This window comes from Anaeromicropila populeti, from assembly GCF_900112775.1.
In the GTDB taxonomy this organism is placed as follows: Bacteria; Bacillota; Clostridia; order Lachnospirales; family Lachnospiraceae; genus Anaeromicropila_A; species Anaeromicropila_A populeti.
The window spans coordinates 2,267-59,937 of record NZ_FOYZ01000014.1; the positions used below are offsets into that span (position 1 = coordinate 2,267).

Genomic DNA, 57,671 nt, shown 5'->3' on the forward strand with positions numbered 1-57,671 from the left:
GTAACACCAACACCAGTAGTAACACCAACACCAACAGCAGTAACAGGTGTTAAGCCAGTTGTTAAAGTTACTAGTCAGTTTGGAAATTCAGTAAATCAGCAATACAGTATTTCTGCAGCTGGTACTGAAAGTGTTGATTTCTCTAAATTAACAATTCGTTATTACTACTCAAAAACTAGCACAAAGCCTCAGACATTCTGGTGTGATAATGCAGGTTTACAATTAAATGTAGATCCATGGTATGTAAGCCTTACTTCTAAAGTAAATGCTACATTTGAAGATGGATATATGGAAATAACATTTGATAGTAACTATCAGTTAGCTCCAGGAACAGGAACGTTAGCATTAGGAGTTCGTTTTGCTCAATCTGACTGGTCAGCATATACAGATTTTGTTGATAATGGAGTAAAAGTATTTTATGATGGTACACAAGTAGGTTAATAATAATTAGATAGCTCTCTTTTGGCAGGTTAATATATACTTGTCAAGAGAGAGTTTTTTTAGTTAATTAAAACCGCCAGAGTATGTGGAACACACACTTTTTTTGTAAATAGATAGCCTGATTCATAATGAATTTTGATGCCGAATTTCTTGCATATTTTACTTGTTTTAATTTGATAAATGCTAGAAAACTTGCATAAATCACTGGGTAAAAAAGAAGTTACGAATGAAGTACAATTATTTCTTGCAAAATCATACCATATATATTAAAATGTATTAGAAAATAGAATATGGGAAAACTAGTTATAGTTTTGTTAGAAAAATTAAGGTGGTGCAATTATGGCGTTATCATTATCAAAAAAAGCCCAGGCAGTTAAGCCTTCTTCTACATTAGAAATTACTGCTAAGGCTAAAAAATTGAAGGCAGAAGGAATTGACGTTGTTGGGTTTGGTGCAGGAGAGCCAGATTTTAATACTCCCAAGAATATATGTGAAAAAGCATGTGAAGCTATAAACAGTGGTTTTACAAAGTATACTCCAGCATCAGGAACAGACGAATTAAAGAAAGCAATTTGTCAGAAATTTAGTGATTTCAATCATATTAAATACGAACCAAACCAAATTGTAATCAGCAACGGTGGAAAGCATTCATTAACCAATATTTTTGAGGCGATTTTAAACCCTGGAGATGAAGTGATTATTCCAGCGCCCTATTGGTTGAGTTATCCAGAGATTGTAAAACTCTCAGATGGTGTTCCAGTAATTATAGATACAACAAAAGAACAAGGATTTAAACCAACTGCACAGCAGATTTTAGAGGCTTGTACAGATAAAACAAAAGCCTTAATATTAAACAGCCCTAGCAATCCAACAGGAATGATTTATTCTAGGGATGAGTTAGAGGAAATTGCAAAAATTGCAGTGGAAAAAGATTTTTATGTTGTGGCAGATGAAATGTATGAGTATTTAACATATGACGGAGCAGAACATATTAGTATTGCATCGTTAAATGATGAAATATATAAGCGTACAATTACTTGTAGTGGTGTTTCTAAAAGTTATGCAATGACTGGGTGGAGAATCGGATATACGGGTTCATCTGTTGAAATTGCTAAACTAATGGGTAGTGTACAAAGTCATCAGACATCTAATCCAAATAGTATTGCACAAAAAGCCGCTTATGAAGCTTTAGTAGGCCCTCAGGATGCAGTAGAAGCAATGAAAGAAGAATTTGATAAGCGTAGAAAGTATATGTTTGAACGTATATCAAAAATGCCATATGTTTCAACTCTTGAACCAAAGGGTGCTTTTTACGTATTTATCGATGCGGGTGAAGTTCTTGCAAAGGAATATAAAGGTAAAGTAATTGGTGATATAGCAAACTTTGCGAGCATTTTAATTGAGGAATATAATGTAGCAGTAATTCCTTGTGCTGATTTTGGCTGCGATGAATTTATCCGTTTATCCTATGCAATTTCACTGGAGCAGATTGAAAAAGGATTAAATCGTATTGAAGAATTTTTAAAGGCACTTTAAAAAATGATAATATAGGAGAGAAGGTTAATAAGATGGGTTTATTAGGATTTATTGGTATGGGCAACATGGGATTTGCAATGCTCAAAGGAGCATTAAAGGTATTTCAAAAAGAACAGCTGGCATTTACCTGCCTTGAAAAAGAAATTAAGGAGAAGGTGAATGGGGAAACAGGGGTTAAGTATTTGGAAAACAATGTTGAACTTGTCAAGTCTAGTAAATATATCGTGCTTGCAATTAAACCACAGGTTTATGAAAGTGTGTTAGATGAAATAAAAGAAAGTGTAACAGCAGACCATGTTATTATTTCAATAGCTCCTGGAATAGATATAGCTTATTTACAAAATAAGCTGGGAACAGATGTGTTAGTGGCTCGTGCAATGCCAAATACACCGGCATTAGTAAATGAGGGTATGTCTGGTCTTTGTTTCTGCAAAAATTCCTTTACAGAAGAAGAAAGAAATACTGTAGTACAGTTTTTTCAGTCCTTTGGCAAATGTGAAGTAGTAGATGAAAAATTAATGAATGCCGTAGTTTGTGCTAGTGGAAGTTCTCCAGCTTATGTATATATGTTTATCGAAGCATTAGCAGATGGGGCAGTAAAATATGGAATACCACGAGAACAGGCCTATTCTTTTGCAGCTCAAACTGTATTAGGTGCTGCAAAAATGGTATTAGAAACAAAAGAACATCCAGGAAAACTGAAAGACCAGGTTTGTTCACCAGGAGGTACAACAATTGCCGCAGTTTCTGCTTTGGAGGAATATGGATTCCGTAATGCAGTGATTAAGGCTACTGATCGATGCTATGAAAAAACAACTGCATTTAGCAAATAGAAAATTTTTGTAAAGGGGAGTTGTATACGTGGAGGAATATAAAAGACTAAAACGAGAATTGATTCATAAGGGGAAGATTATTGACTATTACTGTGATTATATGCAGATTCCAAATGGAACAGTTGCAGAGTGGGATTTTATAAATCATAAAGGTGCCGCAGCAATTGTACCTGTTGATTCTGATGGAAATATTATTATGGTAAGACAATACCGGAATGCGCTTGAACGATATACTTTGGAAATCCCAGCCGGCGGTCTGAATGCTGGAGAAACCATGAAGGAATGTGCGGTACGGGAGCTAGAAGAAGAAACTGGATATCGGACAAAGGCTGCGGAACATCTTATTGACATTTATACAACAGTAGCATTTTGTAATGAGAAAATAGGTATTTATCTTGCTGAGGATTTAATGCCAGGAAGACAGCATTTGGACTCAGATGAGTTTTTAAATGTTGAAAAGCATTCTCTGACGGAATTAATGGAACTGATTTTTACTGGCAAGATCGAAGACAGCAAAACAGTATCTGCTTTATTAGCATATAAGGCAAAAAGAAGTTTGTAAGAAGTTTCATAAAGACATGATGGCTTTCATATTCTATAAAGTAAGGATATGGAGGTTGTCATGAAAATACTAGAAAATAATTTAAAGAAATTGAACATATCGAAAATTATGTTGTTGGCTTCTGTGACAAGCTTTGTTGCAGGGATTGTTGTTTCTAAGCTGACAAAGAACGGGTATACAGGATTTTCTGAATACATAAATAACATCTTATTATCTGAGTTTCATTCCAATGATAAAATTCCATTATTTTTATATATTTTACAAAGAAGATTAAAGAACTATATTTTAGTATGGTTGTTCAGTGTTACAATTTTATCAGTGCCATATAATTTGAGTTACATTTTTTTGAAAAGCTTTTCATCTGGCTTTGTATTAGGCGCATTAGTTATTTTATACGGATGGAATGGATTTGCAGCTGGTTTGTCATATGCATTTCCTCACTATTTAATCTATATTCCAACCATGGCCACTGCAATAATCAGAACTTGGAAGCTTCATCAGAGAATTCAAAAAGGAGTATATGCAAGAAAGGGAAAACTTATTTTGGAACAAATTCCGATTTTTTTATGCCTTTTTTGCTGTATGATAATAGGAAGCGTGTTAGAGACATTTGTAAATCCATCTTTTATTGAATGGATACATATAATATAAGAGAACAATGCCTATGTTCCATACATTTTTGCGTTCTTAGTAACTAAAAAAAGCAGGAACCAAGATAGTCCTGCTTTTCAATAAATATTAAACTAAATCGGCAACACGATAAATCAGTTTTTCACTTTCACTCCAGCCAAGACATGGATCTGTGATGGATTTTCCATAAATGCGGTCAGATATTTTCTGGCTGCCTGGCTCAATATAGCTTTCGATCATGATACCCTTAACAAGGTCACGAATATCATTTGAGTTTTTACGGCTATGCATTATCTCTTCAATAATACGTGGCTGTTCAAAATACAATTTATTTGAATTTGCATGATTCGAATCAATTATAGTAGCTGGATTCTGTAAATCTAATTTATTATACATTTCCAAAAGCCTTTTCAAATCCTCATAGTGGTAATTTGGAATACTTTGACCATGCTTATTTACGGCACCTCTTAGAATCGCATGTGCAAGAGGATTACCATCTGTTTTAACTTCCCAGCCACGATATAAAAATGTATGCTGTGCCTGAGCGGCGATGCAGGAATTCATCATTACGGAAAAGTCACCACTGGTAGGGTTTTTCATTCCACAAGGAATATCTATACCGCTAATGGTAAGACGATGTTGCTGATCCTCAACAGAACGAGCACCAACAGCTACATAAGACAAAATATCAGATAAATAAGGCCAATTTTCTGGATAAAGCATTTCATCAGCTGCAAATAAATGAGACTCTTGAATGGCACGAATATGCATTTTACGCATTGCAATAAGCCCTTCACATAAATCAGGTGCTTTTTCTGGGTCTGGCTGGTGCACAATACCCTTGTAACCTTCTCCTGTAGTTCTAGGTTTATTCGTATAGATTCTAGGAATAATTATAATCCTATCTTCAACTTTTTCTTGAACTTTTGCCAGTCGGGAAATATAATCACAAACAGCATCCTCGTTGTCAGCTGAACAAGGACCGATTATTAAAATAAACTTCTGGGAGTGACCGGTAAAAACATTTGCAATTTCAGCATCTCTTTGTTCTTTTAATTTTGCTAAGTCTGCCGGGATAGGATAATTAGTTATCAACTCGTCCGGAGTCATAGCTTCCTTTAAATAATGTAAACTCATAGTATAAAATCTCCTTTAGTTCGTACAAATCATCAATCAAGTTCATTCTATACTTTTTTATACTATAAGTCAACAATTATACTAGAAATAGATTATCAACAGCCTAAGCTGCAAATTCCTGTTGACTGGTTAAAAGCATTTCAATATAATACCAGATAGAGACATTTATTTTGAAAGTGAGGAACAACAAGATGACAGAAGAAAAAGATGGAGTTCATTTAGTACGGGTTAAAAAAGAGAAGAAACAAACAAAGAAAAAGGAAAAAAAACCAGCGCCATATAAAAAAACGGAAGCTGGTCTTGAGAAGAAAAATCAAAAAGTACCAGAGCAGACAAAAAAAGCAATTATCATTAATATAGTTATGTTTTTGACCGCAGTTATAATTCTAATACTGGCAGCTAAAGGAATTTTAAGTGATATGTTAAGTATTATATTGCTTATTGTGGTGTCTTCAATCAGCCTGCTTATTACAAGAATTTTTCACTATAATTAAAAGCTACAGAATATTTATAAAATAGGCGATATAACAAATGACCATAATGCCGCCGCCGATTCTGCCCAGTTTTTTTGTTTTGAAAACGCATAACCAGAGTAGCAGAACTGATAAAATACAGATAATATTATCAAATATAAAGCCTTGAGCATAATTAATAGGGAAAAGTAATGAAGTAGTTCCTAAAATAAATAATATGTTGAAAATGTTACTTCCTACTACATTTCCAATGGCAATTTCATCTTTTCCTTTTCTTGCAGCCATAATGGATGTAATTAGTTCAGGTAGAGAAGTGCCGAAGGCTACAATAGTAAGACCGATAAACCGTTCGCTTAATCCCATGATACTAGCTAGGGCAGATGCGCTGCTGACTGTAAACTTACTTCCGGCAACAATAGAAATAAGGCCAATAATTGTGATAATGATTAATTTGAAAAAGGAGTCATTTTTATTAGCTGCCGGGATGTCATCTGCGGCTCCATTATTCTTTCTGGATAGTTGTATTAAGTAGATAAAAAATATAATAAATAGTACCCATAATACCACTCCGTCCATTGTAGAGAGCTGATTCCCGTTTTTGCCAAGAAATAAAAGTACAGCTGAGATAGCAATGACAAATGGAACTTCAAAAAATAAGGTTGACTTTTGAATGGAAAGTGGTAATATCAGAGAAGTGATTCCGAGTATTAGCAAAATGTTTAAAATGTTGCTGCCTACTACGTTACCAAGTGCAATATCCGCATTTCCATTGGCACTAGCGGCCAATCCAACTGCAGCTTCAGGAGCACTTGTTCCAAAAGCAACAATGGTAAGCCCGATAACAAGCTGTGGTATGTGAAATTTATCTGCAATTTTTGAGGCTCCGTCAACGAACCAGTCTGCACCCTTAATTAATAGGAAAAATCCTATTATCAGTATTAATAATTCCTTTAAAATTTCCATTTCAATTGTTCCTTCCTATTATATAAAAAATTAGTAGTAAATGATAATATTGTAGAATTTTACAGTATGTTTGTCAAGGCAAAACTACTAGTAAAACTGATTAATAAAACATATACTAGTAGTGAATAAATTTGTGAGTAAAAAAATGAGAAAAACTAAGTGTATTTATTTTTTAAATGTGTTTTTTTACATAGCACTGATTATGTTGGTAATGATTTTATTGTTTCCGTATACAAAGTTTTATGAAAATAAATCGTTATTCCAGTCTTTTTTTGAACGAGTTAATACGAAAACTATTTATATGGAAAAGGGAAGTACATGTAAAATGAATTTATTTTTAGTAAATCAGCGAGTTACCTATCAGTCACAGAATTTTCGTATTGCAGATATAAATCAATTTGGAAAAATCAGTGGAAAAAATACAGGGAATACAATGATTTTAGTGAAAACTAAAAAGAAAACTCTAAAGTGCCGGGTATACGTAATCGCTTTAAATAAGGGAACTATATCCTGCAAAAAGGGTGAACAGACTAATTTGAAGGTAAAGGGTACATCTGCATGGGTAAAGTGGAAGAGTGAGGATCAAAGTATTGCTAAAGTAACTCGTTTTGGTAAGGTAACAGGTGTGAAGAGCGGAACCACTTATGTAATTGCCAAAGTAAAGGGAATTACTTTGAAATGTGAGATTATTGTTATATAAAAAGTCTTAACAGTTGTCATAAAAATGAAACGTAGCTATTAAAATAGTAGTAATCATAAAATTGTAGCGGTGTGTAAGATGAAAAGAGTAGTTGCATATTTTTGTTGTATCATTCTATGTATGCAGATAATTAGCCAGAAAAACATTGTATTTGGGAATTCTGCATTCCACACAAATCGTTCCTTGATTTCCAATGAAACGGAGGAAAAGACATCTGAGCCTGATTTGCAGATAACGTCACAAAGTGCTGTATTGATTGAAGGTTCAACAGGAACCATACTTTATGAGAAGAATAAAGATGAAAGACGGTTTCCAGCAAGCATTACTAAAATAATGACACTTCTGTTGATTTTTGAAGCATTAGAAGACGGAAAAATCAGTTTAGAGGATGAGGTTACAGTAAGTGAGCATGCAGCGTCTATGGGAGGCTCCCAGGTTTATGTAGAGCCAAATGAAAAGCTGACAGTAGATACAATGATAAAATGTATAACCATTTCCAGTGCAAATGATTGTGCAGTAGCAATGGCAGAGTTTTTGGCTGGTTCAGAGACAGAATTTGTTACTAGAATGAATGCCAAAGCAAAAGAACTAGGTATGAATAATACTAACTTTATGAATTGCTGTGGTCTTGATGATGAAATTACAAAAGGTCATTATTCCAGTGCTTATGACATTGCACTCATGTCGCGAGAGTTAATCACAAAACACTCTGAAATCACAAAATATTCTACTGTCTGGATGGATACATTTACTCATACAACGAAAAAGGGAGAAAGTGAATTTGGACTAACAAATACAAACAAACTGGTACGTACATATAATGGAATTACAGGATTAAAAACAGGTTCGACCAGTAAAGCAAAGTACTGTTTATCAGCGACAGCTAATCGAAACGGAATGGATATGATTGCAGTAGTCATGGCTGCTCCAGAATCTAAAACAAGATTCTCGGAGGCAGCTAGAATGTTAGACTACGGCTTTGCTAACTGCACTATGTATCAGGATGACAATAAAGATACTGTTTTAGAACAGATTGCTGTTAAAAGAGGATTAAAGGATTTTATTGTTCCTAAAATAGCAAGTACCTTTACCTATTTACTTATGAATGGAGAAAGTAGTGAGAACATTCAAAAAGAAATTATATATGAAGCTGATGTAGAAGCTCCAGTTATGGAGGGAGATGTTATTGGAGAAATTAAGTATACATATGGAGGAAAGGATATTGGAAGTGTTCCAATTGTATCCTCTGAAAACATAGGAAAAGCAAAGTTTAAAAATTATCTAGAAAAAATTGTAAAGAAATTTTTTATTGCAGATTAGGTATTAGGGAGGAAGAGAGATTTTTCCTCCCATTTGTTTGCAAAAGAACACTTGCGAATTCTTTCATTTATTAGTAAAATAGTTTCGAAGCAGACAAAAATACGGATTAGAAGAGAAGAATAAGTGAGAAGGCCAGGTGTAGAATGAGTATTAAGGTAAAGCTGGAAGTGTTTGAGGGACCACTTGATCTACTGTTGCATTTAATTGATAAAAATAAGGTTAATATATATGACATTCCCATTATAACAATTGCAGAACAATATATGGAATATATTCAGGGAATGGATTCAAAGGATTTGGATTTAATGAGTGAATTTTTAGTAATGGCAGCTACGCTTTTAAATATTAAGTCAAAGATGCTTCTTCCTAAGGTGCAGCAGGATGATACAGAGGAAGAGGAGGACCCAAGAAAGGAACTGGTAGAAAGGCTTTTGGAGTACAAGCTTTATAAATACATGTCGTTTGAATTAAAGGACAAGCAGATAGATGCTTCACGGATGCTTTTTAAGAGAGCTACGATTCCAGAGGAGATTAAAGAGTTTAAAGAAGAGGTAGATACTGGTGCATTGCTTTCTGATTTGTCATTACCCAAGCTTCATGCTATTTTCCGGTCAGTTATGAAAAAGCAGGTGGACAAGATTGATCCCATTCGAAGCAAATTTGGCAGGATTGAAAAGGAAGAAGTGAATTTAAATGAAAAGATGGAGTTTATTGTAAATTATGCAATACAACATAAAAAATTTAGTTTTCGGAAATTACTTGAGCGTCAACGAGGGAAAATAGAAGTAATTGTAACATTTCTTGGGGTACTGGAACTAATTAAAATGGGAACCATTTGGATTATGCAGGAAGAGATTTTTGATGATATTACAATTACATATGTAGATAGGAGCAATGAAATTGGAAATTAAGAAAATAGAGGCACAGGTGGAAGCCATTTTATTTACAATGGGTGAAGCGGTGGAATGTGAAAAGCTGGCAGCAGCCATTGAACATGATGTAGAAACGATAAGAAAAATTATTCGGAATATGATGGACAGGTATGAGGAAGAGGATAGAGGAATTCAGATAATTGAACTGGATGGCGCTTTTCAAATGTGTACAAAGGCTGATATGTATGAAACGTTAATCCGAATTGCACACATACCTAAAAAACATGTATTAACAGATGTGTTATTAGAGACACTTTCTATTATTGCGTATAAGCAGCCGATTACTAAAATTGAAATTGAAACAATTCGAGGTGTGAAAAGTGATCATGCAGTTAATAAGCTAGTGGAATATAATCTTGTATGCGAGGTTGGCAGGCTTTCCGTACCAGGAAAACCTATTTTGTTTGGAACAACAGAAGAATTCTTACGGAATTTCGGGATTCAGTCATTAGAAGATTTACCGATGGTTAATTCTGAAAAACTAGAGGATTTTAAATTAGAGGCTGAAGAGGAAATGCAGTTAAAACTGGATATTTAGGCAGAAGGCAGGTTTAATTATGAAAGAAGTGATTGTTATTCTGATTGTGGCGGTTATACTGGTACTTTTAGAAATATGGAGAGAGCTTCACAGCTTTAAGATAGAGGAATATATTGTTGAGACCCATAAGTTTAAGAAGAACGGCAGAACGGTCAAAATTGTTTTCTTGTCAGATATTCACAATTTTGAGTATGGAAAAAGAAATAGCAGATTACTTGCCTCAATTAAAAAGCAAGTACCAGATTTTATTTTGATTGGTGGAGATTTACTCGTTTATAGTGAAAAATTTGAAACAGACAAAATGGAATATCTTTTGGAAGAGTTGTGTAAAGTGGCTCCTGTTTATTATTCTTATGGAAATCATGAAAAAAAGCTGCTTCAGTTAAAGGAAAAAACTGCTGGTAAGCTTCAAAGGTATGTGGAGCGGGCAGAGGCAGCAGGCGTTCAATTCCTAAGAAATGAGTCAGAAACTATTTTAGTGAATCAGCAGCAGGTTTGTATTACAGGGCTAGATCTAGATTTGGAGTATTATAAAAAGGGACGGAGGATTCCACAGCTTACTAGTGAAAGATTAAGTCAATATATTGGCACAAGGACTGGTTCTGGGAGCTTTCAGATACTACTGGCGCATAATCCGCTCTATTTCAAGCAGTATGCCAGCTGGGGGGCAGACGTGGTATTGGCAGGACATGTGCATGGAGGAGTTGTCCGGCTGCCGTTATTGGGAGGAGTAATCTCTACAACATTTCAGCTTTTTCCTAAGTATGATGCAGGGCGGTTTCAGGAAAAGCAGTCCACTATGGTTTTATCACGAGGTTTGGGCGTTCATACAATAAAAATGCGTTTATTTAATATTCCAGAAGTTTCTGTTGTTATAGTAAAAGAAACTTTCTAGAGTAAGACCATGACTTTATCAAGGTTTAAAAACAACTTGTATATACGACCATACAAGTGTATGATATATACTATAGGAGTATGGAGGTATGGTATGGACAGCAATCAGGGTAAGCCAAAATATTATATATTAATGGAAGATTTAAAAGAAGCAATACGCAGTGGTAAAATAAAACCTGGAGATAAGCTTTTATCTGAAAACCAGTTGACTGTTAAGTATGGTGTAAGCAGACATACGGTTAGAAAGGCTTTATCTATGTTACAGAATGACGGATATATTGTAGTAGAGCATGGCAGAGGAAGCTTTTGTGCGGATACGGTTTTTACCCGCGGCAGTTCGAAGAACATTGCTGTCATTACAACCTATATATCTAATTATATTTTTCCTTTATTAATTAAAGGAATCGACAATGTATTGACGGAACAAGGTTACAGTATTATTCTGAAAAACACCAAGAACAGCAGGGCTATTGAGATGGCATGTCTAGAAGATGTGTTAAAGAAAAATGTAGATGGAGTTATTATTGAACCAAGCAAAAGCCAGATTTATTCCAGACATTTGGAAATATATAAGAAATTTGATGAGTGTAATATTCCCTGTGTATTTATTCATGGGACATACCCACAGTTTAAGGACAAGCCATCTATTGTTATGGATGATGAAAAGGGAATGTATTTAATTACAAAGTATCTGATTGATTTGGGACATAAAAATCTGGTGGGTATTTTTAAAACAGATGATAATCAGGGTTTTAGGAGGCATATCGGATTTGTAAAGGCACTGAATGAATGCGGAATAATGTATAATCCAGAAATGGTGATTTGGTATCATACGGAGGATAAGCTTCTGAAGCCAAGGGCGGAAATGATAGAAATGATACGGAATGGAGTGCGGTTTGACGCTGTTGTCTGTTATAATGACCAGCTGGCACATATTATGATTAATACATTAAGAGAAATTGGACTTTCTGTACCAAGAGATGTATCTGTAACTGGTTTTGACAATTCCTATTCAACAGAAATCGGAGTATTAGGTGTAACAACAGTAGAGCATCCAAAAGAAAGACTTGGAGCCATGGCAGCAGAGCTTTTGTTGGAACGGATAAATGGTGTGTCAGAAGAAAACAGCAGGGTGCCAAGAGTTATTGAACCTCAATTGATTATTAAAGATTCTTGTATTGCCAGATAAGGGCTCTACAGTGTCTGTGTCAGAAGGAAATACCGATCAAATTAGAAACAACTTGTATACACGACCGTACCAGTTGTAAAATGTGATTATAAGAAAAACAATAGGTATTTTAAGGAGGACATTGTATGCTACAGAGTAAAAAGTACAAGTTTTGGTTTGCAACGGGATCACAGGATTTATATGGGGATGAGTGTTTGGCAAAAGTTGCGGAGCATTCAAAAACAATTGTAGCGGAATTAAATAGATCAGGAATATTACCCTTTGAGGTTATTTGGAAACCTACACTTATTACCAATGAATTAATTCGTAGAACATTTAATGAGGCAAATGCAGATGAGGAATGTGCGGGTGTTATCACATGGATGCACACTTTTTCACCAGCAAAGTCATGGATTTTAGGCTTGCAGGAATTTAGAAAGCCGCTGCTTCATCTGCACACACAGTTTAATCAGGAAATTCCATATGATACAATTGATATGGATTTTATGAATGAAAACCAATCTGCACATGGAGACCGGGAGTACGGTCACATTGTAACGCGTATGGGACTGGAAAGAAAAGTAATTGCAGGCTATTGGAACGACAAGAAGGTACAGGAAAGAATGGCAGGCTGGATGCGGACAGCTGTTGGTTTGATGGAATCTTCACATATCAGAGTCTGCCGTGTTGCAGATAATATGAGAAATGTTGCGGTTACAGAAGGTGACAAAGTGGAGGCGCAGATTAAATTTGGCTGGGAAATTGATGCTTATCCAGTAAATGAAATCGCAGAATATGTTCAAGATGTTGCACAAGGAGATATAAATGCACTGGTAGAGGAGTATTACAGCAGGTATGATATTCTCCTAGAAGGCAGAGAAGAGAGCGAATTTAGAAAGCATGTAGCAGTGCAGGCAGGTATAGAAATTGGTTTTGAAAAATTCCTGACAGATAAAAATTATCATGCTATTGTGACACATTTTGGCGATTTGGGTGCTTTGCAACAACTTCCTGGGCTTGCCATTCAAAGGTTGATGGAAAAAGGATATGGATTTGGTGGAGAGGGTGACTGGAAAACCGCTGCCATGGTACGATTAATGAAAATTATGGCAAATGGAATTAAGGATGCAAAAGGAACCTCATTTATGGAAGACTACACATATAATCTTGTTCCTGGCAAAGAAGGTATTTTGCAGGCACATATGTTAGAAGTTTGTCCAACTGTTGCAGAAGGCAGAATTGGAATAAAAGTAAATCCACTTTCTATGGGAAACAGAGAAGATCCTGCACGTCTTGTATTTACATCAAAAACAGGTCAGGGAATTGCAACTTCTCTAATTGATATGGGAAATCGTTTCCGTTTGATCATAAATGAAGTGGACTGTAAAAAAGTTGAGCAGCCAATGCCGAAGCTGCCAGTTGCAACTGCATTTTGGACGCCAAAGCCTGATTTAACAACAGGTGCAGAGGCATGGATTTTGGCAGGTGGTGCTCATCATACCGCATTTTCTTATGATTTAACAACAGAACAGATGGAAGACTGGGCAGCTGCTATGGGAATAGAATGTGTGGTAATAGATAAAAATACCACAATCCGCAGTTTAAAAAATGAACTTAGATGGAATTCAATTGCATTTAAATAAATAAGATAATGTAGAATGCAAAAAGGAGTAGATGAGCATGGAAAAAAAATATTCAATTGGCGTTGATTATGGGACGCAATCTGGCAGGGCTGTTTTGGTAGATGTTGTAAATGGTGAGGTAGTTGCACAAGCAACTAAAATATATACACATGGGGTGATGGATGAATTTCTGCCAGATGGGACGAAATTAGGACCTGACTGGGCTATTGAGCATCCGGCGGATTACCTTGAGGTTTTAGAAGTTACGATACCTGCTGTATTAAAGGAATCAGGAGTGAATCCTGCTGATGTGATTGGACTTGCTATTGATTTTACAGCATGTACGATGCTTCCAGTTGACAAAGAGGGAACACCGCTTTGCTTTCAGGAAGAACTTAAGAGCGTGCCTCATGCATGGTTAAAGCTTTGGAAGCATCATGCAGCACAGCCACAGGCAAATAAACTGAATCAGATTGCGACACAGCGTGGAGAAGATTTTCTAGCAAGATACGGAGGAAAAATATCTTCCGAATGGATGATTCCAAAAATTATGCAGATTTTAGAGGAAGCTCCAGAAATTTATGATAGAACAGATCGTTTTATGGAAGCAACAGACTGGGTTACGTTGAAAATGACTGGTGTTGAGGCAAGAAACAGCTGTACAGCAGGATATAAGGCTTTGTGGCATAAGCAGAAGGGGTATCCATCTAAAGAGTTTTTTAAAGCACTAGATGTAAGGCTGGAAAATGTAGTAGAAGATAAACTAAGTACAGATATTCATTCATTGGGTGAAAAGGCTGGTGAATTGACAGCAGAAATGGCTGCAAAAATTGGCTTGCTTCCAGGAACAGCAGTTGGTGTGGCAAATGTGGATGCACACGTATCTCTTCCAGCAGTGGGTATAACAGAGCCAGGAAAAATGCTTATGATTATTGGAACATCTACTTGTGACATTTTACTTGGAACAGAAGAAAAAATAGTACCTGGTATGTGTGGTGTCGTAGAGGATGGGGTACTGCCTGGATTTTTTGGCTATGAAGCAGGACAATCTTGTGTAGGGGATCATTTTGAATGGTTTGTAAAAAGCTGTGTTCCAGCGGCTTATTTTGACGAGGCAGAAAAATTGGGAATATCTATACACCAGTTTTTAACGGAAAAGGCTTCTCAGCTTGCGGTAGGAGAGAGCGGATTGCTGGCACTTGATTGGTGGAACGGTAATCGTTCTTGTTTGGTAGATGTTGACTTGACGGGCATGATGCTTGGAATGACTTTGACTACAAAACCAGAAGAAATGTATCGGGCGTTAATTGAGGCAACAGCGTATGGTAAAAAAATGATTATTGAAACCTTTGAAAATTCAGGTGTACCAATCAATGAATTGTATGCCTGTGGGGGAATATCTAAGAAAAATTCAATGATGATGCAGATTTACGCAGATGTTACGAATAAAGAAATATTTATCGGTGCTTCTGACCAAACTCCCGCACTTGGTGCAGCTATGTTTGGAGCTGTTGCAGCTGGTGCAGAAAAGGGAGGCTATGATTCCATTTTTGATGCGGCAAAAAGAATGGGTAAGGTTGAAGAGAAAACTTATAAACCAATTCCAGAGAATGTGGTGGCATATCAGAAATTATACGTTGAATTTAAAATGCTTCATGATTACTTTGGCAGAGGTGAAAATGATGTTATGAAGAGATTAAAAGCCATGAAAGCGGAGGCAAAGAAATAGATGTTAGAACAGTTAAAGCGAGAAGTTTATGAAGCTAATATGGAGCTGGTAGAAAAAGGGATGGTTATCTATACATGGGGGAATGTCAGCGGAATTGACCGTGAAAACAGTCTGGTTGTCATCAAACCAAGTGGAGTGGACTATGATGTAATGAAGCCAGAGGATATGGTGGTTGTGGATTTTGATGGAAAAGTAGTGGAAGGAAATTATAAGCCTTCTTCTGATACGGCCACGCATATTGTGCTTTATAAAAATTATCCCGACATAGGAGGAGTTGTGCATACTCATTCTACATGGGCAGTTACCTTTGCACAGGCGGGGATGCCAATTCCAGCGCTAGGAACTACTCACGCCGATTATTTTTATGGAGATATACCTTGTACAAGAGACCTGACCCAGCAAGAGATTGAAGAGGCATATGAATTAAATACGGGAAATGTAATCGTAGAGACGATTGGGACTTGCAATCCAATGGCAATTCCTGCTATAGTAGTAAAGAATCATGGTCCTTTTGCATGGGGGAAAACCCCAGCAGGTTCTGTGTACAATGCAGTAGTAATGGATAAAGTGGCAGAAATGGCATATAAAACCATGACGTTAAATCCAAATGTTTCCAGGGTGCAGCAGTTTTTACTTGATAAGCACTACAATAGAAAGCATGGTGCCAATGCTTATTATGGACAAGGTAGTGAGGAACATTAAACAAAGCAGGTTATTAATTTATATAAATTTAAGGAGGATTATATATGAAATTTTTTGTGGACACAGCCAAAGTAGAGGATATTCAAAAGGCAAATGACATGGGAGTGATTTGCGGTGTAACTACTAACCCATCTTTGATTGCAAAAGAGGGCAGGGACTTTGTAGAAGTAATTAAGGAAATTACAGCTATCGTAGACGGACCAATAAGCGGCGAAGTTAAGGCAACTACAGTAGATGCAGAAGGAATGATTGCAGAAGGCAGAGAAATTGCAAAAATCCATCCTAATATGGTAGTGAAGATTCCTATGACGGTGGAAGGATTAAAGGCGACTAAGGTTCTTGCCAGTGAGGGAATTAAAACTAATGTTACATTGGTATTTTCTGCAAATCAGGCACTTTTAGCAGCAAGGGCAGGTGCAGCTTATGTTTCACCATTTTTAGGAAGACTGGATGATATTTCACAGCCAGGAATTGATTTAATACGCACAATTGCTGATATATTTGAAGTTCATGGCATTGAAACAGAGATTATTGCAGCTAGTGTACGTAATCCAATTCATGTTACAGATTGTGCACTGGCAGGTGCAGATATTGCAACGGTACCTTATAGTGTAATTGAGCAGATGACAAAGCATCCTTTAACCGATCAGGGAATTGAGAAATTCCAGGCAGACTATAAAGCAGTGTTTGGAGAATAACATAAGATATTTCATCATGGCTATACATATAATATAGTAAATGTATAGCCATGATGGGAGTAAATATGGACTATGTAATAATACTAAGTGATATTTGTATAGGAATAGAGTCACCTTCTGTACGTTATCGAAAAGAAGTTCATGAAAAAAATTTAATTACAATTTTTAATGATATTATAGCATATGCTGATCAAATAATAGAAGTTATACTATTAGGTGATATTTTTGAATTTTGGGCATATCCGCCTCAACAGATTCCTCCAACGTTGGATGACATTATTGCAGCAAATCCTGTTATTTTGGGGCAGGAAGGAAAACTAATTCAGGCATTAAATGCATTGAAGGGCAGAATGGTATATATTCCAGGAGATCATGACATGAATGTGAATGAAGGGGATATGCAAAGGTTTAAAAGTTTGGATGGCTATACCATAAAATATCGTTCTGTTGCTTATATTCCATCGTATGACAAAAGGGTTCTATTTACGCATGGACACCAGTTTACCATGTTAAATGCTCCTTATTTTGATGGAAAGTTAAAACTTTTACCGTTTTGGTATTTTGTAGAACGCTCTTTTGCCTATAAAGGACAAAATTGCGATACTCAGAAGTCTAAATGGAAAATAGAGAGTGGATTAATGGAGATTGGATTAACAGACAGTACGAATTTCATTATTAATATAATAGATGTAGTTTCTGAATTATCTGGGATGTCAAAAGAATTACCGATTCAAATAAATGGGCAGATGGCCGTTTCTTTAAATGATGTAAAAGTAATATATCAGAATCTTTTGAAAAATTTCCCTGCTTCATTAATGAAACAGGGGCTTTACGATCAAGAAATAAATAATCTTAGTTTTTCAAATCCTTTACAAGCGAATTATTTACAATGGTATGTACAAAATGTTTTTAAAGATGCACTTGATTTAGTGATGACTGGAAATTCTCACTCTTCTATACAAGCTTCTCACGAATTTTTTAGAATTTATAAGTATACCGATCGTGGTTTGGAATCTTTAAAGGGAGCGAATACAGATAGCAAAGAAAATGAAAATCCAATAATACCTCCTGGAGGATTTACGTTTGGGTGGTCTGTTTATAATGCTTCATGGGCTTATTATATGACAATGCAGATGGGTGTTCTTACAAAAGCTGAAGAACTTGGAATTAATGTTATTGCTCATGATCAAAAAAGTAATGCTGTTGAAATGGAAATAGGATGTATTAGTTTAATTAATAATAATGTGAATGCACTGTTAATCTCTCCTTATTATCCAGAAGGGGTTCCTTATATTGCTGAATACGCAGCAGAAAAAAATATACCTGTTGTTGTAATAGATGGTGGAACGGGCGGAGCTGACGTAGCAGCCTTTATTGTTTCAGATTCCTTTGGTGGAGGAATACTGGCTGGTGAATATGCGTTAATTTTAATTAAGCAACATAAAATTAATAGTAAGAATATTGCGATTATAAAAGCAGAAAAAACAGCTACGTATGCTTTACTGCGAGGAAAGGGTTTTAAAAGTGTAATGCTGGAAAAGGGATATCAGGTAGTTGCTGAAGTATCTGCAAATGGGGAACAAGAGGATGCTTATTTAGAAATGACGGCTATATTGCAATCTTATGCCAATGATTTAGCAGTGGTTTTTTGCGAAAATGGACTTATGACAGTAGGAGCTGCTCAGGCACTTGAAGAAGCTGGTAAGAAAGGTGTAATTCTAATCATTGGATTTGATGCAGATCCGGCTGTATTGGAAAAAATACAAGAAGGGGTAGTGCAGGGAACGGTTGCACAACAGCCCTATCGGATGGGTGAAATTGGGGTGGAAATAGCTAATGCAGTATTACTAGGCATTCCAGTAGTTTATGATAATTATGAAAAAAAAGAAATACTAATGGAAGTTTATTTGATTAATCAATATGGGGAGGCTGTTTTTAAGTTGTGATATTTGTTAAAGAAACTTGTCAACATATACAAATACACGTATAATAGGATTCAAAAAATGAAATGCACAAGGAGTATGGTTTATGATATATAGAAATCCAATTATAGCAGGTATGCATCCCGATCCAAGTATATGCAGAGTGGGAGAGGATTATTTTTTGGTAAATAGTTCCTTTGAATATTTTCCAGGTATTCCAGTATTTCATAGTAGGAATTTGATTCAATGGGATTTAATTGGTCATTGTATTACACGAAACAGCCAATTGACGATTAGAAAGGGGTTTCCTAATGAAACAGGTACGTTTGCACCAACTATTCGGTATCATAATGGTACGTTTTATGTGGTATGTACAAATGTAACATATGGTGGTGCGGATGATGGAAATTTTTTTGTGTGGACAAAAGATCCTTTTGGGGAATGGTCTGATCCGGTGTGGCTCGATTGTCCAGGTATTGATCCTTCGTTCTTTTTTGACGAGGATGGAATAACATATTATATAGGAACAGCTTCTGGACAAATTTATTTATGCCAGATTGATCTGAATTCTGGAGAAAGAATTAGTGAGTATGAGAATATATGGGCTGGTACTGGTGGAAATGATCCAGAGGGGCCACATTTATATAAGTATAATGGATGGTATTATTTGTTGATTTCTGAGGGTGGTACTGAATATTGTCATATGATTACGGTTGCTAGAAGTAAGTCTGTAAAGGGACCGTATGAATCCTGTCCACGGAATCCTGTGCTAACAAATCGGAGTTATGGATTGTCTATAAAGGCAGTTGGTCATGGAGATTTATTTTTTGATCAAAATAATAACTGGTGGTCTGTATGTCTGGGAATTCGACCGATTTCATATCCGTATCGTCATAATCTTGGCAGGGAAACTATGTTGGTTCCAGTAGTGTGGGATAAGGATGGGTGGCCTGTGTTTGGAAGAAATGGATTGCTAGATGAGGAAATTGAAACGGACAGGCTTCCTCTTACGGATGATACTTGTGAAGTAGGACTTTTTCCTGATATGGTTTTGGATGATTTTCGCGGAGTATTGAGGAAGGAATGGAATTTTATCTATAATCCCATTGAAGGAGCAGTGGAACTGGGAACTGAAGGTCTTTCTTTACAGGGAAATTCAGTGAGCCTTTCGGAAGCTGATTCCTTGGCATGGATTGGACGAAGACAAGAGCATCATGTTTTTTATGCAAGGACTTTGCTTTATTTTGACCCCCAAAATGAGGGAGAAGAAGCGGGTTTGTGTATTTATATGAATAACAAGCATCATTATGAAATTGCTATAACCTGGGTGAATGGTTCTAGGATACTGATGTTCCGAAGGCAAATAGGCTCTCTTTGGAAGGTGGAGCAGCAGATTCCGTATGAAAAAATGGAGGTAGAATTTTTTTTGAATGCGGATAAGGAGCATTATTTTTTTGGTTATGTGAAAGGCTATGAAAGAATTGTATTAGGGAGTGGGGAAACGGCTTATCTAACTACTGAGACAGGAGGCAAGTTTACTGGAAATTATATTGGATTGTATGCAACAGGAAATGGAAGGGCATGTTGTAATAAGGCAGTTTTTAAGTGGTTTGAATATGTTGGGAAATAGAGCTTGATAAATTACGATTTATGTAAATGAAAGTTCTATTATGCTGGTATATGATTAGTTGATTTTGATGGAAAAATAGCTTATATGAATACAAGGTTTTGAGGTCGACCTCCAATAGGGTAAAAAGTACGGAGGGTCGACCTTTTTGCCTTTGCTGTTTTCCGGGCATCAGCAAATGTTTTTGTAAAGTTAGGGATTTACATGTCATGGAGGATGTGATAAAATTAGGGATGAAATGGGTTTTAGAGATACCTATGAGGAATTGAAACCCATCTGTCCATAGATTTTCTTCCACAAACATCTGAGTTTTAGAGATACCTATGAGGAATTGAAACTCAATAGTGGATTCTTCTCCATTCCACAAACATCCGTTTTAGAGATACCTATGAGGAATTGAAACTCGCTATTTTTGGTGCTTTGATACGCAAGGGAGGTTGTTTTAGAGATACCTATGAGGAATTGAAACATTTCTTGCATTCTATTCCTCCTCCACAAAGTTTTCGTTTTAGAGATACCTATGAGGAATTGAAACTCACATCTGATTGAATTTTCTCAAGTTCTGATGTTTGTTTTAGAGATACCTATGAGGAATTGAAACTACCTCCAATTCTTTCTTTAGGTAGTATTGGTGTAGGTTTTAGAGATACCTATGAGGAATTGAAACCACTCACTCCAAAAAGATATGGTGGAAAAACACTTGCGTTTTAGAGATACCTATGAGGAATTGAAACGACTGTAATATATCCTTTTTGTCTGTATTCATCATGTTTTAGAGATACCTATGAGGAATTGAAACTCCCTTCTTTTCCGTATGATGGTACGCCATACACCGTTTTAGAGATACCTATGAGGAATTGAAACAAGAAAGAGCGCGAGAAGCGAAAAGAATTGCAAGAACGTTTTAGAGATACCTATGAGGAATTGAAACTTGGAAATGGCCCATATTCAATACCTTCTTGTGTGCGTTTTAGAGATACCTATGAGGAATTGAAACTAGAATGAAATGTTTTCAATGTCAACAAAAATATAGTTTTAGAGATACCTATGAGGAATTGAAACGAAAATTCAGGACTGGAGCCAAGAGAGATGCGACTCAGTTTTAGAGATACCTATGAGGAATTGAAACTCAAAGAAAGGTATCCCATGCATGTGGGAATGTGGTGTTTTAGAGATACCTATGAGGAATTGAAACTACATGTACTGGTTTCACTCATTTTGTACATGAGCGTTTTAGAGATACCTATGAGGAATTGAAACCCGATCTCTTTTCCTGTTTTGAAATCTTTCTCAGGTTTTAGAGATACCTATGAGGAATTGAAACTCAAAAACAGATTGTTTTGAGTTATCGGGCAATTCGTTTTAGAGATACCTATGAGGAATTGAAACTTTGTCTGCCAGTTGCCATGTTGTATCCATTGCTTACGTTTTAGAGATACCTATGAGGAATTGAAACCAATATGGGTACATATCGTTTAGGGTTTACTACTGGTTTTAGAGATACCTATGAGGAATTGAAACTTCAAAAAGATTTATTCCTTCAAAAATCTTCTGGATTATAGAAACACAGATAAATAATCAGCACTTGACAAACATTTGTTCGATTGGTATAATTTAGTAAATGTTTTAAGATTATTTCTATGCGTGTAAAACATGCCAATAATAAAAGCATGTGTAAAATAAAGCGCGGCAATTTCCAGATGGTTTATGCTAGAAGTATGAGATAATAATAATTAATAAACAGTGATAGGAGAGAACGCCAAATGAAATGAAACTGATTCATTTTATTTGGCTTTTTTTGTGCTATTAAGATTATTAAATGGAATTTTTAGAAAGTATTTGTCCTTTTGTAGGAAAACAAGAAATAATTTCAATTATTAAAATAATGACAAAAAAACAACATATTTGTTAATATGGGTAGTATAATAGGTAAAATAATCATTAAATGTAAAAAAAGTATTGATCTTTTCAAGAATATGGATTATAATAGCAATGAGGTGATGAAAATGAGTATTAAACTATTAGAAGTAAACAAGTACTTTTTTGCTCCAACCGAAAACATAGTCATGGAAAGGGGTGAAGGTATTTATTTGTGGGACAGTACTGGCAAACGCTATATAGACTGTGCTGCTGCAACATTTAATCTAAGCCTGGGGTATAGCAACCAGGAAGTGTTAGAAGCAGTCGCAGAACAGGCGGATAAGCTAGTACATATCACATCCAGTTACATGAGTGAGCCAGTAGCAAAGCTAGTTGAAAAACTTGTAGAAGTAACACCTAAATCATTAACCAAAATACATCTAAAGGTTTCTGGAGGCTCCACAGCAAATGAAGGAGCTATCAAGATGGCACAATTTTACAACAAAAAGTCAGGTGTCATTTCTTTATTCAGGTCTCACGTAGGACAGACAATCTACACAATGAATGCTTCAGGATTAGGATTTCGCAGGCAGCCATTTGCCAGCCTAGGCAATTCTGGAATTGTTCATGTTCCACCAGCTTATTGCTACAGGTGTTTTTATAATCAAAAGCCATGTAGCTGCGGAATGCTCTGTGCAGAAAGAATTGAAGAATTTATTAAGTATGCAGGAAATGACAGTATTTCTTCTATGATAGTAGAACCAATACTGGGAAACGGAGACAATATTGTTCCGCCAAAAGAATATTTTGTAAAACTAAGAGAACTGGCTGATAAACATCATTTTACTTTAATTTTTGACGAAATACAGACAGGTATTGGAAGGACAGGAAAAATGTTTGCTGCCGATTATTTCGGAGTAGAACCGGATATCATGACGATTGCCAAAGGACTGGGGGGGACTGGATTTCAAATTGCAGCTATTGCCACAAAGGAAGAATATGCGGATATGGATTCCCACTATCATTCTTTTACCTATGGTTCCAATTCTCTGGCATCAGCTGCTGGAGTTAAAACACTGGAAATCATTACGCGGCCAGGATTTTTGGACAATGTAACATTAGTGGGCAACTACATTATAAGAAGGCTGAATGAGATGAAGGAAAAGTATTCCTTTATCGGGGACGTTAGAGGTGTAGGACTTATGATTGGTTTTGAGATAGTAGACGAAAAGGGAGAAGAGTCACTAGAATTAACCACTCAAATTAAAAACATAGCCTTTGAGAATGGACTAATTATGAGGACATCGAGATATGGAATTGGAAATGTGCTTAAGATAAGACCAGCACTTATCCTAACATTAGAGCAGGCAAAAGAAATTTGTGAAATACTAGAATATACTTTTGACCAAATAGAAGTACACTAAATACCAAATATTTTTTAGTGACGGAGGGAGAGAATGAGAGAGTATATTAATAAACTGGCCGACTATGTGTTTGACCGCATTCATGGGTGCAAAGGCGTTTTAAAAAACCGGGGAGTGAATGGTGTTTCACCAGGCGGTGATGCCCAGTTTAATATCGATAATATAGCAGAAGAGGCAGTTTTAACATTTATTAGGGAACAAAATGTTGATATAGCATACTATTCAGAGGATACGGGATTAAATGTGATAGGGGAGAGTCCAAAGTACATATTAATTATTGATCCGATTGATGGGACAAGACCTATGGCAGCAGGGATGGAAATGGCTTGTATTTCGATAGCTGTCGCAGAATATACACCAGATGCGAGAATAAAGGATGTAAAATATGCGCTTTTGAAGGAATTAAAGACAGGAGCAAGTATGTATGCAGATGTGGAGAGTGAAGACATACATTATCAGGGATATCATGTCAATTTACCAAATCTAAACAGGGACGCAGATTTACGACATATGTTCTGGGCCATCGAAATGAATGGACATCCAGCGCAATTAATGACAAATGCATATGGACATCTGATAGACTATTCTGCCAATACAGGAGGAGTATTCCTATTTAACAGTTCATCCTATGCAATTTCAAGAATAATTACTGGTCAACTAGATGCTTTTGTGGATATTGGAAACCGCATTTTAAAGGACAATATTAGCCTTTTGGATAAATTTAAGGATGTTGGAAATGGATATGTACTTCATTTATTTCCTTACGATATTGCGGCAAGTGTCTTTTTGGCAAAGAAAGCAGGTGTAATTATTACCGATGCATATGGAAATTCATTAGATGAAATGAAATTAATGGATATCAGCTATGAAAATCAGCAATCTTGTATTGCGGCTTCAACAAAGGAGCTGCATCAGCAATTGTTAGAGCATATAATATGGTAAAAGAAAACAGGATTAGAATGTAAGGAGGTATTATGCAAGGAATTGTGTGGACTGAAGATAAACGTTTGGAGCTGCGGGAAATGGAAGAGCCAGTAATAAAGCATGAAAATGATGTGAAAGTAAAAATATATGGGACTGGCATCTGTGGCACAGATCTAAATCTTGTAAAAGGAAAAATGACAGCAAAGGCAAACATGATCATTGGACATGAAGCAGTAGGTACAGTTGTGGAAACGGGAAAAGGTGTGACAAATGTTTCAGTAGGTGACAGAGTAGTAATAGATCCGACCCAATTCTGTGGAAAGTGCAGTTATTGCAGACAGGGCCTAACTTGTTTCTGTGATTCTTTTGATGAGTATCAGCTTGGAATAGGGGCACATGGTACCTTTGCAGATTATTACGTAGGAGAGGACAGGTTCATTTATAAAATACCAGATGACATGAGCTGGGATACTGCAATTTTAATTGAGCCGTTGACGTGTGTTTTAAATATTGTTACACAGGCGAAGTTAAAGCCTGAAGATGCTGTACTGGTTATAGGATCAGGACCTATTGGTGCGATATGCCAGTTGGTATGCAGTAAGATAGCTGGTGTAACAGTAGCAGTTGAATTAAATCCTTACCGTAGGGAAATGTCTTCTAGAATTTGTGACTATGCATATTTTCCAGATGAATTAACAGAAAATGAGGTGCATAGAATTAATAATGGAAGAAAATTTGATGTGATTATTGACGCGGTAGGGAATCAGATGCAAAAAGCGCTTCCTCTTGCAGGAAAAGGATGCAGACTGTTTGCAGCAGGATTTGACCAGACCTATGAAATGACAATTAATACTTTTCGGTTTCTGGAGAATGGTATTAGCTTAATAGGTACTGGAGAAGTGCATCAAATGACAGAATCCGCAGTAAGATATGCATCCAAACTAAAAGGTCTGGATGAATTAGTTACAAAGAAAATCCCCTTATCTAAGTATCAGGAAGCTTTTGACGAGCTTTTACATGTAAGTCAGGAGGGAAATGCATCTGGAACAATGAAACTTGTTCTATTATCAAATATTACAGATTAACATGAGGTGAATTGTGAATAAGAAAGATGTTATGATAAAAGAAGATTCCACGAAGGATATCGTAAAAAAAATAATCAAATTAGCAATTCCAGCTAGTCTGGAAATGATATTTCAAAACTTGTTAGGGTTAATTGATATCGTCTTTATCAGTGCATTAGGTGATGATGCAATGGCGGGGGTAAGTCTGGTAAACCAGATTATTACACTGCTGCTGCTGGTTTTTGGAACATTGGGTGTAGGCGGAAGTATACTGATTGCACAGTATTATGGGAAAAAAGACAAAGACTCTATTGTTACAATAGTCGGACAGCTTTTTCTATTTGGATTAAGTGTTTCTGCAATTACAATTATCCTGCTAACCCTTTTTCAGCAGAGAATACTGACAGGAATAGGAGTAACAAAGGAAGTAATGGGGTTTGCAGAAATATACTTTCGAATAGTAATAATTAGTATGCCAGTTGCTGTTTTTATTAATCTTTTAACCAGTGTGCTAAGAGCAGTGGGAAATACTAGGACATCGATGCTGAGTAACGTAACCTCATTAGCAGTCAATACGGTTTTGAACTATGTGCTTATTTTTGGAATAGGCAGCTTAAAGGGGTTTGGAATAGCTGGTGCTGCATATGCAACATTGATTTCAAGATGTGTTGGATTTATTATTTTGACCACGTACCTGCTGTTTTTCAACAAAGAGTTCGACATGAAAATAAAGGCATTTATTCAGTTTAATAAAGAAAAATTTTTACACATGTGTAAGCTGAGTATACCAGTAACAGTTGGAGAAGGAGTGTGGGCAGCAGGAAGCTTTTTATATACGCTGCTGCATACCAGAATCGGTACAACTGCCTTGGTAGCTAATCAGATGCTGTTTAGTGTAGAGGAAATCTTTATTATGTTCTCTTTTGGCTTATCAGTAGCTGGTTTAACCGTAGTCGGTCAGGAAATTGGCAGAAAAAATTATGATTTAATGCACCTGAAAGCAAAAATAATATTAAAAACAGGTTTTGTAAGCTCCGTTATTTTTGGAATATTATTTTTTATAACATCTTTCTTTTTATCATTGATTTATTCCCATGTTGCAGAAGCAAGTATTCAGTTAGCCGTCATTGCCATACACATTAATGCCTTGTTTCAGCCTATAAAAGTAACAAACCTTATTTTGGGAAATGGAATTTTAAAGGGTGGAGGGGATACAAGCTGTGTAATGATAATTGACACAATAGTAGTAACTATCGGAGTAATAACAGCTTATATTTTAGGATATGGATTTGAGCTGGGATTTCTGGGTGTCTTCTTTGGTAAACTAATAGAAGAAATCATAAGGTTTTTATTCATGATGGGACGATACAAATCAGATAAGTGGTTTAAGCTGTTAGTATAAAAGGAGGAACAAATAGCATGTATACCGTATGCGAAAAGGAAGGAATCTTCTATGTAGATGGGAAAAAAGAGTTTTTAATTTGTGCGGATTATCCGTATTACAGGGATAAGGTTGACAATTGGGAAGATCGTCTGAATAAACTGAAACAGGGAAATGTAAGTGTTGTAACCTGCTACATACCGTGGCGGCACCATGAAATTCATATAGATAGGAAAAACGTAATAGATTTTGAGGGAAAAACAAAGCCTAACCGAAATTTAAAGTATTTTCTTACCTTGTGCAAATCGGCCGGACTATATGTAATCTTGAAACCAGGACCATTTATTCATGCAGAGGTAAATTATGGTGGATTACCAGACTTTGTGAATCCAGAAAAGAATCCAAGTATTCCTCCTATGCTGGATTGGGAAGGAAAACCGATTACATATGAACATTCTCTGCCAGCTCCTTATGGTGAAAAATATAAAGGAATGGTGGAAAAATGGTATCAGGTGGTAAATCATCATATACTAGAGCCATTTCAATACCCAAATGGATCTGTGATTGCCGTTCAGATTTTTAATGAAGGAATTTATTCAAATGCAAACTGTTTTACAGAAAACTATGATTATTCACCAGACAGCCTAGTCATTTATGACGAATTCCTACAAAAAAAATATGGAACAATTTATTCGTATAATCTCATCCATAATACGGAGTATGATGCGTTTTCAGATATAAAGCCACCAGTAAAATGGAATACTTGCAAATCCTATCGAGAGATAATGGAGTATTATGACTGGTCAGATTACCAAGGGACTTATTTAAGCAGAATTTATTCCTACTATGCAGATAAACTGACTGTAAAAATCCCTTTTTTTGCTAACATTAATGCCCCATTAGAAGGTAATCGCGGACTGGATGCATGGATAACCAGAGTCAGACCAGAGGAACTTTCTCCTATTGTATACGGGTATACTAGCTGGGTTGGCGTTGTTTCACATGATGAAGATGCCTATAGTAAGTTTCTGGTTCTTGCAAAAAGAAAAAGAGGACCAAATTTGGAGGGGAACTGGGGATTTTCAAAGTTGTATGATAGTAAGTTTAAGTACCCAGTGATTCCTTTTTATCAGACAGTATTGTCTATTGCATTAGGTGCAACTGGATACAATATATATACAGGTGTTGGAACAGCGGAATGGGATGAGAATGTTGATTGTGTTTACGAAAGACCATATCCAGACAGCAGTCCTATATCTAGTAAGGGTGAACTGACTGAAAAGTATTACGTAATGAAACTATTAAATACATACATGAAAGCATACGGGAGAGAAATACTAGAAAGCAGTACCCGAAAATGTATTGCCTATGGAATGTATACACCAGACTGTTATTTGCCAACATGGAAAGACAGTATTGAAAATTTAATGGAATTATCATTATATCAAAAGGGAAATGGGACAAAGGGATTAGAATGTTTTCAACGTAATGTCAGAAGACAAAATTATGATTATGCGATTCTAGAATTGCAATATTGCACAGAAGATGAATTACAAAAACAGCCTGTAATAACAATTGCAGGAGTACGTTTTATGAGTGCCAGTGTACAAAGAAAACTGGTTTCTTATGTGAAAAAAGGTGGCAGGCTGATTGTAATAGGAAATCTACCAGTATTAGATGAAACCTTAAATCAATGCGAGATTGTAAAGAAAGAATTGTTGGGACACAAGGTAATTGGGACAATGAAAAAGGCAAAGGCAGATGGCTTCTCTGAAGAGTTGAATTTTGTTCAGGAGTTAGCAGATATAAAAGGGATTATATTATATACTTCAGAAGGCAAGCCATTTGCATACAAGAACACAGTAGAACAGGGAGAAGTTTTTTATATTGGAGCAGGTTTATTTGCAGATGAGAGTAAAAAGTATTCTGAAATTTTTTTAGATCTGCTTCAGAAAGTGATAAGTTCTTATGATGTGTCTGCTTATAACCCAGATACACAAGTATGGTGCTACCACCATCCATCAGGAATAAAACAAATATTTATTCTTTCTAGGGCAGAAGAAGCATTCTGGCATAAAATTGAGGTAAAGAATCATAAAGGGACGTATGATTTGCTCAGTATAAAGCTGCCTGGAAAATCTGCTGCTATAGTCAGGCTGGAGCAGGAAGAGATTACGGCATTTATAGCAAAGGGAAGGAATGAATTAACTGGAAAAGGAGAGGGTGTTGAATTATCATTTCATTCTTATAAATATAAATCCTCTGGAAAAACAAAAGATATCTTAATGATAGACGGAAAAATGATAGAAACAGATAATCAGGGAAAGGAAAATATATGACGTATTTCATTGTCGTATAAGGTTGTTTATGAGAAAAATAGATTTACACATTCATTCTGAGTTCAGTTCTGATGGTGAACTGGCAATAAAAGATATTCTGGATTTAAGTAAGAAAACAAATATGGAAGTAATCGCAATTACAGATCATAATTCTGTAAAGGGAGTTCAGAAAGCAATAGAGTACGGAAAAATGATAGGTTTGCAGGTTATTTCTGGGATAGAAATGGATTGCACGTATAAAGATATTAATCTGCATGTTTTGGGATACTTTATTGATCCTTCCAGAAAAGAATATGAAGAATTGGAAAACGATATTTTTCAGCAAGAAGTAAAGGCAGCAGTTGAAAAAATAAACCGGTTAACGCAGGCAACGGATGTTATTGTAAATGCAGACGAGATTTTTACTCAGGCAGAAGGGAAGATAGTAACAGGTGAAATGATTGCAGAGAATATACTGCATAATCGGAATAACTTGGACAAGAAGATAGTGAGGCCTTATTTGCCAGGAGGAGAAAAAAGTGACATGCCATATGTTCATTTTTACTGGGATTTTTTTTCACAAGGAAAAGCTGCGTATGTTCCTATTCATTATGTGTCCTTTCGAGAAGCAGTATCATTAATTAAATCCAGCGGTGGAGTTCCTGTGATTGCTCATCCAGGAAATAATTTAAGGGAGAAATTAGAAATTCTGGATGAGCTGATACAAGAGGGACTTGAGGGAATAGAAGTATTTAGCACGTATCATTCAATAGAACAAACAAGGTACTTTTTCGAGAAGGCAGTTCAAGAAGACCTGTTGATTACTTGCGGAAGTGATTTTCATGGAAAAAATAAGCCCAATATTCAAATAGGCAGTTATACAAAAATAGAGCAGGATGTGGACGTTCTGCGGGGATTGCAAAAGTACCTTTAAGCAAGTGGAGGTAGATAAAATGAAAGAGGATTTTAAAAATGGAACAGCAACCTTTGTAATTCCTCATTGGAGATGTGACAATGAGGCAACAAGAATATATTTTGATAAAGCGATTAATTCAGTAAAGAGACAAACAGATCCGAACTGGCACATTGTTGTGATTGATGATTGTTCACCTTGCATAGAAGCACGGGAATATGCTCAAAAACTGGGTGCAGAAAATCCTGACCAAGTTACGGTTATCTGCTTGGAAAAGAATATGGGGCCAGGGGGAGCCAGAAATGAAGGAATCCGATATGCTTATGAGCATGAATCACCATTTATTTTGTTTCTAGATGCAGATGATGTATGTGATGAAAGAAGACTGGAGGTTGTCAGAAAGCATTTTATTGAAAATCCGATTGTAAATGTTGTATACTCAACGTTCCGGGTAATTGATGAGGATGACCAGTTTGTAAAGGATGAGGATATAGCGCCTAGCATTTATGAAACACTGGAAGGGCATAAGCACAATGTAGTTGAAGGGGAAAATGCATGGATTTCCATTGCAACAGAAAAAAATTATACGAATCTCACTTCCTCAACCGCAGTTAAAACAACAATTGCTTATACAACACCATTTCCAGAAATGGTTAAATGCTCTGAGGATGCCCATACATGGATGCGTTATGGCGCAAGAAGAGGTGTTTTTATCTATGATGAAACGATTCCTTCTTTATACCGGATTCCACGAAATACAGAAAGCAATTCAAGGGCTATCATTGGTAATGATTTCTGTGCAATGAAAGTGGAGGTTGATGAGGATGGTTTTATGGAAGCAATGAAAATTGCAATTTCTAATGGTAATATTGACCGAAGCGAAAAGAATGAACTGTCTGTTCTCTTTTATATTAAGCTGGCTGAGTCCATGATTTATGCTAACAGAAAAGACATTGCTCTACTTCAGGTTGAAAAAGCTAAGAAAATTTCAAAGGAATTAACAGAGAAGGTTTTAAAGCAAAAAAAATTAGCTATTCCGGCGATATAAAAAATTGTTTTAAAGGAGATATGATTATGAAAGCAATTATTTTGGCAGCCGGCTTAGGAACAAGATTATATCCATTAACGAAAGAAAAGCCTAAGTGTCTTATGGAGGTAAAAGGGAAACCATTATTACAGTGGTGGTTTGAATTGTTTGAGAAATATAAGGTTGATGAAGTACTGGTTAATACACATTATTTAAGCGGCCAGGTGGAAAGTTTTATAAAACAGTATAAGGGAAATGTGAAAATCAGTACTACCTTTGAAGAGAAACTGCTTGGGAGCGCAGGGACGATTAGAGAAAATATAAATTATGTAGAAAATGAAGAGGATTTTTATATTGTAAATGCGGACAATATTACAAATATTAATTTGGAAAAAATGTTAGCTTATCATAAGGAGAAACATTCTGATTTTACATTGGGTATTTTTCATACAAACAAACCAGGAGAATGTGGGATTGTAGAGGTTGGAAAGGGAAACAGGGTAACAGACTTTATTGAAAAACCCGATTGTCCGAAATCTAATCTTGCTAATGCAGGAATTTACATTGTAAACAAGGCAGCTTTACCTTGTTTTCGGAAAGAACAAAATGTAGATATTGGCAAAGATGTTCTGCCTCAATTAATAAACAACATGTATGCATATTTTGTAAAAGAGTATTTATTAGATATTGGGACGCCAGATAATTATGAAAAGGCAAATCGAGAGTTTATGGATAAGTAGTAGTTTACTTTATTTTTCAACAAAAGCGGGAGTGAAAAAATATGAGAACAGTTTTAACAAGAACTCCTCTTAGAATAAGCTTTTTTGGAGGAGGAACAGATTTAGAGAGTTTTTGGAGTAAATATAAGGGACAGGTTTTGTCGGTCAGCATTAACAGGTACATTTATGTGGCAGTGCAGAAATCAGTTACTCCATACTACACATTAAGTTATTTAGACAAGTGTGAGACAGTAGATACAATTGATGACATTAAACATGATATTGTAAGGGAGTCACTACGTCTTACGGGGACAGATGAAAAAGTGTCTATTAGTATCAAGTCGGATGTAACCAGCGATGGCAGCGGATTAGGTGCATCAAGTACGTTAGCAGTGGGTATTCTTCATGCTCTATACCGATTTAAGGGAAAAGAGATTTCTGTTGAGGAGCTGGCAAGGCAGGCCTGCTATCTGGAAATACATATTTTAAAACAGACTATCGGAAAGCAGGATCAGTATATTGCTGCGTATGGTGGCATGCAGCACATTTCATTCTTATCAGATGGAACAGTAGAACTGCGGAGAATCAGTAATCTAGCAGCAATAAAAAATCTGGAGAGCCGTTTGCTGTTATTTCATACTGGAATAGGCAGGAAAGCAGGAGAGATTTTGAAGGAGCAGAATGTTCTGGATGAAAGCAAAGCAAATAATTTGCTGCTCATGGCAAGTCAGGTAGAAGCGGCAGTAAACTTACTTGAGGAAAACAAGATAGATGATATAGGCAAGTTGCTAAAGGATGGCTGGATGTTAAAGAAACAGCTCAGCAAGAAAATTAGTAATGTGTTTATTGATGAACTTATTAACAGACTGTTTCAGGCTGGCGCGGAAGGTGTTAAGGTAACAGGAGCAGGTGGTGGGGGTGGAATACTAGTTTTTCATAAACCTGGGAAGGCGAATCAGATTCGAGAGGCTGTGAAGGAACTAGAGGAATATCCATTTTCTTTTACAATGGAAGGAACACAGGTGCTGGAGGCGCAGTATTAAGGAGGCGGAAATATATGGTGCTAAATGAAAAGATTTATGAACTGAATCGTATCGTTTATCACATAGATAAAGATAAAATTAATGCCATAAGCAATATTCTGATTAAGGGAATAGAACAAGGAGGAACTATCTTTTTCTGTGGAAATGGTGGTAGTGGAGCAACTGCAAATATGTTTGACGAGCTGATTTTAAAAATGAATCAGGAACTGGAAGAACTGGGAGTTGCGAAAAAAGTAAAAAGTTTCAGTTTAAATGCCAGTACAGTACATATGTCTGAAATAATAACAAACCAAAGCTATGAGTATATTTTTTGTCAGCCGCTTTTATATAGTGGAACGGACAAGGATATGTTGATTGCAATCAGTGGCAGTGGTAATTCACAAAATGTTGTGGAGGCAATTACTACAGCAAAGCAGCTGTGCATGCAAACTATTGGTCTGACAGGAATGAGCGGAGGGAAAATATCTCAATTGGTAGACGAGGGAATCATTGCGGATAGCCAGAATATGCAGCAAATTGAAAATGTGCATAGTATTATACTGCATATGATTTTAACGAAAGTAAAAAACCAGTTAATTATTAGTGATAATAGAAAAGTCTGATAAAGGAGGAGTTTCTATAGAAGGTTTAGTTTACGATTATGAAAAAGAGCTTGCAAAAGTTGCTGATACCATTAATGTGACAGAATTTGAAGCTGTTAAAAAACGAATTATTCATTCAATAATCCAGGGAAAGAACATTTTCTTATTAGGCGATGGAATCAATAGTGCCATAGCGGATCATTTTGCTGTTGATATTACAAAAAATGTAGGAATTGCATTGGGCAATAATGGATTACGTGTTCAGGCCATCAGTATGAACCAGCCCATGCCACTTGTAACAGCATTGGCAAATGACGTGAGTCAAGACATGGTTTATGCAGAAATGTTGCGCTTGTTTGCTGTTCCAGGTGATTTGTTAATGATTTTCTCTAATGAATTTTCATCAGAAAGTATAGAAAATGCAAGAAAATATGCATATGAACATGGCATTAAAATTGTATCTATTTCAGGAGAAGAGTCCTGTAAAAGTCTGACACCAGCTCATGCCGTTCTAAAAATAAAATCAGATAATCCGTTCATTATACAAGATATCTTGTTATTTCTTACACATACATTAACAGACTGTTTAAAAGAAGAGATAAAATATCCAGTAGTTTTTCTGGATCGGGATGGCGTAATTAATGTTGATAGCCCAGACTATATAAAGAGTATAGAGGAATTCCGGTTAATAGAAGGAGTACCAGAGGCTATCAAATTACTAAATCTCAATGGTTATGCAGTTGTAGTAATAACAAATCAGTCTATTATCGGGAGAGGTATGGTTAAGGAAAAGCAGGTAGAGGAAATTCATCAGCATATGAAAAAGGAATTGTTTGAAAAGGGTGCTGTAATTAATGGGATATATTATTGCCCTCATGCCCCAGCCGAGCATTGTACATGCCGTAAGCCATCGCCACAGCTGATTCAGCAGGCATTTGAGGAAATGCCTCTTGCACGGGAAAATGCATATATGATTGGGAACAGTGGAAGTGATATTGAAACAGGATTGAATGCAGGAATCCGTACTATTTTTATTGGTGAGCCAGGTGAATTGGGAGAGAACCTGCAATGCCAGAATACCTATGCTGCGGGAAATCTTTTTGATGCAGTTACGTGGATTATAAAGAATCGTTAAATATCATATTATTGGGAGGTAATAGAGATGAACAAAGTTCTTGTTATTGGAGGCGCGGGATTTATTGGGCATAATACGGTGAAGAAGCTTTTGGCAGAAGGTTATGAAGTGACTATAATGGATAATTTGCAGCAACGAGTACATCCTTACGGAGATATCAGCCATCTTGACAAACGGGCAGATTTTATTAAGGGAGATATTACTAAAAAAGAGGACCTGGAGAAAGCGTTAAAAGGAATTGATATTGTATTCAATTTTGCAGCATATCAAGACCACATGACAGATTTCAGTACGTTCTATGAGGTGAACAGTGTAGGAACGGCTCTTTTATATGAAACTATTGTAAAAAATAATTATCCTGTGAAAAAAATAATTTTTTCATCTACTCAGGGTGTTTATGGAGCTGGAAAATTTAAATGCAATCATCACGGTTATTTTTATGGAGAGAGAACGAGGGAATTGCTAGAACAGGGTAAATGGGAAGTCACTTGTCCAATTTGCAATGAAAAAGCGGAGTTTGCTTTGCTTCTAGAAGAAGATGCGGCACCGAATACAGCATATGGTATTTCCAAATACGCAGCAGAAATCACAGCATTGCGCTTTGGGCATAAGTATAATATTCCTACGGTTTGTTTAAGGTATTCTCTTGTACAGGGAAGTGGACAATCTATTCATAATGCCTATTCTGGCATTGGTAGAATATTTAACCAGCGTTTATTGCGGGGGAAACCAATTATTGCATATGAGGATGGAAACCAGATTAGGGATTTTGTGCATGTAGAGGACGTGGTTGATGCAAATCTACTTGTAATGAAGTCAGAATTGGCTGATTATAACACCTACAATGTTGGTGGTGAAAGACCTGTAACAGTAAATGAATATGCAGATAAGCTGAATGCGTTGTTTGGAAGTGAATTAAGGACAGAAACTCCTGGTATTTACAGATGGGGTGATCCAAGACATACTTGTTCTTCTTCTGAAAAGTTAGAAGCCATTGGATGGAAGAGAAAACATACAATTGATGATATTGTAAGGGATGCACATGAATGGTTCAGCCAGATGGCATTCAATCCAACATTTGAGGAAGCAGAACAACTTATGCTGCAAAGAGGTGTTTTAAGAAAAAGTGCTCAGTAGAATAAATGGCTTAGTTGTGAATAAGTAACGTTTTCTTGCAATGCGTTACACGTTAGAATTAGTTTTTAAAAGGTTGACCCTGGATAAGGTATTTAATGAGGGGGTCAGCCTTTTTAACTGTGGAAAGAAACAAGTAGAAAATTATTATTTATTTATGTCAAATTATATGAGATGAAAGTAAAAAAAAATGAAAACTTGTAAAAGAAATACTTTTAAGGTAATATATGTATAGAGTAAGGAATTAGGTAATATTCTTTGTATTTAATAGGATAGTGACAGAATAGAACTGACTAGAACACACGAGTAATAGAAGAATTATTACGTGTGTTTTATTTTTGAGACGGCAAGGGTGCAAGTAGTTTATAGAAAAAAGAATTAATCTATTATGACGAAATATAAGAATAGTCTGGAGGAAAGAGTGAAAAATAAAGTGGATTTTAAGCCACACTTAAATAAGGGTTCATAGAACCCTGCTTCTAAAGAGATTAATTGTATAAGTATTAGTAATCGTTGCGTTTTACTAATTGAGAACTATCGTATCCAAGAGATTCGAGATAGGCAAAAATATTGTTTTCGTTTAAAACAACTCTTTCTACATGATTTTAAGGGTTCATCAATTCCTCATAATCAGTAGGAGTAAAGGGTTTCTTTTCTGAAACCATGTGATAAATACAGACCATCATCATACGAGCAATAGCGATAATGGCCTTTTTATGACCGCGACGTTTTTTGATTCGCCCATATTTGATTGCAAAATAAGGATGCCCGATGGATCTAAAACATCTATTACACTATGCGAGGGCTTTAGAGATACCTTTAAGGAATTAAAATCACGCTGTTCCTTTTGTGTTTGCTGGTGGTGCATGTTTTAGACATACCAGAAAAATTAAAACTTATATATCATACCACCATATTGGGCATTTACAAAAAAATCTGATTAATCCAAAAGTAATATTACGGCCAGTATAAACATAACTATTAAATAAATAGAAAATCGGAAGTGTGCTACTTTGAAAAAAATAGTTAGTATGATAATCATAATTCTTCTTACAATTTGCAGCTGTCTTGAAGTATCTGCACCAATAAAAGCAGATGAGATAGACACACTATACGCTCGTTCTGCTTGTCTGGTTGATGGCAGTAACGGGCGTGTTCTTTATGAGAAGGACGGGTATAAAGAGATGCCCATGGCAAGTACTACAAAAATTATGACTTGCATAGTAACCTTGGAACAAGCCAAACTAGATGATGTAGTAACTATTTCAAAAAATGCAGCCAGGCAGCCAGATGTCCAATTAAATGTAAATACTGGAGAACAATATTGTTTAAAAGATTTACTCTATTCCTTAATGCTGGAATCTCATAATGATGCAGCAGTTGCGATTGCAGAACATGTGGGTGGTTCTGTAGAAGGATTTGCAGACCTAATGAATCAAAAAGCAAAGGAGTTAGGTTGCGAGCATACCAATTTTGTGACACCGAATGGACTGGACGCAGACGGACATTACACAACAGCTGTGGAACTTGCAGAAATCGCTCGATATGCCATTCAAAATAAAACGTTTATAGGCATTACCAACACACCTTCCTGGTCCTTCAAAGAAATAACAAAGGGACGCGGATTTACTGTGACAAACAAAGATAAATTTTTGTATTTATATGACGGGGCAATTGGTGTAAAAACAGGTTTTACTGGAAAGGCAGGGTATTGCTTCGTGGGAGCAGTTAAGAAGCCAGATCGGACGCTGATTTCTGTTGTGTTAGCATGTGGCTGGCCGCCAAATAAGAACTATAAATGGTCAGATACCAAAAAATTGATGAATTATGGAGTGAATAATTATACACTAAAAGAAGTTTTTGAGGCAGATAAAGATTTTCAGCCTGTTATGGTGGAAGATGGTAAAAAAAACAGTGTCAGAGTAGTTATGGATTCCGCTTCTTTGGAGATGCTTTTAAGAGAAGACGAAAAAATACAGGTAGTGTATTCTCTTCCTGATAAATTAGAAGCACCTGTAGAAAAAAAATGTGTGGTGGGCAAAGCAAGCTATTACTTAGGAAATACACTGATTCAGCAATATCCAATTTATACAGTGGAAGAAGTAGAAAGAGTAGATTACCTTTGGTATTTAGAAAAAGTATTCGATTTATTTTTGTTTTAATTACAAGTTTCATCAATTTGCTAATTTGTTAAAAATAATACAAAAGTCTATTGCTATTTTTAAGTAAATGCTATACAATTATAATCGGCAGAAAATTGGTTTTACTTTTATCAATAGGACATAAACCAGTTCTATTGTCATTATAAAAATACAAATGGAGGGCTGAAAATGAGTAACACAGCACAAACGTCAGCAATGGAGAGAATTCATGCACTGCTGGACGACAATAGTTTTGTTGAAATTGGTGCAAAAGTAACGAAAAGAAGCACTGATTTTAACCTGCAAGAGAAATCAGTTCCAGGAGATGGTGTAATTACCGGATATGGAGTGATTGAGGGTAATCTTGTATATGTTTATAGTCAAGATTCAAGTGTATTAGGCGGGTCAATTGGAGAAATGCATGCAAAGAAGATAGCACATATTTATGATATGGCATTAAAAGTTGGTGCGCCTGTTATCGGATTAATTGATTGCGCAGGCTTAAGACTTCAAGAAGCTGTTGATGCGCTTGCAGGATTTGGTGATTTATACTTAAAACAAACTTTAGCTTCTGGGGTGATCCCACAGTTAACAGCAGTATTTGGAACATGCGGAGGTGGTTCAGCAATTTCATCCGCACTTAGCGATTTTACTTTTATGGAAGAAAAAAAATCCAAATTATTTGTAAATTCACCAAATACTTTAGATGGAAATTATACTGAAAAATGTGATACTAGTGCAGCAAAATTTCAGGCTGGAATAGGAATGGCAGATTTCGTAGAGGCAGACGAGGCTGCTGTTCTGAATCAAATCAGAACATTAGTGCAGATGATACCTTCTAATAATGAAGACGATGCCTCTTATGAAGAATGTACCGATGATTTAAACAGACTTTCTGGTAATGCTTCTGCAAAAGACAGCTCTGTTGCTTTAGCAGATATAGCAGATGATAATTTCTTTATGGAAGTAAAAGCTTCCTATGCTAAGGACATGGTGACTGGATTCTTACGTTTAAACGGAATGACAGTGGGAGCCGTGGCAAATCGAAGTGAAATTCTTGATGCGAATGGTAAAGTAAGTGAAAAATTTGACGGAACCTTAACAACAGACGGTTGTAAAAAGGCAGTTGAATTTATTGCATTCTGTAATGCATTTCAAATACCTCTTTTATCCTTAACAAATGTTACAGGTTTTAAAGCAACAATGGAGGAAGAAAAAACAATTGCAAAAGCAGTGGCAAAATTAACATATGCATTTGCAAACGCAACTGTTCCAAAGATTAATGTGGTTACTGGTAAAGCTTATGGTAGTGCTTATGTTGCCATGAATTCAAAGCACATTGGAGCGGATATGGTATTTGGTTTTACTGGTGCTGAAATCGGCATGATGGATGCTAAGCAGGCTGTTAAAATTATGTATGCAGATGAAATCCAAAAGGAAAAAGGTTCTTCTGCACTTGTAGATGAGAAAGCAAGTGAATATTCACAATTACAGTCAAGCGTAGATGCAGCAGCTGGAAGAGGATATGTAGATGCTGTCATCGAACCAGAAAATGCAAGAAAAAATTTAATCTATGCATATGAAATGCTATTTACGAAAAGAGAGAGCCGACCAAGTAAAAAGCATGGAACAGTATAGAACGAGGTGATATATGATGAAAAAGAGAATTGGTTTACTGTTGTGTCTATTTGCCTTTACTATGCTAAGCTTTTTTGGTGGTAACAGAATGGTTGTAAAGGCAGCATTAGATGAAGCAACAGCAAAGGATCAGACATTGCAATTTCTGCAAGTTTGGAATACTCAGGACTTTTCTACTTATGCGACAGAGTATGCTGACTATATGACAGAAGAAGACATTGTGATGTATGAAGGATGGGATAAGCTGCAGAAATCTTTAGGTGCATTTGTTGAAAATGGTGATGTTACTATTACCGAATCTGAAGATGGTACGCATGCAATTGTTATAGCAACATATGAGAATGGAAAAACAGATTTTGAAGTAATTTACGATGCTGATGGCAATATGTCAAATGTAACAGTATCTGAACATGTTAGTTCAAAAGCAAATTTAGGAAAAGCTGGATTAAATACGATAATGGGTCTGGGAATTGTATTTGTTGTGTTGGTATTGATTTCCTTCATTATTTCATTAATGGGCTTTATACCTAAGGTTCTGTCCAAAATGGAAGCAAAAAAAGCAGCTGAATTAGAGAATTATTCACAGATGTATTCACAGATGGATTCACAGATGGTTTCAAAGCCTGTTGTAATGGAAAAGGTAGAAGATGTAACGGATGACTTAGAACTTGTTGCAGTTATTACAGCTGCGATTACAGCATCTATGGAAGCAAGTGGAGTAGAAGTTCCAGTGGATGGATTGGTAGTTCGTTCTATTAAAAAGCGCAGTGCTAAAAAGTGGCAAAGTGCATAAATAAGTTATTTACATGATTATTAGGAGGAAAAATAGATGAAAACTTATACAATTACAGTGAATGGTAATGTTTACGATGTAACAGTGGAAGAAGGAGGAGCAGGAAGTACAGCAGCACCAAAGGCAGCAGCACCAAAAGCTGCAGCTCCAGCAGCACCAAAAGCAGCGGCTCCAGCAGCACCAAAGGCAGCAGCTCCAGCAGGATCACAAGGTTCTGTTAAAGTAAATGCTCCAATGCCAGGTAAAATTTTAGGTGTTAAAGTGAACCCTGGACAAGCTGTAAAGAGAGGCGATGTTGTTGTAATTTTAGAAGCAATGAAAATGGAAAATGAAGTAGTTGCTCCACAGGATGGCACAGTAGCTAGTGTTAATGTAGCAGTTGGTGACATGGTTGAATCAGGAGATGTTTTAGCTACATTTAACTAGGATTCATATATACGTGAATTCCAGAAAATCAAACTGGGAGGTTAGAAATAAAATGGATTACGTTGTAAATACGCTGGAAAATCTATATCAGCAAACTGCCTTTGCCTCATTGTCATGGGGAAATTATTTAATGATGGCAGTAGCCTTGTTATTTTTGTTTCTGGCAATTAAAAAAGGATATGAACCACTCCTTTTAATTCCAATTGCGTTTGGTATGCTATTAGTAAATATGTATCCGGCAATTATGGAAGAGGGAGGATTATTACATTATTTCTTCTTATTAGATGAATGGAGTATTTTACCTTCACTGATATTTTTAGGTGTTGGTGCCATGACCGATTTTGGACCTCTTATTGCAAATCCAAGGAGTTTCTTAATGGGTGCAGCAGCACAGCTTGGTATTTTCGTGGCATATATTTCTGCTATTTTGTTAGGCTTTAATGATAAAGCGGCGGCAGCAATTTCTATTATTGGTGGTGCTGACGGTCCTACGTCTATCTTCTTAGCTGGAAAATTAGGACAGTCCAATTACATGGGAGCGATTGCAGTAGCAGCATATTCCTATATGTCTTTGGTACCAATCATACAGCCGCCAATTATGAAGCTTTTCACAACAGAAAAAGAACGTAAAATTAAGATGGAACAGTTACGTCCTGTTACAAAGTTAGAGAAAATACTATTCCCAATTATCGTTACAGTTGTAGTAGTTATGATTCTTCCAGCAACTGCTCCATTGGTAGGTATGTTAATGCTTGGTAACCTATTTAAAGAGTCTGGTGTTGTAAAACAATTAGCAGAAACAGCTTCCAATGCACTTATGTATATCGTTGTGATTTTACTTGGTACAAGCGTAGGTGCAACAACAAGTGCAGAAGCATTTTTAAGAGCAGATACGTTGAAAATTGTTGGACTAGGATTAGTTGCATTTTCTTTTGGTACCGCTGGCGGTGTATTGTTAGGAAAATTAATGAGTAAGTTATCTGGCGGCAAGATCAATCCTTTAATTGGATCAGCTGGTGTTTCTGCCGTTCCTATGGCAGCCAGAGTGTCTCAGAAGGTTGGTGCTGAAGCAGATCCTACCAATTTCTTATTGATGCACGCAATGGGACCAAACGTTGCAGGTGTAATCGGAACTGCTGTAGCAGCAGGTGTGTTTATGGCTATTTTTGGAGTGTAAAATAGGCAAAGGAATAGATATTGAATATCATAAGGAGGTAAAGAAATATGGCTCAAAATAGACCGGTGAAAATTACGGAAACTATATTGCGTGATGCGCATCAATCTTTGATAGCCACTAGAATGACTACAGAGCAGATGCTGCCAATTATAGAGAAAATGGATCAGGTAGGATATCATTCAGTAGAATGCTGGGGTGGAGCAACATTTGATGCTTCATTGAGATTCTTAAAGGAAGATCCATGGGAAAGATTAAGAAAGCTGAGAGCAGGATTTAAAAAGACAAAATTGCAGATGCTTTTCAGAGGACAGAATATTTTAGGATATCGTCACTATGCTGATGATGTAGTAGAGTATTTTGTACAAAAATCCATTGCAAACGGTATTGATATTATTCGTATTTTTGACTGTTTAAATGACCTTAGAAATTTGGAAACAGCAGTGAAGGCAGCTAATAAGGAAAAAGGACATGCTCAGATAGCTTTATGTTATACATTGGGTGATGCCTATACATTAGATTACTGGACTAAAATGGCGAAAGATATCGAAGCACTGGGAGCAAATTCTATTTGTATCAAGGACATGGCTGGTTTATTAGTTCCAAGTAAGGCTACAGAATTAGTTGGTGCATTAAAGAAAACAGTTAAGATTCCAATTCAGCTTCATACTCACTATACATCAGGTGTTGCATCTATGACTTATATGAAAGCAATTGAAGCAGGCTGTGACGTAATTGATACAGCAATGTCTCCATTTGCTATGGGTACAAGCCAGCCAGCTACTGAGGTTATGGTAGAGGCATTTAAGGGAACGGAATATGATACTGGTTTTGATCAGAATCTGCTTGCTGAAATTGCTGATTATTTCAGACCAATGAGAGATGATGCACTTGCAAGTGGCTTATTGAATCCAAAGGTTATGGGTGTAGATATAAAGACACTTTTATATCAAGTACCTGGTGGAATGTTATCAAACATGGTATCCCAGTTAAAAGAGCAGCATGCAGAAGACAAATACTATGAAGTATTACAAGAAATTCCTAGAGTTAGAAAAGACTTGGGAGAACCACCACTAGTTACGCCTTCATCTCAGATTGTAGGAACCCAGGCTGTGTTAAACGTAGTAATGGGTGAACGTTATAAGATGATGACAAAGGAAACAAAGGCTGTATTACGTGGAGAATATGGTCAGACTGTAAAACCATTTAATAAAGAAGTTCAGAAAAAAGCACTTGGCAATGATAAGCCAATTACTTGCCGCCCAGCTGATTTATTAAAGCCTGAGCTGCAAACAATTGAAGCAGAGATGGCACAGTGGAAAGAACAGGATGAAGATATTTTATCTTATGCTTTATTCCCACAGGTTGCGACAGAATTTTTCAAGTACAGAGAAGCACAAAGTACAAAAATTGATTCAAAAGCTGCTGATTCAAAAAATGGAGCTTATCCAGTATAGGGCAAGAAAAAATTACTCCGGAAGTTTGTATATATAAACTTTCGGAGTTTCTTTTATTATTAGTAAGTATTGAGGTCCAGCTTGGCTTCAACAAATCCAGCAACATAAGGGGCAATTTCGTAGGGATTAAAATAGATTATGATTCCGTTATCATTTATATAGTAGTGGAAATCTGATAGTGGTGTATTTTCAATTGTGTTTATTGCTTCCGGAAAAAATTGCTCAGGATTTTTTTTGATTTTTTCTAAAAAAATATTTATAATGGCTTGCTTTATTTCAAATGGTTTCTTTTTTGTAATGTTAATTAGGTTTACCTGTTCTCCTGTGGTGAGGGAAAAAGTATAAGAAGATCTGGTTGTATTGGGGTGAGCTCCGCCAGCATAAACAAAATTTGTTTTTAAAAATGAAATCAAGTTATTTTGATTGTAAGTAATCTCAATGATTGTCTGGCTTTCAAAAGGAATAGTACGATAGTATTTATTGAATTCCACAGAATCTGCAAGAAGTGATTTTTCTTGTAAAAGTGCTTCTGCTTTTTGCATTTCCAGAAAATAATTAATAGACTGAACGGCGGAGGTATTATCCTTTAAAATAGGGCTTTGGTAAAAAAAAGTTAAAAGAACATTGCCGTTATGATCTCTGTATTTATGATGAATGGTTTCTGAAATAATTTCCATAACAGTAATTCCTGACTCAATAATTATAATATTATATGTAAGAACACGATTATTGGGAAATAAAGCTGTCAAAATAATTGCTTGACAAAACATATAAAATTGGTTATACTACCATCTGTAAAGAAAATTACTTTACAGGTGGTGTTTTATTTGGAAGTTAATAGTGTAGTGGAGTTATCTCTTCTCTATGATTTTTATGGAGGATTGATGAAGGATAATAAGCGTAGAATCTTTGAGGATTATGTGCTGAATGACTATTCTCTTAGTGAAATTGCCAAAGAACAGGGGATTTCAAGACAAGGTGTGCATGATACTATTAAGCGGTGTACCAAAGAATTGAGAGATTACGAAGAAAAATTATGCTTAATAGAAAAATTTCAAAAAACTAAGGAAATGGTAAACCAGATTCGTAATATTTCAAAGAATGTACAGGAATCTGGGAATATGGTGGAGATTGCTAAAATCGAAACATTATCAGCAAAAATATTAGAGGAATATTAGCATGTATGATATAATATAGATGATTCGTAACGTTTTGATAGAAAGGAATGGTTTTATTTGGCATTTGACAGCTTATCAGAAAAACTGCAAAATGTTTTTAAAAACCTGAGAGGAAAAGGTAAATTAACTGAAGCGGATGTGCGTACTGCATTGAAAGAGGTTAAGATGGCTCTTTTAGAAGCAGATGTTAATTTTAAGGTAGTTAAGAACTTTGTTAAGTCTGTAGAAGAGAGAGCAATTGGACAAGAAGTGATGAGCAGCTTAACGCCTGGACAGATGGTAGTTAAGATTGTGAATGAAGAGATGGTTAAGCTTATGGGTAGTGAGACAACAGAGATTAAGCTGAAGCCAGGAAATGACATTACGGTTCTCATGATGTGTGGTCTACAGGGAGCTGGTAAAACAACTACTACAGCGAAGCTTGCTGGTAAGTTTAAGCAGAAAGGGAAAAAGCCTTTGTTGGTTGCTTGTGACGTATATCGTCCTGCGGCAATTAAACAGCTTCAGATTAATGGTGAAAAGCAGGGAGTTCCTGTGTTTTCCATGGGAGATGGGCATAAACCAGTAAACATTGCGAAAGCTGCCATTGAACATGCTGAGAAGAATGGATTTAATGTTGTAATACTTGATACAGCAGGACGTCTTCATATTGATGAAGGCATGATGGAAGAGTTAATTGAAATTAAAGGAAATGTTTCGGTGGATCAGACGGTACTGGTAGTGGATGCTATGACTGGTCAGGATGCAGTTAATGTTTCCGAAATGTTTCATAATAAAATTCAGATTGATGGAGTAATTTTAACGAAGTTAGATGGTGATACCCGTGGTGGTGCCGCACTTTCTATCCGTGCAGTCACTGGAAAGCCAATTTTATATATTGGTATGGGCGAGAAGCTGTCTGATTTGGAACAGTTTTACCCAGACAGAATGGCATCCCGTATTTTAGGGATGGGAGATATTCTGACATTGATTGATAAGGCACAAGCTGAAATTGATGATGATAAGGCAAAAGAATTAGAGAAAAAGATACGTAAGGCAGAATTTAATTTTAATGATTATCTGGACTCTATGTCACAGGTGAAAAAGATGGGCGGAATCTCCAGTATTATTGGAATGCTTCCTGGTATGGGACTTCCAAGTGATGTTGAGGTAGATGATAATGCATTTAAAGGAGTGGAAGCAATTATTTTTTCCATGACTACAGAAGAAAGAGAAAACCCAGAACTTTTAAACCCATCTCGAAAAAAGCGTATTGCAAAAGGTGCTGGTGTTGATATTAGTGAAGTGAATAAACTTGTAAAGCAGCAAGAGCAGATGAAGAAGATGATGAAACAGATGAGTGGATTAATGTCTGGAAAAGGAAAGAAGAGAGGTTTCAAACTGCCTTTCGGATTATAGAAGGAGCAGAGTTTTTGTTTTGCTTATAATTGCTTAGTGATGTTTATGAGGAATTTTAGTTCCAATATATAAAAGGTGGCTGGCAATTTATAATATACCAACGAATCTTTGAGGAGGTGAAAAGTATGGCAGTAAAGATTAGATTAAAGAGAATGGGACAGAAAAAAGCTCCTTTCTATAGAATAGTAGTTGCTGACAGCAGAGCGCCAAGAGATGGTAAGTTTATCGAAGAAATCGGTACTTACGATCCAACAAAAGAGCCAAGTGCATTCAATGTAAATGAAGAAGCAGCAAAAAAATGGCTTTCTAATGGAGCTCAGCCAACAGATACTGTTGGAAAAATATTTAAAAACGCAGGTATTATGTAAGTAACAGTGTTATAGTTCTTAGGGACGGCGTTCCTATGTGAGCGTCGTTGCTAAGAATGATGTACTACTATTTATGCGGAGGCGGATTATATGAAAGATTTAGTTAAAGTTATTGCTATGGCATTAGTGGATCATCCAGAAGCAGTGGTTGTAACTGAGAAGGAAGAAGATAATGCGATAACAGTAGAATTAACCGTTTCAACAGAGGATATGGGGAAGGTAATTGGAAAACAAGGCCGAATTGCTAAAGCTATCCGGACGGTTGTGAAAGCAGCTGCATCAAAAGAGGAAAAGAAGGTCACTGTGGAGATTTTACAGTAAGTTACATTGGGGATGTTGCGAAGCACATCTCCTTTTATGTTACTGTAAGGCTTATCACAATATAGGTGGCTGCCAGTCTGATAATAGTGTACATCAGATTATTGGAGGAAGAAATATGGATTTTTTAAGAGTTGGTGTAATATCTAATACACATGGGATTCGTGGCGAGGTAAAGGTATATCCAACAACTGATGATGTCAAACGATTTAAGCAGCTCAAGGAAGTGATTCTGGATACTGGAACGGAGCAGCTTGTCCTTGAAATTCAAGCAGTTCGTTTTTTTAAGAATATGGCAATTCTAAAATTCAAAGGGATTGACTCTATTAATGATATTGAAAAATATAAAGGTAAGGATTTATTGGTTACTCGTGAAAACGCGGTAGAATTAGAAGAAGGAGAATATTTTATCTGCGATGTAATAGATTCCAGGGTGATCACAGAGGAAGGCGAAGAATTTGGGGTTTTAAAGGATGTACTGACAACAGGAGCAAATGATGTTTATGTTGTAGAAACCATGGAAGGTAAAGAAGTTTTACTTCCTGTAATTAAAGAATGCATTCTTGACATAAATATAGAAAGCAAAATAGTAACAGTTCATATTTTGCCAGGTTTATTAGACATTAACTGAAGAATGGGGTAATATAACTATATGAATTTTTATGTGTTAACTTTATTTCCTGAAATGATAGAGGATGGTATGAAAGTTAGTATCATGGGAAGAGCGATAGAAAAGCAGCTGTTATCGATAACTACCATTAATATCAGGGATTTTGCTGCAAACAGGCATGGAAAAGTAGATGATTATCCTTATGGAGGCGGCGCAGGAATGGTTATGCAGCCAGAGCCTATTTACCAGTCCTATTTACACGCACTTAAGCTAATTAGAGAGAAACGTGGATTAGCAGCAGATGAGGAATTGACCAATATCCGTACTATTTATCTAACGCCACAAGGAAGAGTATTTAAACAAAAAATGGCAAAGGAATTTGCAAAAGAAGAGGATATCATTTTGCTTTGCGGTCATTACGAAGGTGTGGACGAGCGGGTACTGGAGTTGATTGTAACAGATCATATATCAATTGGAGACTATGTGCTGACAGGCGGAGAGCTGCCGGCAATGGTTGTAATGGATTCTATTTCTAGATTAGTTCCAGGAGTTTTGAATAATGATGATTCAGCAGAAACAGAGTCTTTTTCGGACAATACATTAGAATATCCTCAATATACAAGGCCTGTAATTTTTATGGAACGTACGGTACCAGAGGTGTTACTCTCAGGACATCATAAAAATATTGAACATTGGAGAAAAGAAGCGTCTTTAAAGCGTACGTTAGAAAGAAGACCTGATTTGTTATCAGGCAAATCCTATTAAACAATGAAAATCAATATGAAAAGAAAAAGTACTTGCTTTTTGAAATAAATTGTGGTAGAGTTAAAACGTTGTGAGATTAGATGGTCCTCTGTTACAGTGCGCTATATATGCACGTTATGTATTAAGAACATCAAAATTATGAAGGAGGAACAACAAATGAATAATTTTATTAAAAGCATTGAAGATGCACAATTAAAGTCAGAGGTTGCTGAGTTTCATGTAGGTGATACAGTAAAGGTTTATGCAAAAGTAAAAGAAGGTACTCGTGAGAGAATTCAGATTTTTGAAGGAACTGTTTTAAAAAGACAGAACGGTGGTTCCAGAGAAACATTTACAGTTAGAAAAACATCTAATGGTGTAGGTGTTGAAAGAACATGGCCTGTTCATTCACCTAGAATAGAGAAGATCGAAGTAATCAGACTTGGTAAAGTAAGAAGAGCTAAACTTAACTACTTACGTCAACGTGTTGGTAAAGCAGCTAAGGTAAAAGAATTAGTAAAATAAGAACAAGTACTATAGTCGTATAGTTCGTATATGGATTCCCACGAGTAATCGTGGGAATTTTTTCTAGGCTGAAATGAAAGGGAATCTAAAAGGTGACAAGTAAAAGACGGTTGTGATATAATAATTCTATTACAAAAAAGGAGTTATAGTTCATGAAATCTAATTATGGTTTGGATGAAAAAGAATCACTTATTAAAAAGATAATACGTGAGCTAATAATATGGGTAGTAGAAATTGCAGTAGTAATACTATTAGCCTATTGTATAATTGCATTTGGTGTTGTGAAAATTTCTGTTATTGGAACTGCAATGTCTTCAACTCTTGAGGATGGAGATAAAATTTTGGTGAATAAAATGGCTTATCGGCTAAAAGGACCAAAAAGAAATGATGTAGTTGTTTTTATGCAGTCAGGAAAAGAACATAGCTTCTATCATGTAAAAAGAGTGATCGGACTCCCTGGTGAAACCGTTCAAATCATAGATGGCAAAGTATATATTAATGGAGAAGTGCTGGACGAAACCATTCAGTGTGAACCTATTGCCAATGGCGGTCTTGCCAATGAGGAAATTGTGTTAGAAGCAAATGAATATTTTGTGCTGGGAGATAATCGAAATCAAAGTGAAGACAGCAGATTTGCAAGTATCGGGAATATTCTACGGGGTGATATCCTGGGAAAGGCGTGGATACGCTTAAGTCCATTTGATTTTGTTAGTAAAATAAATTTAAAGAAAACAGAAGAATAGAAAGATTATAGGTGATTAAAATGAATTTTCAATGGTATCCTGGTCATATGACAAAAGCAAAAAGAATGATGCAGGAGGATATAAAATTAATTGATGTAGTAATTGAATTAGTAGATGCCAGAATTCCATATAGTAGTAAAAATCCTGATATTGATGAACTGGCAAAAAATAAATCAAGGATTATATTATTAAATAAGTATGATTTGGCAAATGAGGAAGAGACAAAGAAATGGAGAAGCTGGTATGAGGAGAAAGGCTTTTTTGTTGCAATGGTAAATTCTAAGACTGGAAAAGGGGTAAAAGAGGTTCATGCTGTTATACAAGCGGCATGTAAAGAGAAAATAGAGCGGGATAGACGGAAAGGAATTTTAAACCGTCCAGTACGTGCTATGATAGTGGGGATTCCTAATGTGGGAAAATCTACATTTATTAACAGTTTTGCAGGGAAGGCATGTGCGAAAACAGGGAATCGTCCAGGTGTGACAAAGGGTAAGCAGTGGATTCGGTTAAATAAAAACGTAGAATTGCTAGATACACCAGGAATCTTATGGCCAAAATTTGAGGATCAGGCTGTAGGTCAAAGACTTGCTTATATTGGTTCTATTAAAGATGAAATCTTAAATGTAACAGAACTGGCATTGGGATTAATTAGTTTTTTGAAGAAGAATTACAGTAAATTACTAATGGAACGTTTTTCTTTAGAAGAGGAAATGGAGGAAGTTAAAATCCTTGAAAAAATTGCTGAAATCAGAGGATGCAGACTAAAGGGAAATGAGCTGGATTATGAAAAAGCAGCAAATCTGTTAATGGATGAATTCCGAAACGGACGAATTGGAAGGATTACTTTAGAATTTCCAGAATCCTGATAAAGGAAGTGTGAGAAATGTACAAAGAGCAGGAGATAGAGGATAGTCTGGAATTTTGCAGAGATATTTATCTGTATTACGAGGCAGAACCGAAACATAAAGGAATAGAAAGTTATCAAGAGTGGGATGGCATTGGAAAACGACAATATGAACGTTATCCTGTTTTGGATTATCTGCCTGAAAAGAAATATGAGATAGTTAAAAGCAAGGTATCTTTTTTTCATTTACTGATACAAGGTCTAATTTGTATTGCAATCGCATTTATTGCTGCAAGGGTGATATCGGATTACGTTTTCCAGATTACCGTTATACGGGGCAATTCTATGGAGCATTTGGTGCATGATGGTGATAACGTACTTATTGATAAATTATTTTATAAGACGTCCCAGCTTCAGCGGTTTGATGTAATTGTTTTTTCAAAAGAATCTTCGGAAAGGAATCTGATTAAAAGAATTATTGGTTTGCCTGGAGAAACAGTGAAAATGGAGGGAGCAAGCATTTATATTGATGGAAGTCTTCTGGAGGAAAACTATGCACTGGAATCAGAATATGATGCAAATCACGCAGATATTGAGCTGTCGTTAGAGGAGAATGAATATTTTGTTCTAGGAGATAACCGGAATGACAGCTTGGACAGCCGATATGTACAAATTGGTCCAGTAAAGGAAAATGAAATTATCGGGAAGGCCTGGGCCAGGGTATATCCTTTTCAAGAAATTCGATTGCTGCACAGTATAGATAAGAAAGATAGTTGAGGATAAGATATGAAGATAGAGGAAATTAAGTATATTTTGCAGAATACCGATATAAAAGATATCCCTTCTGTAGCAGATTCCTTTCGCAAAGATATGCGTACTGGAGTTCAAAAGCTGATTGCAAAATACCAGAGGGATTATAGTAAATATTTAGATGAACTTTCTCGGCTGGAGGTAATGCAGGAGTTTGAACATAAGTACAGAGAATATGCTTATATCTGCGGAATTGATGAAGTAGGAAGAGGTCCATTGTCAGGTCCGGTGGTAGCGGGTGCTGTAATCCTTCCAAAAGATACCACGATTTTATATTTAAATGATTCTAAGCAGGTAAGCGAAAAGCGAAGAGAGCTTTTATATGATGAAATTATGGAAAAGGCAGTTGCTGTTGGAATTGGTGTTGTGTCACCACAAGTAATTGATGAAATTAATATTTTGCAGGCGACCTATGAAGCAATGCGCATTGCCATTCGCAAACTTTCTGTTCAGCCAGATTTGCTATTAAATGATGCAGTTACCATTCCCCAAGTTAAAGTAAAACAGGTCAGTCTGATTAAAGGAGATGCCAGAAGTATTTCTATTGCCGCAGCAAGTATTATTGCAAAAGTAACCCGGGATCGGATGATGGCAGAATATCATAAGTTGTATCCAGACTACGGGTTCGATCAGAATAAAGGTTATGGTTCTGCCCGGCATATTGAAGCACTGAAAAAAATAGGTCCTTGTCCGATTCACAGACAGACCTTTATTAAAAATTTTGTATGAACAGATTGATGAGGTGATTATTTTGGAGCAAAAAAAGATGTTTGATAAAAATAGAACTGCCGTTGCCTTGTCTTATCAGGCAGGAGATGATGCACCAAAAGTAGTTGCATCGGGAAAAGGTTATGTTGCAGATACGATACTGGAAAGGGCAGCTGAGGAAAAAATACCTATTCATAAGGACGAAGTACTGGCTGAAAATCTGGCAAAACTTAATCTTGGAGAGGGCATTCCACCAGAACTTTATGAAATTGTTGCGGAAATTTTAGTATTTGTGGATGATATGGATCATATCAGGGAAAAGATAATGAAGTAAGGAGAAGGTGAAAGAATATTTCTGGCAGAGAGGAAAGAACAGGTAAAATTTATAATAAAAGAAAGTTAGGTGCAGAGCAAGAAGAGGCTGCTGTTAAGTATTTAGAACAGGCTGGATATCGGATTATTGAGAGAAATTTTTATACCAGAGCAGGAGAAATTGATATAATAGGATATGATGAAGGCTATCTGGTATTTATTGAAGTGAAATTTCGTTCCAATGCTGCTTTTGGATTTCCAGGGGAAGCAATTGATAACCGAAAGAGAAATTCTATTATTAAAACAGCAGAATATTATATTTACAAGAACCAGCTTTCCATGGAACAGCCAATTCGTTTTGATGCTGTGCTGATTCTTGGAGGCAGCATACATCTGGTTAAGAACGCTTTTCAGGCGGGATAATGTTTAAGTGAGGTAAAGGATGCAGATACAATATAAGACCAGTAATTCATTTTATCATATTTTGTATAATGAAAATCGGACGGAAAAGGCTCAACTAGATGTAAGTGGTGAAGTGCCACTTATTACTTTTCCGGTTTTAAAACACCTTCCATTTCTAACACATGGTTTCTCAACAAGATTTGGCGGGGTCAGTGCAGGAGAATTCAGTACTTTAAATCTAAGTTTTCAAAGAGGAGATAGGGAAGAAGACGTAATAGAAAATTATAACCGCATTTGCCGGACTCTAGGGGTAAAAACGGAGCAGTTAGTTTTTTCTGATCAAGTGCATGATACAAAAGTTGTCAAGGTTACTAAGAGTGACTGTCAGGGGACTCATCTGGTTCAAAGAAAGTTGATGGGAATTGACGGGTTGGTGACAGATGAACCAGGCGTTGTGTTATGTACTTCTTATGCAGACTGTGTTCCATTATTTTTTGTTGACAAAAAGAAAAAGGCCATAGGACTGTCTCACTCTGGCTGGAAGGGTACGGTAGGAAAAATAGGAAGGAAAACTGTAGAGGAAATGGAAAAACAATTTGGCAGTGAAAAAGAAGACATAATTTGTGTCATTGGACCTTCTATTTGTTCCGATTGCTATGAGGTCAGTGAGGACGTCGCAGTACAATTCCAAAATAGTTTTCAAAAGAACCAGTCTGATAAAATTATATATCCAAAAGGAAATGGAAAATACCAGTTGGATTTGTGGCTTGCGAACTGGTTTGTTCTATCAGAAGCTGGCATTTCTCCTGAAAACATTTGGATTTCAAGCATTTGCACTTGCTGTAATAAGGAATTACTATTTTCCCACAGAGCATCTCAGGGAAAGAGGGGAAACCTTTGTGGTTTTCTATCTATTCAGTAGTTCCTGGATTTTATCAAGTGGATTTAAAATTTCATTTACAGAAGTATCATTGTTTAATGTATCAATAATAAGTGCAATGTATTTGCTTAAATCCACGCAGGTATAGTATGGCTTTTCCAGAAGTTCCTTTGAGCAATAGGAAAGATTGGTTGTAAAAATCCGATCAATCAGTCCTTCTTCATAACAAGCATCGAATTTTGACAGACCCTCTGTAAAAAGTCCGTATGTAGCAGCAATGTATACTTTACGGGCTTTTCGTTTTTTTAGTTCCTTTGCAACGTCCAGCATACTTTCGCCAGAAGCAATCATGTCATCAACAATAAAGACCGCTTTTCCTTCAACAGAATTTCCTAGATACTCATGGGCAACGATTGGATTCTTCCCATTCACAATAACAGAGTAATCTCTTCGCTTATAAAACATACCCATGTCAACTCCAAGTACACCTGCATAATATACAGAACGGGTCATGCCTCCCTCGTCTGGGCTAATAACCATCATATGTTCACTGTCAATCTGAATGGAAGGTTCTGACTCTATCAACGCACGGATAAACTGAAAGGAGGTATAAAAGTTGTCAAAACCTTGAATTGGAATCGCATTTTGAACCCGGGGATCATGGGCATCGAATGTAATAATGTTATCCACACCCATGGCAACTAACTCTTGAAGAGCCAGCGCACAATCCAGTGATTCTAATTTACTTCGTCTATGCTGTCTGCTTTCATATAAAAAGGGCATAATAACATTAATTCGATGTGTCTGTCCACGGCAGGCCTGAATGATCCGCTTGACATCCTGAAAATGATCATCTGGTGATTTTCTATTGGTCTCCTGATTCATTGTATATGAAATAGTAGGATTAACGGTATCTAATAAAATAAATAAATCCGTTCCACGAATGCTGTTCTTAATAACTGCTTTCGCTTCCCCACTTCCGAATCGGGGACATTCCGCCTGAACTAAGTAACTGTCTGCATCATAACCTAAGATAGATAAATCTGTGTGAACGTCATTGAGCTGTTCCTTACGGGATGCTACTAAATGCTCATTTACCAAATCCCCCAGTTCTTTCGAACTATCCAATGCAATAAGTTTTAGTGGAGCCACAGGCATAGCTAGATTAAGTGGTCTCGTATACATTGAAAATTACCTCCAAAAATTTGTTAGAATTTAATTAACTATAGAATTTATAACATTATAAAATTAGTTAGTCAAGTTTCCATGAATAAGTTTCCTAAAAAATACACATATACATTGTGATATTTCTACAATTAGGATATAATGGTATGGTGAAAGACTGATTTTAAAGAGAAATGGTGAAAAAAACATGAACAAACATAAAGTAAAGTGCATTGAGCCGGAAAGCATTGCAGAGGAAATGGAGATTGAACCAGGGGATGTACTTCTTCGAATAAATGACACAGAGATAAGAGATGTATTTGATTATCAGTATTTAATCAATGATGAATTTATTACGGTGTTAATCGAAAAACCAGACGGTGAGCAGTGGGAAATGGAAATTGAGAAGGAATATGGAGAAGATTTGGGTATTGAATTTGAACAGGGGCTGATGGATGAGTACAAATCCTGTTGTAACAAATGCATTTTCTGCTTTATTGACCAGATGCCTTCTGGAATGAGGGAAACCTTGTACTTCAAGGATGATGATGCCAGGCTGTCTTTTTTGCAGGGCAATTATATTACGTTAACCAATATGAAGGATTATGATATCGATCGTATTATTAAATATAAGTTATCACCAGTAAACATTTCGATTCATACCACCAATCCAGATTTAAGAGCAAAAATGCTGCAAAACAGATTTGCAGGTGAGGCGTTAAAAAAGGTCAGACGGCTTTATGAAAACGGAATTGAAATGAACAGTCAGATTGTATTGTGCAAAGGTATTAACGATGGAGCTGAACTGGAAAGAAGTATAAAGGATTTATCGGACATGCTGCCATACATGCAAAGTCTGTCCGTTGTGCCAATTGGAAAGACAAAGTATCGTGACCATCTTACGTATCTGGAGAAGTTCACGAAGGAAGATGCCATTACCGTTATTGATACGATTCATAAGTGGCAGAATAAATTACTAAAGGAGCATGGAACCAGATTTGTATTTGCTAGTGACGAGTGGTATCTGACTGCTGATAGATCCCTTCCTGGAGAAGAAGAATATGAGGGCTATGGACAGATTGAAAATGGTGTAGGAATGATTACCTCTCTTGAAACAGAATTTGAAGAATACTATAGTACTTTGACAGGAGATAATAGAGTGAAAAAGGTTTCTCTTGCCACTGGTGTTTTGGCAGCACCGATTATTGAAAAATTGTCAAAAAGAATTCAATTAAAGTATCCTGGAATTATCTGTAACGTCTATACTATTTACAATGATTTTTTTGGAAGAGATATTACAGTGGCTGGACTTCTGACAGGGCAGGATATAATAAAACAGTTAAAGGGAGAGGAATTAGGGGATTACCTGATTGTTCCTAATGTCATTTTCAGGTCAGGTGAAGAAGTACTGCTAGATGATTTATCAAAGAATGACTTGGAAAAGGCTTTACAAATAGAGATTCGTATTGTAAAATCAGACGGAACCTCTTTTATTGATACAATAGTAAATGATTAAAGAATAGAAATAAAAAGGACGAGATAAAATGAGCAAACCAATTGTAGCGATTGTTGGGCGGCCGAACGTAGGCAAGTCCACATTATTTAATGCTTTAGCAGGAGAGAAAATTTCGATTGTTGAAGATTATCCCGGAGTTACCAGGGATCGTATTTATGCAGATGTAACATGGCTGAATTATCAGTTTACCATGATTGATACTGGTGGTATTGAGCCAGAGTCTAAGGACATGATGATTAGTTATATGAGAAAACAGGCTGAGATTGCCATTGAAACAGCAGATGTTATTATATTTTTAGTAGATGTAAGGCAAGGGTTAGTAGATTCAGATTATAAAGTTGCAGATATGTTAAGAAAGTCTCACAAGCCAGTGGTACTTGCTGTTAATAAGGTTGATAATTTTGATAAGTTTATGGCTGATGTATATGAATTTTATAATTTGGGTATGGGTGATCCAATGCCAATTTCCTCAGCATCCAGACTTGGCATAGGTGATTTGCTGGATGAGGTTGTTAAGCACACCATGCAGTTAGAGGGAGATGAGGAAGAAGATGAACGGCCACGAATTGCAATTGTAGGAAAACCAAATGTTGGGAAGTCTTCTATTATTAATAAATTACTTGGAGAAGACAGAGTTATTGTATCTGACATTGCTGGTACAACAAGAGATGCTGTGGATACGGCAGTAACCTATGAGGATAAGGAATTTGTTTTTATTGACACTGCTGGGTTAAGGCGTAAGAGTAAAATAAAAGAGGATTTAGAACGTTATAGTATTATACGTACAGTAGCAGCTGTGGAACGGGCAGACATAGTCATTCTTGTAATCGATGCCCAGGAAGGTGTAACAGAGCAGGATGCGAAGATAGCAGGAATAGCACACCAACGAGGCAAAGGTATTATTATAGCTGTAAACAAATGGGATGCAATTGAAAAGGATGATAAAACCATTTATAAACATACAAAAAAGGTTCGTGAGGTATTGTCATTTATGCCGTATGCAGAAATCATGTTTATATCCGCGCTGACAGGACAAAGAATGTTTAAAATGTTTGAAATTATCGAAAATGTAATACAAAATCAGTCGTTGCGTATTCAGACAGGGGTGTTAAATGAAATCTTAACAGAAGCAGTTGCAATGCAGCAGCCACCTTCTGATAAAGGAAAGCGGCTGAAAATTTACTATATGACACAGGTTGCAATTAAGCCTCCTACTTTTGTTATTTTTGTTAACAGTAAAGACTTGATGCATTTTTCTTATACTAGATACCTTGAAAATAAAATAAGAGAAGCTTTTGGATTTGGCGGAACATCGTTAAAATTTATTGTTAGGGAAAGAAAGGAAAAGGAATAGTATGATTTTGAAACTAATTGCATGTATCGTAATCGGATATTTACTTGGTAGTTTTTCAACTGGATATGTAGTGGGAAAAATGAATCACATTAATATTCATGAGGAAGGCAGTGGGAACTCTGGTGCAACCAATGCGTTACGTACAATGGGGATAAAAGCAGGATTATTTACTTTTTTGGGGGATTTGCTAAAAGGGCTACTCCCAGTAATTGTTGTTC

Annotated in this window: 57 protein-coding genes and 1 CRISPR repeat array (1 of these 58 cut by a window edge); of the genes, 53 read left to right on the top strand and 4 right to left on the bottom strand. The window is 36.2% G+C overall.

All coding sequences use genetic code 11. The features are described from left to right. The 5 genes from BM305_RS19375 to BM305_RS15170 form a co-directional block, all read left to right on the top strand. A partial coding sequence (locus BM305_RS19375) for a cellulose binding domain-containing protein (protein WP_272481968.1) occupies nucleotides 1–441 on the top strand: 441 nt, incomplete at its 5' end. A gap of 339 nt (nucleotides 442–780) precedes the next feature. Beyond that, a complete protein-coding gene (locus tag BM305_RS15155; protein ID WP_092562627.1) occupies nucleotides 781–1,977 on the top strand; it encodes a pyridoxal phosphate-dependent aminotransferase in 1,197 nt (398 codons plus the stop codon). A gap of 32 nt (nucleotides 1,978–2,009) precedes the next feature. Further along, the gene (proC, locus tag BM305_RS15160; RefSeq protein ID WP_092562630.1) at nucleotides 2,010–2,810 is read left to right on the top strand and encodes a pyrroline-5-carboxylate reductase; all 801 of its coding nucleotides are present in this window, start codon (nucleotides 2,010–2,012) and stop codon (nucleotides 2,808–2,810) included. Nucleotides 2,811–2,838: 28 nt separating this feature from the next. Continuing rightward, nucleotides 2,839–3,372 (top strand): NUDIX hydrolase, encoded by a 534-nt coding sequence (locus tag BM305_RS15165; RefSeq protein WP_242940559.1) that lies wholly within the window; start codon nucleotides 2,839–2,841, stop codon nucleotides 3,370–3,372. Nucleotides 3,373–3,432: 60 nt separating this feature from the next. Beyond that, nucleotides 3,433–4,023, top strand: a complete 591-nt coding sequence (locus tag BM305_RS15170; protein WP_177214754.1) for a stage II sporulation protein M — start codon at nucleotides 3,433–3,435, stop codon at nucleotides 4,021–4,023. Nucleotides 4,024–4,110: 87 nt separating this feature from the next. On the opposite strand, the gene BM305_RS15175 is transcribed toward BM305_RS15170, so the two are convergent. After that, nucleotides 4,111–5,139, bottom strand: a complete 1,029-nt coding sequence (locus tag BM305_RS15175) for a 3-deoxy-7-phosphoheptulonate synthase (protein ID WP_092562635.1) — start codon at nucleotides 5,137–5,139, stop codon at nucleotides 4,111–4,113. Nucleotides 5,140–5,330: 191 nt separating this feature from the next. Here BM305_RS15175 and BM305_RS15180 point away from each other — a divergent pair, with 191 nt between their 5' ends. Continuing rightward, nucleotides 5,331–5,633, top strand: a complete 303-nt coding sequence (locus tag BM305_RS15180; protein WP_092562637.1) for a hypothetical protein — start codon at nucleotides 5,331–5,333, stop codon at nucleotides 5,631–5,633. A gap of 3 nt (nucleotides 5,634–5,636) precedes the next feature. Here the strand turns inward: BM305_RS15180 and BM305_RS15185 are convergent, their stop codons facing one another. Continuing rightward, nucleotides 5,637–6,575 carry a calcium/sodium antiporter gene (locus tag BM305_RS15185; RefSeq protein ID WP_177214755.1) on the bottom strand — a complete coding sequence of 313 codons (939 nt, stop codon included), beginning with the start codon at nucleotides 6,573–6,575 and terminating at the stop codon, nucleotides 5,637–5,639. Nucleotides 6,576–6,720: 145 nt separating this feature from the next. Here BM305_RS15185 and BM305_RS15190 point away from each other — a divergent pair, with 145 nt between their 5' ends. The 30 genes from BM305_RS15190 (at nucleotide 6,721) to BM305_RS15340 (ending at nucleotide 43,579) form a co-directional block, all read left to right on the top strand. Continuing rightward, nucleotides 6,721–7,275: an Ig-like domain-containing protein gene (locus BM305_RS15190; protein WP_092562639.1), complete on the top strand. Its 555-nt coding sequence runs from the start codon at nucleotides 6,721–6,723 to the stop codon at nucleotides 7,273–7,275. 78 nt (nucleotides 7,276–7,353) lie between these two features. Continuing rightward, nucleotides 7,354–8,595, top strand: a complete 1,242-nt coding sequence (locus tag BM305_RS15195) for a D-alanyl-D-alanine carboxypeptidase family protein (protein ID WP_092562641.1) — start codon at nucleotides 7,354–7,356, stop codon at nucleotides 8,593–8,595. A 143-nt stretch (nucleotides 8,596–8,738) separates the two neighbouring features. Next, on the top strand, nucleotides 8,739–9,506 hold the full coding sequence (locus BM305_RS15200; protein WP_092562643.1) for a segregation and condensation protein A: 768 nt from the start codon (nucleotides 8,739–8,741) through the stop codon (nucleotides 9,504–9,506). Beyond that, complete coding sequence (scpB, locus tag BM305_RS15205) at nucleotides 9,496–10,065, top strand: SMC-Scp complex subunit ScpB (RefSeq protein ID WP_092562646.1); 570 nt, start codon at nucleotides 9,496–9,498, stop codon at nucleotides 10,063–10,065. Before BM305_RS15200 ends, scpB begins: the two co-directional genes overlap by 11 nt. A gap of 19 nt (nucleotides 10,066–10,084) precedes the next feature. Beyond that, nucleotides 10,085–10,960, top strand: coding sequence for a metallophosphoesterase (locus BM305_RS15210; protein WP_092562649.1), 876 nt, complete (start codon nucleotides 10,085–10,087; stop codon nucleotides 10,958–10,960). Nucleotides 10,961–11,053: 93 nt separating this feature from the next. Then, on the top strand, nucleotides 11,054–12,148 hold the full coding sequence (locus BM305_RS15215) for a GntR family transcriptional regulator (RefSeq protein ID WP_092562652.1): 1,095 nt from the start codon (nucleotides 11,054–11,056) through the stop codon (nucleotides 12,146–12,148). A gap of 125 nt (nucleotides 12,149–12,273) precedes the next feature. Further along, a complete protein-coding gene (gene araA / locus BM305_RS15220) occupies nucleotides 12,274–13,770 on the top strand; it encodes an L-arabinose isomerase (RefSeq protein ID WP_092562655.1) in 1,497 nt (498 codons plus the stop codon). A gap of 37 nt (nucleotides 13,771–13,807) precedes the next feature. Then, nucleotides 13,808–15,478: a ribulokinase gene (gene araB / locus BM305_RS15225; RefSeq protein WP_092562658.1), complete on the top strand. Its 1,671-nt coding sequence runs from the start codon at nucleotides 13,808–13,810 to the stop codon at nucleotides 15,476–15,478. Then, nucleotides 15,479–16,180, top strand: coding sequence for an L-ribulose-5-phosphate 4-epimerase (locus tag BM305_RS15230; RefSeq protein WP_092562661.1), 702 nt, complete (start codon nucleotides 15,479–15,481; stop codon nucleotides 16,178–16,180). It abuts the gene before it with no gap. 44 nt (nucleotides 16,181–16,224) lie between these two features. Then, nucleotides 16,225–16,878 (top strand): fructose-6-phosphate aldolase, encoded by a 654-nt coding sequence (fsa, locus tag BM305_RS15235; RefSeq protein ID WP_092562664.1) that lies wholly within the window; start codon nucleotides 16,225–16,227, stop codon nucleotides 16,876–16,878. A 65-nt stretch (nucleotides 16,879–16,943) separates the two neighbouring features. After that, entirely contained in the window at nucleotides 16,944–18,824 is a 1,881-nt protein-coding gene (locus BM305_RS15240) for a substrate-binding domain-containing protein (protein ID WP_177214756.1), read from the top strand. An 82-nt stretch (nucleotides 18,825–18,906) separates the two neighbouring features. Beyond that, the gene (locus BM305_RS15245) at nucleotides 18,907–20,430 is read left to right on the top strand and encodes a glycoside hydrolase family 43 protein (protein WP_092562669.1); all 1,524 of its coding nucleotides are present in this window, start codon (nucleotides 18,907–18,909) and stop codon (nucleotides 20,428–20,430) included. A gap of 239 nt (nucleotides 20,431–20,669) precedes the next feature. Then, a CRISPR array of direct repeats spans nucleotides 20,670–21,948; the repeat unit is 30 nt; unit sequence GTTTTAGAGATACCTATGAGGAATTGAAAC. A gap of 485 nt (nucleotides 21,949–22,433) precedes the next feature. Beyond that, complete coding sequence (locus BM305_RS15250) at nucleotides 22,434–23,711, top strand: aspartate aminotransferase family protein (protein ID WP_207649503.1); 1,278 nt, start codon at nucleotides 22,434–22,436, stop codon at nucleotides 23,709–23,711. Nucleotides 23,712–23,744: 33 nt separating this feature from the next. Next, nucleotides 23,745–24,653: an inositol monophosphatase family protein gene (locus BM305_RS15255; RefSeq protein ID WP_092562672.1), complete on the top strand. Its 909-nt coding sequence runs from the start codon at nucleotides 23,745–23,747 to the stop codon at nucleotides 24,651–24,653. A gap of 32 nt (nucleotides 24,654–24,685) precedes the next feature. Next, nucleotides 24,686–25,720: a zinc-dependent alcohol dehydrogenase gene (locus tag BM305_RS15260; RefSeq protein ID WP_092562675.1), complete on the top strand. Its 1,035-nt coding sequence runs from the start codon at nucleotides 24,686–24,688 to the stop codon at nucleotides 25,718–25,720. A 13-nt stretch (nucleotides 25,721–25,733) separates the two neighbouring features. Further along, a complete protein-coding gene (locus tag BM305_RS15265) occupies nucleotides 25,734–27,101 on the top strand; it encodes an MATE family efflux transporter (RefSeq protein ID WP_092562678.1) in 1,368 nt (455 codons plus the stop codon). Between the two features lie 17 nt (nucleotides 27,102–27,118). Further along, nucleotides 27,119–29,419 (top strand): beta-galactosidase, encoded by a 2,301-nt coding sequence (locus BM305_RS15270; protein WP_092562681.1) that lies wholly within the window; start codon nucleotides 27,119–27,121, stop codon nucleotides 29,417–29,419. A 28-nt stretch (nucleotides 29,420–29,447) separates the two neighbouring features. Beyond that, the gene (locus BM305_RS15275) at nucleotides 29,448–30,332 is read left to right on the top strand and encodes a PHP domain-containing protein (RefSeq protein ID WP_092562684.1); all 885 of its coding nucleotides are present in this window, start codon (nucleotides 29,448–29,450) and stop codon (nucleotides 30,330–30,332) included. Nucleotides 30,333–30,351: 19 nt separating this feature from the next. Further along, nucleotides 30,352–31,359 carry a glycosyltransferase family 2 protein gene (locus BM305_RS15280; RefSeq protein ID WP_092562687.1) on the top strand — a complete coding sequence of 336 codons (1,008 nt, stop codon included), beginning with the start codon at nucleotides 30,352–30,354 and terminating at the stop codon, nucleotides 31,357–31,359. A 26-nt stretch (nucleotides 31,360–31,385) separates the two neighbouring features. Then, nucleotides 31,386–32,078, top strand: a complete 693-nt coding sequence (locus BM305_RS15285; RefSeq protein WP_092562690.1) for a nucleotidyltransferase family protein — start codon at nucleotides 31,386–31,388, stop codon at nucleotides 32,076–32,078. Between the two features lie 41 nt (nucleotides 32,079–32,119). Then, a complete protein-coding gene (locus BM305_RS15290) occupies nucleotides 32,120–33,100 on the top strand; it encodes a GHMP family kinase ATP-binding protein (RefSeq protein WP_092562692.1) in 981 nt (326 codons plus the stop codon). 14 nt (nucleotides 33,101–33,114) lie between these two features. Next, complete coding sequence (locus BM305_RS15295; protein WP_092562695.1) at nucleotides 33,115–33,702, top strand: SIS domain-containing protein; 588 nt, start codon at nucleotides 33,115–33,117, stop codon at nucleotides 33,700–33,702. Further along, nucleotides 33,683–34,816: an HAD-IIIA family hydrolase gene (locus BM305_RS15300; RefSeq protein ID WP_092562698.1), complete on the top strand. Its 1,134-nt coding sequence runs from the start codon at nucleotides 33,683–33,685 to the stop codon at nucleotides 34,814–34,816. Before BM305_RS15295 ends, BM305_RS15300 begins: the two co-directional genes overlap by 20 nt. 27 nt (nucleotides 34,817–34,843) lie before the next feature. Further along, the gene (locus BM305_RS15305; protein ID WP_092562701.1) at nucleotides 34,844–35,953 is read left to right on the top strand and encodes an NAD-dependent epimerase/dehydratase family protein; all 1,110 of its coding nucleotides are present in this window, start codon (nucleotides 34,844–34,846) and stop codon (nucleotides 35,951–35,953) included. Nucleotides 35,954–36,981: 1,028 nt separating this feature from the next. After that, nucleotides 36,982–38,112, top strand: a complete 1,131-nt coding sequence (locus tag BM305_RS15315) for a D-alanyl-D-alanine carboxypeptidase family protein (RefSeq protein WP_092562859.1) — start codon at nucleotides 36,982–36,984, stop codon at nucleotides 38,110–38,112. A 168-nt stretch (nucleotides 38,113–38,280) separates the two neighbouring features. After that, nucleotides 38,281–39,729: an acyl-CoA carboxylase subunit beta gene (locus BM305_RS15320; RefSeq protein ID WP_092562704.1), complete on the top strand. Its 1,449-nt coding sequence runs from the start codon at nucleotides 38,281–38,283 to the stop codon at nucleotides 39,727–39,729. A gap of 16 nt (nucleotides 39,730–39,745) precedes the next feature. Then, nucleotides 39,746–40,522 (top strand): OadG family transporter subunit, encoded by a 777-nt coding sequence (locus tag BM305_RS15325; RefSeq protein WP_177214757.1) that lies wholly within the window; start codon nucleotides 39,746–39,748, stop codon nucleotides 40,520–40,522. 36 nt (nucleotides 40,523–40,558) lie between these two features. Further along, nucleotides 40,559–40,948: a biotin/lipoyl-containing protein gene (locus BM305_RS15330; RefSeq protein WP_092562710.1), complete on the top strand. Its 390-nt coding sequence runs from the start codon at nucleotides 40,559–40,561 to the stop codon at nucleotides 40,946–40,948. A 52-nt stretch (nucleotides 40,949–41,000) separates the two neighbouring features. Continuing rightward, on the top strand, nucleotides 41,001–42,125 hold the full coding sequence (locus BM305_RS15335; protein WP_092562713.1) for a sodium ion-translocating decarboxylase subunit beta: 1,125 nt from the start codon (nucleotides 41,001–41,003) through the stop codon (nucleotides 42,123–42,125). Between the two features lie 47 nt (nucleotides 42,126–42,172). Next, complete coding sequence (locus BM305_RS15340; protein WP_092562716.1) at nucleotides 42,173–43,579, top strand: oxaloacetate decarboxylase subunit alpha; 1,407 nt, start codon at nucleotides 42,173–42,175, stop codon at nucleotides 43,577–43,579. A gap of 59 nt (nucleotides 43,580–43,638) precedes the next feature. Here the strand turns inward: BM305_RS15340 and BM305_RS15345 are convergent, their stop codons facing one another. After that, nucleotides 43,639–44,256 (bottom strand): DUF3298 and DUF4163 domain-containing protein, encoded by a 618-nt coding sequence (locus tag BM305_RS15345; RefSeq protein WP_177214758.1) that lies wholly within the window; start codon nucleotides 44,254–44,256, stop codon nucleotides 43,639–43,641. A 141-nt stretch (nucleotides 44,257–44,397) separates the two neighbouring features. On the opposite strand from BM305_RS15345, the gene ylxM reads away from it, so the two are divergent. From ylxM to pgeF, 14 genes are all read left to right on the top strand, one after another. Further along, entirely contained in the window at nucleotides 44,398–44,757 is a 360-nt protein-coding gene (gene ylxM / locus BM305_RS15350) for a YlxM family DNA-binding protein (protein ID WP_408606130.1), read from the top strand. A gap of 57 nt (nucleotides 44,758–44,814) precedes the next feature. Beyond that, nucleotides 44,815–46,155 (top strand): signal recognition particle protein, encoded by a 1,341-nt coding sequence (gene ffh / locus BM305_RS15355; RefSeq protein ID WP_092562722.1) that lies wholly within the window; start codon nucleotides 44,815–44,817, stop codon nucleotides 46,153–46,155. Between the two features lie 125 nt (nucleotides 46,156–46,280). Continuing rightward, nucleotides 46,281–46,523 (top strand): 30S ribosomal protein S16, encoded by a 243-nt coding sequence (rpsP, locus tag BM305_RS15360; RefSeq protein WP_092562725.1) that lies wholly within the window; start codon nucleotides 46,281–46,283, stop codon nucleotides 46,521–46,523. 90 nt (nucleotides 46,524–46,613) lie between these two features. Beyond that, entirely contained in the window at nucleotides 46,614–46,844 is a 231-nt protein-coding gene (locus BM305_RS15365) for a KH domain-containing protein (protein ID WP_092562728.1), read from the top strand. Between the two features lie 115 nt (nucleotides 46,845–46,959). Further along, complete coding sequence (gene rimM / locus BM305_RS15370) at nucleotides 46,960–47,472, top strand: ribosome maturation factor RimM (RefSeq protein WP_092562731.1); 513 nt, start codon at nucleotides 46,960–46,962, stop codon at nucleotides 47,470–47,472. A gap of 21 nt (nucleotides 47,473–47,493) precedes the next feature. After that, nucleotides 47,494–48,216 (top strand): tRNA (guanosine(37)-N1)-methyltransferase TrmD, encoded by a 723-nt coding sequence (gene trmD / locus BM305_RS15375; RefSeq protein ID WP_092562734.1) that lies wholly within the window; start codon nucleotides 47,494–47,496, stop codon nucleotides 48,214–48,216. A 156-nt stretch (nucleotides 48,217–48,372) separates the two neighbouring features. Next, a complete protein-coding gene (rplS, locus tag BM305_RS15380; protein ID WP_092562737.1) occupies nucleotides 48,373–48,720 on the top strand; it encodes a 50S ribosomal protein L19 in 348 nt (115 codons plus the stop codon). A gap of 152 nt (nucleotides 48,721–48,872) precedes the next feature. Next, complete coding sequence (gene lepB, locus BM305_RS15385) at nucleotides 48,873–49,463, top strand: signal peptidase I (RefSeq protein WP_092562740.1); 591 nt, start codon at nucleotides 48,873–48,875, stop codon at nucleotides 49,461–49,463. 20 nt (nucleotides 49,464–49,483) lie between these two features. Beyond that, entirely contained in the window at nucleotides 49,484–50,329 is an 846-nt protein-coding gene (ylqF, locus tag BM305_RS15390; protein ID WP_092562743.1) for a ribosome biogenesis GTPase YlqF, read from the top strand. A 17-nt stretch (nucleotides 50,330–50,346) separates the two neighbouring features. After that, nucleotides 50,347–51,084, top strand: coding sequence for a signal peptidase I (gene lepB / locus BM305_RS15395; RefSeq protein ID WP_092562746.1), 738 nt, complete (start codon nucleotides 50,347–50,349; stop codon nucleotides 51,082–51,084). A 9-nt stretch (nucleotides 51,085–51,093) separates the two neighbouring features. After that, nucleotides 51,094–51,846, top strand: a complete 753-nt coding sequence (locus BM305_RS15400) for a ribonuclease HII (RefSeq protein WP_092562749.1) — start codon at nucleotides 51,094–51,096, stop codon at nucleotides 51,844–51,846. 13 nt (nucleotides 51,847–51,859) lie between these two features. After that, on the top strand, nucleotides 51,860–52,159 hold the full coding sequence (locus BM305_RS15405) for an EscU/YscU/HrcU family type III secretion system export apparatus switch protein (RefSeq protein WP_408606131.1): 300 nt from the start codon (nucleotides 51,860–51,862) through the stop codon (nucleotides 52,157–52,159). Nucleotides 52,160–52,206: 47 nt separating this feature from the next. Then, complete coding sequence (locus BM305_RS15410) at nucleotides 52,207–52,560, top strand: YraN family protein (protein ID WP_092562752.1); 354 nt, start codon at nucleotides 52,207–52,209, stop codon at nucleotides 52,558–52,560. A 19-nt stretch (nucleotides 52,561–52,579) separates the two neighbouring features. Continuing rightward, nucleotides 52,580–53,461 carry a peptidoglycan editing factor PgeF gene (gene pgeF, locus BM305_RS15415; protein ID WP_092562755.1) on the top strand — a complete coding sequence of 294 codons (882 nt, stop codon included), beginning with the start codon at nucleotides 52,580–52,582 and terminating at the stop codon, nucleotides 53,459–53,461. Here the strand turns inward: pgeF and BM305_RS15420 are convergent. Beyond that, nucleotides 53,447–54,604, bottom strand: coding sequence for a ribose-phosphate pyrophosphokinase (locus BM305_RS15420; protein WP_092562758.1), 1,158 nt, complete (start codon nucleotides 54,602–54,604; stop codon nucleotides 53,447–53,449). The genes pgeF and BM305_RS15420 overlap by 15 nt on opposite strands. A gap of 187 nt (nucleotides 54,605–54,791) precedes the next feature. Between BM305_RS15420 and BM305_RS15425 the strand changes: the two genes are divergently transcribed. The 3 genes in view from BM305_RS15425 to plsY are tightly spaced (at most 28 nt apart) and all read left to right on the top strand, a layout consistent with a single transcriptional unit that may run on beyond the window. Beyond that, nucleotides 54,792–56,099: a DUF512 domain-containing protein gene (locus BM305_RS15425; protein WP_092562761.1), complete on the top strand. Its 1,308-nt coding sequence runs from the start codon at nucleotides 54,792–54,794 to the stop codon at nucleotides 56,097–56,099. A gap of 28 nt (nucleotides 56,100–56,127) precedes the next feature. Next, the gene (der, locus tag BM305_RS15430; protein ID WP_092562763.1) at nucleotides 56,128–57,453 is read left to right on the top strand and encodes a ribosome biogenesis GTPase Der; all 1,326 of its coding nucleotides are present in this window, start codon (nucleotides 56,128–56,130) and stop codon (nucleotides 57,451–57,453) included. A gap of 1 nt (nucleotide 57,454) precedes the next feature. Continuing rightward, nucleotides 57,455–57,671, top strand: the start of a protein-coding gene (gene plsY / locus BM305_RS15435) for a glycerol-3-phosphate 1-O-acyltransferase PlsY (RefSeq protein ID WP_242940561.1). 416 nt of this gene lie beyond the right edge of the window; only the first 217 of its 633 coding nucleotides appear in the window; its start codon is at nucleotides 57,455–57,457; its stop codon lies off the right edge, out of view.

Bases quoted from the DNA above. Each gene is read 5' to 3' on its own strand.
- BM305_RS15155 (WP_092562627.1), top strand. From the start codon at position 781: ATGGCGTTATCATTATCAAAAAAAGCCCAGGCAGTTAAGCCTTCTTCT.
- proC (WP_092562630.1), top strand. From the start codon at position 2,010: ATGGGTTTATTAGGATTTATTGGTATGGGCAACATGGGATTTGCAATG.
- BM305_RS15170 (WP_177214754.1), top strand. From the start codon at position 3,433: ATGAAAATACTAGAAAATAATTTAAAGAAATTGAACATATCGAAAATT.
- BM305_RS15175 (WP_092562635.1), bottom strand. From the start codon at position 5,139: ATGAGTTTACATTATTTAAAGGAAGCTATGACTCCGGACGAGTTGATA.
- BM305_RS15180 (WP_092562637.1), top strand. From the start codon at position 5,331: ATGACAGAAGAAAAAGATGGAGTTCATTTAGTACGGGTTAAAAAAGAG.
- BM305_RS15185 (WP_177214755.1), bottom strand. From the start codon at position 6,575: ATGGAAATTTTAAAGGAATTATTAATACTGATAATAGGATTTTTCCTA.
- BM305_RS15190 (WP_092562639.1), top strand. From the start codon at position 6,721: ATGAGAAAAACTAAGTGTATTTATTTTTTAAATGTGTTTTTTTACATA.
- BM305_RS15195 (WP_092562641.1), top strand. From the start codon at position 7,354: ATGAAAAGAGTAGTTGCATATTTTTGTTGTATCATTCTATGTATGCAG.
- BM305_RS15200 (WP_092562643.1), top strand. From the start codon at position 8,739: ATGAGTATTAAGGTAAAGCTGGAAGTGTTTGAGGGACCACTTGATCTA.
- BM305_RS15210 (WP_092562649.1), top strand. From the start codon at position 10,085: ATGAAAGAAGTGATTGTTATTCTGATTGTGGCGGTTATACTGGTACTT.
- BM305_RS15215 (WP_092562652.1), top strand. From the start codon at position 11,054: ATGGACAGCAATCAGGGTAAGCCAAAATATTATATATTAATGGAAGAT.
- araA (WP_092562655.1), top strand. From the start codon at position 12,274: ATGCTACAGAGTAAAAAGTACAAGTTTTGGTTTGCAACGGGATCACAG.
- araB (WP_092562658.1), top strand. From the start codon at position 13,808: ATGGAAAAAAAATATTCAATTGGCGTTGATTATGGGACGCAATCTGGC.
- BM305_RS15230 (WP_092562661.1), top strand. From the start codon at position 15,479: ATGTTAGAACAGTTAAAGCGAGAAGTTTATGAAGCTAATATGGAGCTG.
- fsa (WP_092562664.1), top strand. From the start codon at position 16,225: ATGAAATTTTTTGTGGACACAGCCAAAGTAGAGGATATTCAAAAGGCA.
- BM305_RS15240 (WP_177214756.1), top strand. From the start codon at position 16,944: ATGGACTATGTAATAATACTAAGTGATATTTGTATAGGAATAGAGTCA.
- BM305_RS15245 (WP_092562669.1), top strand. From the start codon at position 18,907: ATGATATATAGAAATCCAATTATAGCAGGTATGCATCCCGATCCAAGT.
- BM305_RS15250 (WP_207649503.1), top strand. From the start codon at position 22,434: ATGAGTATTAAACTATTAGAAGTAAACAAGTACTTTTTTGCTCCAACC.
- BM305_RS15255 (WP_092562672.1), top strand. From the start codon at position 23,745: ATGAGAGAGTATATTAATAAACTGGCCGACTATGTGTTTGACCGCATT.
- BM305_RS15260 (WP_092562675.1), top strand. From the start codon at position 24,686: ATGCAAGGAATTGTGTGGACTGAAGATAAACGTTTGGAGCTGCGGGAA.
- BM305_RS15270 (WP_092562681.1), top strand. From the start codon at position 27,119: ATGTATACCGTATGCGAAAAGGAAGGAATCTTCTATGTAGATGGGAAA.
- BM305_RS15275 (WP_092562684.1), top strand. From the start codon at position 29,448: ATGAGAAAAATAGATTTACACATTCATTCTGAGTTCAGTTCTGATGGT.
- BM305_RS15280 (WP_092562687.1), top strand. From the start codon at position 30,352: ATGAAAGAGGATTTTAAAAATGGAACAGCAACCTTTGTAATTCCTCAT.
- BM305_RS15285 (WP_092562690.1), top strand. From the start codon at position 31,386: ATGAAAGCAATTATTTTGGCAGCCGGCTTAGGAACAAGATTATATCCA.
- BM305_RS15290 (WP_092562692.1), top strand. From the start codon at position 32,120: ATGAGAACAGTTTTAACAAGAACTCCTCTTAGAATAAGCTTTTTTGGA.
- BM305_RS15295 (WP_092562695.1), top strand. From the start codon at position 33,115: ATGGTGCTAAATGAAAAGATTTATGAACTGAATCGTATCGTTTATCAC.
- BM305_RS15305 (WP_092562701.1), top strand. From the start codon at position 34,844: ATGAACAAAGTTCTTGTTATTGGAGGCGCGGGATTTATTGGGCATAAT.
- BM305_RS15315 (WP_092562859.1), top strand. From the start codon at position 36,982: ATGATAATCATAATTCTTCTTACAATTTGCAGCTGTCTTGAAGTATCT.
- BM305_RS15320 (WP_092562704.1), top strand. From the start codon at position 38,281: ATGAGTAACACAGCACAAACGTCAGCAATGGAGAGAATTCATGCACTG.
- BM305_RS15325 (WP_177214757.1), top strand. From the start codon at position 39,746: ATGAAAAAGAGAATTGGTTTACTGTTGTGTCTATTTGCCTTTACTATG.
- BM305_RS15330 (WP_092562710.1), top strand. From the start codon at position 40,559: ATGAAAACTTATACAATTACAGTGAATGGTAATGTTTACGATGTAACA.
- BM305_RS15335 (WP_092562713.1), top strand. From the start codon at position 41,001: ATGGATTACGTTGTAAATACGCTGGAAAATCTATATCAGCAAACTGCC.
- BM305_RS15340 (WP_092562716.1), top strand. From the start codon at position 42,173: ATGGCTCAAAATAGACCGGTGAAAATTACGGAAACTATATTGCGTGAT.
- BM305_RS15345 (WP_177214758.1), bottom strand. From the start codon at position 44,256: ATGGAAATTATTTCAGAAACCATTCATCATAAATACAGAGATCATAAC.
- rpsP (WP_092562725.1), top strand. From the start codon at position 46,281: ATGGCAGTAAAGATTAGATTAAAGAGAATGGGACAGAAAAAAGCTCCT.
- BM305_RS15365 (WP_092562728.1), top strand. From the start codon at position 46,614: ATGAAAGATTTAGTTAAAGTTATTGCTATGGCATTAGTGGATCATCCA.
- rimM (WP_092562731.1), top strand. From the start codon at position 46,960: ATGGATTTTTTAAGAGTTGGTGTAATATCTAATACACATGGGATTCGT.
- trmD (WP_092562734.1), top strand. From the start codon at position 47,494: ATGAATTTTTATGTGTTAACTTTATTTCCTGAAATGATAGAGGATGGT.
- rplS (WP_092562737.1), top strand. From the start codon at position 48,373: ATGAATAATTTTATTAAAAGCATTGAAGATGCACAATTAAAGTCAGAG.
- lepB (WP_092562740.1), top strand. From the start codon at position 48,873: ATGAAATCTAATTATGGTTTGGATGAAAAAGAATCACTTATTAAAAAG.
- ylqF (WP_092562743.1), top strand. From the start codon at position 49,484: ATGAATTTTCAATGGTATCCTGGTCATATGACAAAAGCAAAAAGAATG.
- lepB (WP_092562746.1), top strand. From the start codon at position 50,347: ATGTACAAAGAGCAGGAGATAGAGGATAGTCTGGAATTTTGCAGAGAT.
- BM305_RS15400 (WP_092562749.1), top strand. From the start codon at position 51,094: ATGAAGATAGAGGAAATTAAGTATATTTTGCAGAATACCGATATAAAA.
- pgeF (WP_092562755.1), top strand. From the start codon at position 52,580: ATGCAGATACAATATAAGACCAGTAATTCATTTTATCATATTTTGTAT.
- BM305_RS15420 (WP_092562758.1), bottom strand. From the start codon at position 54,604: ATGTATACGAGACCACTTAATCTAGCTATGCCTGTGGCTCCACTAAAA.
- BM305_RS15425 (WP_092562761.1), top strand. From the start codon at position 54,792: ATGAACAAACATAAAGTAAAGTGCATTGAGCCGGAAAGCATTGCAGAG.
- der (WP_092562763.1), top strand. From the start codon at position 56,128: ATGAGCAAACCAATTGTAGCGATTGTTGGGCGGCCGAACGTAGGCAAG.